Annotated in this window: 62 protein-coding genes, 1 tRNA gene and 1 other RNA gene (2 of these 64 only partly in view); 26 read left to right on the top strand and 38 right to left on the bottom strand. The window is 40.9% G+C overall.

Annotated elements, in window-relative coordinates:
- Nucleotides 1–889: the 5' portion of an NmrA/HSCARG family protein gene (locus tag SNE25_RS20720; protein ID WP_321560912.1), read on the bottom strand. Its footprint begins 86 nt before the window's first position; only the first 889 of its 975 coding nucleotides appear in the window; its start codon is at nt 887–889; its stop codon lies off the left edge, out of view.
- Between the two features lie 114 nt (nt 890–1003).
- On the opposite strand from SNE25_RS20720, the gene SNE25_RS20725 reads away from it, so the two are divergent.
- From SNE25_RS20725 to SNE25_RS20740, 4 genes are all read left to right on the top strand, one after another.
- Complete coding sequence (locus tag SNE25_RS20725; protein WP_321560913.1) at nt 1004–1378, top strand: winged helix-turn-helix transcriptional regulator; 375 nt, start codon at nt 1004–1006, stop codon at nt 1376–1378.
- A 150-nt stretch (nt 1379–1528) separates the two neighbouring features.
- Nucleotides 1529–2626 carry a sensor histidine kinase gene (locus tag SNE25_RS20730; RefSeq protein WP_321560914.1) on the top strand — a complete coding sequence of 366 codons (1098 nt, stop codon included), beginning with the start codon at nt 1529–1531 and terminating at the stop codon, nt 2624–2626.
- The gene (locus SNE25_RS20735) at nt 2623–3390 is read left to right on the top strand and encodes a LytR/AlgR family response regulator transcription factor (RefSeq protein WP_321560915.1); all 768 of its coding nucleotides are present in this window, start codon (nt 2623–2625) and stop codon (nt 3388–3390) included. The genes SNE25_RS20730 and SNE25_RS20735 overlap by 4 nt, the downstream gene beginning before the upstream one ends.
- A gap of 168 nt (nt 3391–3558) precedes the next feature.
- Nucleotides 3559–4395 (top strand): hypothetical protein, encoded by an 837-nt coding sequence (locus tag SNE25_RS20740; RefSeq protein ID WP_321560916.1) that lies wholly within the window; start codon nt 3559–3561, stop codon nt 4393–4395.
- Between the two features lie 251 nt (nt 4396–4646).
- Here the strand turns inward: SNE25_RS20740 and SNE25_RS20745 are convergent, their stop codons facing one another.
- From SNE25_RS20745 to SNE25_RS20770, 6 genes are all read right to left on the bottom strand, one after another.
- Entirely contained in the window at nt 4647–5144 is a 498-nt protein-coding gene (locus tag SNE25_RS20745; RefSeq protein ID WP_321560917.1) for a DUF3347 domain-containing protein, read from the bottom strand.
- 26 nt (nt 5145–5170) lie between these two features.
- On the bottom strand, nt 5171–6229 hold the full coding sequence (locus SNE25_RS20750; protein WP_321560918.1) for a cytochrome-c peroxidase: 1059 nt from the start codon (nt 6227–6229) through the stop codon (nt 5171–5173).
- 1 nt (nt 6230) lies between these two features.
- Nucleotides 6231–7013, bottom strand: coding sequence for an MbnP family protein (locus tag SNE25_RS20755; RefSeq protein ID WP_321560919.1), 783 nt, complete (start codon nt 7011–7013; stop codon nt 6231–6233).
- Between the two features lie 5 nt (nt 7014–7018).
- Complete coding sequence (locus SNE25_RS20760) at nt 7019–9367, bottom strand: TonB-dependent receptor (RefSeq protein ID WP_321560920.1); 2349 nt, start codon at nt 9365–9367, stop codon at nt 7019–7021.
- Between the two features lie 126 nt (nt 9368–9493).
- Nucleotides 9494–9715 (bottom strand): hypothetical protein, encoded by a 222-nt coding sequence (locus SNE25_RS20765; RefSeq protein WP_321560921.1) that lies wholly within the window; start codon nt 9713–9715, stop codon nt 9494–9496.
- A gap of 325 nt (nt 9716–10040) precedes the next feature.
- A complete protein-coding gene (locus SNE25_RS20770) occupies nt 10041–11360 on the bottom strand; it encodes a phage integrase SAM-like domain-containing protein (protein WP_321560922.1) in 1320 nt (439 codons plus the stop codon).
- A 164-nt stretch (nt 11361–11524) separates the two neighbouring features.
- On the opposite strand from SNE25_RS20770, the gene SNE25_RS20775 reads away from it, so the two are divergent.
- Together SNE25_RS20775 and SNE25_RS20780 are read left to right on the top strand one after the other, a co-directional pair.
- Nucleotides 11525–11881, top strand: a complete 357-nt coding sequence (locus SNE25_RS20775) for an ISAon1 family transposase N-terminal region protein (RefSeq protein ID WP_321560923.1) — start codon at nt 11525–11527, stop codon at nt 11879–11881.
- Nucleotides 11874–12857: an ISAon1 family transposase gene (locus tag SNE25_RS20780; protein ID WP_407666945.1), complete on the top strand. Its 984-nt coding sequence runs from the start codon at nt 11874–11876 to the stop codon at nt 12855–12857. The genes SNE25_RS20775 and SNE25_RS20780 overlap by 8 nt, the downstream gene beginning before the upstream one ends.
- 131 nt (nt 12858–12988) lie before the next feature.
- Here the strand turns inward: SNE25_RS20780 and SNE25_RS20785 are convergent.
- Nucleotides 12989–13062, bottom strand: a tRNA-Ile gene (locus SNE25_RS20785).
- A 67-nt stretch (nt 13063–13129) separates the two neighbouring features.
- Between SNE25_RS20785 and SNE25_RS20790 the strand changes: the two genes are divergently transcribed.
- A complete protein-coding gene (locus tag SNE25_RS20790; protein WP_321560924.1) occupies nt 13130–13759 on the top strand; it encodes an HAD family hydrolase in 630 nt (209 codons plus the stop codon).
- A 43-nt stretch (nt 13760–13802) separates the two neighbouring features.
- Here SNE25_RS20790 and SNE25_RS20795 read toward each other — a convergent pair whose 3' ends face one another.
- The gene (locus SNE25_RS20795; protein WP_321560925.1) at nt 13803–15005 is read right to left on the bottom strand and encodes a proline dehydrogenase family protein; all 1203 of its coding nucleotides are present in this window, start codon (nt 15003–15005) and stop codon (nt 13803–13805) included.
- A 59-nt stretch (nt 15006–15064) separates the two neighbouring features.
- Between SNE25_RS20795 and SNE25_RS20800 the strand changes: the two genes are divergently transcribed.
- From SNE25_RS20800 to SNE25_RS20835, 8 genes are all read left to right on the top strand, one after another.
- Nucleotides 15065–15271, top strand: a complete 207-nt coding sequence (locus tag SNE25_RS20800; RefSeq protein WP_321560926.1) for an RNA-binding S4 domain-containing protein — start codon at nt 15065–15067, stop codon at nt 15269–15271.
- 2 nt (nt 15272–15273) lie between these two features.
- Nucleotides 15274–16332 (top strand): 3-dehydroquinate synthase, encoded by a 1059-nt coding sequence (gene aroB, locus SNE25_RS20805; protein WP_321560927.1) that lies wholly within the window; start codon nt 15274–15276, stop codon nt 16330–16332.
- A gap of 1 nt (nt 16333) precedes the next feature.
- On the top strand, nt 16334–17224 hold the full coding sequence (locus tag SNE25_RS20810) for a sterol desaturase family protein (RefSeq protein ID WP_321560928.1): 891 nt from the start codon (nt 16334–16336) through the stop codon (nt 17222–17224).
- 241 nt (nt 17225–17465) lie between these two features.
- Nucleotides 17466–18365: a prephenate dehydratase gene (locus SNE25_RS20815; RefSeq protein ID WP_321560929.1), complete on the top strand. Its 900-nt coding sequence runs from the start codon at nt 17466–17468 to the stop codon at nt 18363–18365.
- Between the two features lie 78 nt (nt 18366–18443).
- Complete coding sequence (locus tag SNE25_RS20820) at nt 18444–19571, top strand: chorismate mutase (protein WP_321560930.1); 1128 nt, start codon at nt 18444–18446, stop codon at nt 19569–19571.
- Between the two features lie 9 nt (nt 19572–19580).
- Nucleotides 19581–20885 (top strand): 3-phosphoshikimate 1-carboxyvinyltransferase, encoded by a 1305-nt coding sequence (gene aroA, locus SNE25_RS20825; protein WP_321560931.1) that lies wholly within the window; start codon nt 19581–19583, stop codon nt 20883–20885.
- 181 nt (nt 20886–21066) lie between these two features.
- Entirely contained in the window at nt 21067–22161 is a 1095-nt protein-coding gene (gene aroC, locus SNE25_RS20830) for a chorismate synthase (protein WP_321560932.1), read from the top strand.
- Nucleotides 22162–22268: 107 nt separating this feature from the next.
- A complete protein-coding gene (locus SNE25_RS20835; protein ID WP_321560933.1) occupies nt 22269–23507 on the top strand; it encodes an MFS transporter in 1239 nt (412 codons plus the stop codon).
- Here the strand turns inward: SNE25_RS20835 and SNE25_RS20840 are convergent.
- Nucleotides 23504–24025 (bottom strand): DinB family protein, encoded by a 522-nt coding sequence (locus tag SNE25_RS20840; protein ID WP_321560934.1) that lies wholly within the window; start codon nt 24023–24025, stop codon nt 23504–23506. The genes SNE25_RS20835 and SNE25_RS20840 overlap by 4 nt on opposite strands.
- A 232-nt stretch (nt 24026–24257) precedes the next feature.
- On the opposite strand from SNE25_RS20840, the gene SNE25_RS20845 reads away from it, so the two are divergent.
- Nucleotides 24258–25802 (top strand): L,D-transpeptidase scaffold domain-containing protein, encoded by a 1545-nt coding sequence (locus tag SNE25_RS20845; RefSeq protein ID WP_321560935.1) that lies wholly within the window; start codon nt 24258–24260, stop codon nt 25800–25802.
- Between the two features lie 50 nt (nt 25803–25852).
- Here the strand turns inward: SNE25_RS20845 and SNE25_RS20850 are convergent, their stop codons facing one another.
- The 3 genes from SNE25_RS20850 to SNE25_RS20860 all read right to left on the bottom strand — a co-directional run bounded on the left by SNE25_RS20850 (nt 25853) and on the right by SNE25_RS20860 (nt 29988).
- Complete coding sequence (locus SNE25_RS20850; protein ID WP_321560936.1) at nt 25853–26638, bottom strand: murein L,D-transpeptidase catalytic domain family protein; 786 nt, start codon at nt 26636–26638, stop codon at nt 25853–25855.
- Nucleotides 26639–26858: 220 nt separating this feature from the next.
- Nucleotides 26859–27440, bottom strand: a complete 582-nt coding sequence (locus SNE25_RS20855) for a nitroreductase family protein (protein WP_321560937.1) — start codon at nt 27438–27440, stop codon at nt 26859–26861.
- 115 nt (nt 27441–27555) lie between these two features.
- Nucleotides 27556–29988, bottom strand: a complete 2433-nt coding sequence (locus tag SNE25_RS20860) for an alpha-ketoacid dehydrogenase subunit alpha/beta (protein ID WP_321560938.1) — start codon at nt 29986–29988, stop codon at nt 27556–27558.
- A 134-nt stretch (nt 29989–30122) separates the two neighbouring features.
- Here SNE25_RS20860 and SNE25_RS20865 point away from each other — a divergent pair, with 134 nt between their 5' ends.
- The 6 genes from SNE25_RS20865 to SNE25_RS20890 all read left to right on the top strand — a co-directional run bounded on the left by SNE25_RS20865 (nt 30123) and on the right by SNE25_RS20890 (nt 34852).
- Nucleotides 30123–30521, top strand: coding sequence for a DUF1573 domain-containing protein (locus tag SNE25_RS20865; RefSeq protein ID WP_321560939.1), 399 nt, complete (start codon nt 30123–30125; stop codon nt 30519–30521).
- Between the two features lie 136 nt (nt 30522–30657).
- A complete protein-coding gene (locus tag SNE25_RS20870) occupies nt 30658–31890 on the top strand; it encodes a pyridoxal phosphate-dependent aminotransferase (RefSeq protein ID WP_321560940.1) in 1233 nt (410 codons plus the stop codon).
- Between the two features lie 75 nt (nt 31891–31965).
- Nucleotides 31966–32333, top strand: a transfer-messenger RNA (tmRNA) gene (gene ssrA / locus SNE25_RS20875).
- Between the two features lie 150 nt (nt 32334–32483).
- A complete protein-coding gene (locus SNE25_RS20880; RefSeq protein ID WP_321560941.1) occupies nt 32484–33662 on the top strand; it encodes a tyrosine-type recombinase/integrase in 1179 nt (392 codons plus the stop codon).
- A gap of 37 nt (nt 33663–33699) precedes the next feature.
- Nucleotides 33700–34179, top strand: coding sequence for a hypothetical protein (locus SNE25_RS20885; RefSeq protein ID WP_321560942.1), 480 nt, complete (start codon nt 33700–33702; stop codon nt 34177–34179).
- A 1-nt stretch (nt 34180) separates the two neighbouring features.
- Entirely contained in the window at nt 34181–34852 is a 672-nt protein-coding gene (locus tag SNE25_RS20890; RefSeq protein WP_321560943.1) for an SOS response-associated peptidase, read from the top strand.
- A 292-nt stretch (nt 34853–35144) separates the two neighbouring features.
- Here the strand turns inward: SNE25_RS20890 and SNE25_RS20895 are convergent, their stop codons facing one another.
- From SNE25_RS20895 to SNE25_RS21010, 24 genes are all read right to left on the bottom strand, one after another.
- A complete protein-coding gene (locus SNE25_RS20895; protein ID WP_321560944.1) occupies nt 35145–35612 on the bottom strand; it encodes a hypothetical protein in 468 nt (155 codons plus the stop codon).
- 96 nt (nt 35613–35708) lie between these two features.
- Complete coding sequence (locus SNE25_RS20900; protein WP_321560945.1) at nt 35709–35912, bottom strand: DUF6965 family protein; 204 nt, start codon at nt 35910–35912, stop codon at nt 35709–35711.
- Nucleotides 35913–35930: 18 nt separating this feature from the next.
- Entirely contained in the window at nt 35931–36503 is a 573-nt protein-coding gene (locus SNE25_RS20905; protein WP_321560946.1) for a hypothetical protein, read from the bottom strand.
- The gene (locus tag SNE25_RS20910; protein WP_321560947.1) at nt 36500–36679 is read right to left on the bottom strand and encodes a hypothetical protein; all 180 of its coding nucleotides are present in this window, start codon (nt 36677–36679) and stop codon (nt 36500–36502) included. The genes SNE25_RS20905 and SNE25_RS20910 overlap by 4 nt, the downstream gene beginning before the upstream one ends.
- A gap of 2 nt (nt 36680–36681) precedes the next feature.
- Entirely contained in the window at nt 36682–37026 is a 345-nt protein-coding gene (locus SNE25_RS20915) for a hypothetical protein (protein ID WP_321560948.1), read from the bottom strand.
- A 4-nt stretch (nt 37027–37030) separates the two neighbouring features.
- On the bottom strand, nt 37031–37570 hold the full coding sequence (locus tag SNE25_RS20920; RefSeq protein WP_321560949.1) for a TIGR02594 family protein: 540 nt from the start codon (nt 37568–37570) through the stop codon (nt 37031–37033).
- A gap of 92 nt (nt 37571–37662) precedes the next feature.
- Nucleotides 37663–40305, bottom strand: coding sequence for a phage tail protein (locus SNE25_RS20925; RefSeq protein WP_321560950.1), 2643 nt, complete (start codon nt 40303–40305; stop codon nt 37663–37665).
- Nucleotides 40305–42059: an SGNH/GDSL hydrolase family protein gene (locus tag SNE25_RS20930; protein WP_321560951.1), complete on the bottom strand. Its 1755-nt coding sequence runs from the start codon at nt 42057–42059 to the stop codon at nt 40305–40307. The genes SNE25_RS20925 and SNE25_RS20930 overlap by 1 nt, the downstream gene beginning before the upstream one ends.
- Nucleotides 42059–42577: a hypothetical protein gene (locus SNE25_RS20935; RefSeq protein WP_321560952.1), complete on the bottom strand. Its 519-nt coding sequence runs from the start codon at nt 42575–42577 to the stop codon at nt 42059–42061. The genes SNE25_RS20930 and SNE25_RS20935 overlap by 1 nt, the downstream gene beginning before the upstream one ends.
- Nucleotides 42578–42882: 305 nt before the next feature.
- Nucleotides 42883–43362 (bottom strand): hypothetical protein, encoded by a 480-nt coding sequence (locus SNE25_RS20940; protein ID WP_321560953.1) that lies wholly within the window; start codon nt 43360–43362, stop codon nt 42883–42885.
- Nucleotides 43359–43928 (bottom strand): hypothetical protein, encoded by a 570-nt coding sequence (locus SNE25_RS20945; protein ID WP_321560954.1) that lies wholly within the window; start codon nt 43926–43928, stop codon nt 43359–43361. The genes SNE25_RS20940 and SNE25_RS20945 overlap by 4 nt, the downstream gene beginning before the upstream one ends.
- Before the next feature lie 192 nt (nt 43929–44120).
- A complete protein-coding gene (locus SNE25_RS20950) occupies nt 44121–49097 on the bottom strand; it encodes a phage tail tape measure protein (RefSeq protein WP_321560955.1) in 4977 nt (1658 codons plus the stop codon).
- Nucleotides 49097–49630 carry a hypothetical protein gene (locus tag SNE25_RS20955; protein ID WP_321560956.1) on the bottom strand — a complete coding sequence of 178 codons (534 nt, stop codon included), beginning with the start codon at nt 49628–49630 and terminating at the stop codon, nt 49097–49099. The genes SNE25_RS20950 and SNE25_RS20955 overlap by 1 nt, the downstream gene beginning before the upstream one ends.
- Nucleotides 49614–49760 (bottom strand): hypothetical protein, encoded by a 147-nt coding sequence (locus tag SNE25_RS20960; RefSeq protein WP_321560957.1) that lies wholly within the window; start codon nt 49758–49760, stop codon nt 49614–49616. Before SNE25_RS20960 ends, SNE25_RS20955 begins: the two co-directional genes overlap by 17 nt.
- 32 nt (nt 49761–49792) lie before the next feature.
- Entirely contained in the window at nt 49793–50323 is a 531-nt protein-coding gene (locus tag SNE25_RS20965) for a hypothetical protein (protein WP_321560958.1), read from the bottom strand.
- A 69-nt stretch (nt 50324–50392) separates the two neighbouring features.
- Entirely contained in the window at nt 50393–51214 is an 822-nt protein-coding gene (locus SNE25_RS20970; protein WP_321560959.1) for a PKD domain-containing protein, read from the bottom strand.
- 35 nt (nt 51215–51249) lie between these two features.
- Nucleotides 51250–51681, bottom strand: coding sequence for a hypothetical protein (locus tag SNE25_RS20975; RefSeq protein WP_321560960.1), 432 nt, complete (start codon nt 51679–51681; stop codon nt 51250–51252).
- Entirely contained in the window at nt 51678–52106 is a 429-nt protein-coding gene (locus SNE25_RS20980; RefSeq protein WP_321560961.1) for a hypothetical protein, read from the bottom strand. Before SNE25_RS20980 ends, SNE25_RS20975 begins: the two co-directional genes overlap by 4 nt.
- 28 nt (nt 52107–52134) lie before the next feature.
- The gene (locus SNE25_RS20985) at nt 52135–52422 is read right to left on the bottom strand and encodes a hypothetical protein (RefSeq protein ID WP_321560962.1); all 288 of its coding nucleotides are present in this window, start codon (nt 52420–52422) and stop codon (nt 52135–52137) included.
- Nucleotides 52423–52444: 22 nt separating this feature from the next.
- Complete coding sequence (locus tag SNE25_RS20990) at nt 52445–52762, bottom strand: DUF6706 family protein (protein WP_321560963.1); 318 nt, start codon at nt 52760–52762, stop codon at nt 52445–52447.
- Nucleotides 52763–52780: 18 nt separating this feature from the next.
- Complete coding sequence (locus SNE25_RS20995) at nt 52781–53200, bottom strand: hypothetical protein (protein WP_321560964.1); 420 nt, start codon at nt 53198–53200, stop codon at nt 52781–52783.
- Nucleotides 53200–54282, bottom strand: a complete 1083-nt coding sequence (locus SNE25_RS21000; protein ID WP_321560965.1) for a hypothetical protein — start codon at nt 54280–54282, stop codon at nt 53200–53202. Before SNE25_RS21000 ends, SNE25_RS20995 begins: the two co-directional genes overlap by 1 nt.
- A 1-nt stretch (nt 54283) precedes the next feature.
- Nucleotides 54284–54943: a hypothetical protein gene (locus SNE25_RS21005; RefSeq protein ID WP_321560966.1), complete on the bottom strand. Its 660-nt coding sequence runs from the start codon at nt 54941–54943 to the stop codon at nt 54284–54286.
- A gap of 5 nt (nt 54944–54948) precedes the next feature.
- Nucleotides 54949–55623, bottom strand: coding sequence for a hypothetical protein (locus SNE25_RS21010; protein ID WP_321560967.1), 675 nt, complete (start codon nt 55621–55623; stop codon nt 54949–54951).
- Between the two features lie 217 nt (nt 55624–55840).
- On the opposite strand from SNE25_RS21010, the gene SNE25_RS21015 reads away from it, so the two are divergent.
- From SNE25_RS21015 to SNE25_RS21030, 4 genes are all read left to right on the top strand, one after another.
- Entirely contained in the window at nt 55841–56335 is a 495-nt protein-coding gene (locus SNE25_RS21015; RefSeq protein ID WP_321560968.1) for a hypothetical protein, read from the top strand.
- 63 nt (nt 56336–56398) lie between these two features.
- On the top strand, nt 56399–56572 hold the full coding sequence (locus SNE25_RS21020) for a DUF3606 domain-containing protein (RefSeq protein ID WP_321560969.1): 174 nt from the start codon (nt 56399–56401) through the stop codon (nt 56570–56572).
- Nucleotides 56573–56577: 5 nt separating this feature from the next.
- A complete protein-coding gene (locus tag SNE25_RS21025) occupies nt 56578–56892 on the top strand; it encodes a hypothetical protein (RefSeq protein WP_321560970.1) in 315 nt (104 codons plus the stop codon).
- A 228-nt stretch (nt 56893–57120) separates the two neighbouring features.
- Nucleotides 57121–57336 carry a hypothetical protein gene (locus SNE25_RS21030; protein ID WP_321560971.1) on the top strand — a complete coding sequence of 72 codons (216 nt, stop codon included), beginning with the start codon at nt 57121–57123 and terminating at the stop codon, nt 57334–57336.
- Nucleotides 57337–57355: 19 nt separating this feature from the next.
- Here SNE25_RS21030 and SNE25_RS21035 read toward each other — a convergent pair whose 3' ends face one another.
- On the bottom strand, nt 57356–57671 hold the final stretch of the coding sequence (locus SNE25_RS21035) for a hypothetical protein (protein WP_321560972.1). The gene runs 713 nt beyond the window's last position; only the last 316 of its 1029 coding nucleotides appear in the window; its start codon lies beyond the right edge, outside the window; it ends in the stop codon at nt 57356–57358.

Genomic DNA, 57671 nt, shown 5'->3' on the forward strand with positions numbered 1-57671 from the left:
ATTCCAGATCCCGGTTTGGTTTAAAATAGCCATATTCAACAGCAAACTCAACCATGCCTGAAAACTCTCTAACCAAGTCATTGTTATTAGTAAATTCCGGGAAGTGTTGGAGCAGTTCTTCACTGGTAAAAGCGGAACTGTAAACAGCTTTCTTTCCAGTCACGCTTATGAAAGTCTCTACCAATTCCTGTGGTGAAATGATTTCTCCAATGACAGGCATTGCTTTACCACTATACACATCTGGATTCGAAAAGATCTCCAGTACCGCAGGGCCTGTGGCTGTAAGTGGATCGACAAAAGGGGCTTTAAAATTCTTTGGTAAATAAATCGGAAAAACCAGAGTATCGTTATCCTGATATGGCGTATAATACTCAATTAAATTTGTGAAAAAGAAGGCCATATAAATAAACGAACTGGTAATTGGCAGTGTGCGTATATATTCTTCAATCCTTGCCTTGTCTGTAAAATGCGGTGCGAATAATTTCCCGGCGGATATTTTATCAATATTTTCTAAGCTACTAAAAATCACATGCCTTACACCAGCTTCAACAGCCGCATCAGCTAATTCTTTGCCTAACTCATATTCATGGGTTGCCGGAGGGGCAATTTGAGGTGTCATCAGAAATACACCGTCAGAGCCATGAAAAGCCGACACATATTCATTATAGTGTCCCAAATCAAGCGGAATATTAATGAGTTCGACACCTTTTGCTGCTAAACTAACGGCTTCCTGTGAATTTATCCGACGGGTAATACCGCGAACACGGTAACCGCCACTTTCTAACAAGGAATGTGCCGCACTGAGACCTTGTTTTCCTAAAACCCCGACAATAGTGATTAAAGGTTTGCTGTCTGTTGGTATTGTTTCAGTTTTTGAATTGTTGCTCATAAGATAACATTTGTATATATATTAACAAACTAAAGTTTTTATAGTTGCAAAACTATTTATAGTCATGTATCTTTGCAATAACTATCATTTTCGATAGGTACCATCAGTGTTTATATGGGAAAAGAGCATGAAAATGACCTGGTCATGGTCAACGAAAAATTATACCCCTGCACGTTAAGCGTTGCCATGGATCTCGTGGGCGGTAAATGGAAAGTGGTAATTCTTTATTATTTGAAAGACGGAGAAAAACGCTATAGTGAGCTTAGGAAAGATTTACATGGCGTTACCGAAATGACCCTGAGCTTGCAGTTGAAACAACTCGAAGCGGATGGTTTAATCTCCAGGCATGTATATGGGGATAAGCCACCGATCAAAGTCATTTATAGTTTAACAGCGTTTGGTAAATCATTCAATCCAGTCCTTGACGCTATTCGTATTTGGGGCAATCAAATCGTTGAAGAAAAGGGTGAGTTTATTAAAAGAGGCTGAAATAAAATTTTCTCTGAAAATACTTACCATTTTAAATTCATCTTACTAAGCAATAGCCAAAATAAGTGGTTTTTAAATTCATGCATTTAGCACAGTTAACAAATCAAAAATTAACGCAGTGTTATTCTACATTTGCATTTAAATCATTTCATGACGAGTCACGGAAATATAGCTAACACAATAAATAGAAATACAAAGATCGTGTTGTTATTAACATTCACCTTTGTAAGTTCATATGCAATCGGATTCGTCATATTTCCATATTCTTATTGGATAGCCTCTTTTGGTACTACCATTTCCGAAATAATAATAATTGCTTTAATCAATGTGGTGTTTTGCGGAATTGTGCTGGCAATCAGCCTCTATATTGACAAGATGTTAAACAAAAGGATACCATGGACGGATCAGCCTTTAAAACGTTTATTTACCCAAACTTTACTGCAAATCATAGGAATTTTATTACTTATCATTTGTTGCGGTATTGCAAACTATTTATTTGGAAATCCTGTGAATACAAAACCTTCACCTGTTACCTTAAGACAGGGTTTTTATATCGTTATTGCCGTCATAGTATGGGCTCTCATGGTTAGCGCACTTAACACTGGTGATTTTTTATTAACGAATTGGAAAATTGCCACGCTAAAGGCGGCTGATTTTGAGATTAAGGCTGCACAAAATAAGCAACTGGCGGCTGAGATAGAATTACAGGCCCTTAAATTGCAACTCGACCCTCATTTTGTTTTCAATAATCTAAGTGCACTTTCAGAATTGATTTTGAAAGATCAGCAACTAGGATATGAATACACAGAGAATTTTGCTAAAGCTTACCGGTATTTATTAGTCAACGCTAAAAGGAAGCTCATCACATTACGTGAAGAATTAAAATTCCTTGATGCCTACCTTTTTCTGATTAACAATCGAATGGGAGGCGGAACTGTTTTTGAAGTTAACATTGACGAATCACAGCTTGAAAGGATGATTGCTCCGGTTTCGCTTCAGTTGCTTATCGAAAATGCGCTGCAGCATAACCGCAGAGAAGAAAATAACCCATTAGTCATCAAAATTTACTCGAACAATGAGAATGAACTGGTAGTGTCCAACATTATGTTACCCTTAGTAAATAAAGCTAATTCAACCGGCATTGGCTTAAAAAACATCATTAGCAGATATGCTTTAATAGGTGATCAACAACCATCCATTCATCAGACCGCTGAAACTTTTACAGTAAAAATCCCCCTTGTTAAATGAATGTTATAAAAAAAATATTGATCATAGAGGATGAGAAGCTAAGTGCTGAGCGAATAAAGAGGTTAATACTTGAGATCAGACCAAATACAGAGATTGTAGGTATGCTTCCTGGTGTTAAAAAAACAGTAGACTGGCTTTCTGAAAACGATTGCCCAGATCTGATCATGATGGATGTGAAACTGGCAGACGGACTGAGTTTCGAAATATTCAACTTAACCGATGTAAAATGTCCGGTAATTTTTACAACCGCATATGATGAATATGCGGTTAAAGCATTCAAGTATAACAGTGTGGATTACCTGCTTAAGCCCATAGAAAAAGAGGAGTTGGAAGCTGCCTTAATAAAATATGAAAATGTTACCATACAACCATTATCTCAACAGGTATTAATAGAGAGCGTATTGGCTCAACTACAACCAAAGGAATATCGTAGACGCTTTCTTCTGCCGTACCGGGATACCTATCGAAAGATCAATGTTTCAGATATTGCCTTTTTCTTTTCAAACATGAACATTAGCTACGCGAATTTATTTAGCGGAGAGCAAATTATAGTATCGCAAACACTCGAAATCCTGGAACAAGAATTGGAACCAAAGAATTTCTTTAGGATAAACAGGCAATACATTTTACACATCGATTCCATTGAACAGATCCATAATTTCTTTAATGGTAAACTAAGGCTCAAAGTCAAAAACTGCGATGATCCAGATATTATAGTTAGCCGGACTAAAGCTCCGATGTTGAAGACGTGGTTAGATTTTTAACCGAAAGTCACAAAACTATCTTTCGATCCTTGGCCTTCAAAGCAACCAACATCAATTCAATAGGTCGAATTGACGACTGAGTCGACATTTATAACGTTTCACCTAAATATTGGCTTTATGGGCCTTTAACTGGGCCTAGTTTTGCATCATCAAAATAATAATTTACAGATGATGAAAAAAACAAAAGTAGTAGCCATTGCTGGTTTAGATGTTAATGCTATAAAAGCCAAAATTCAACGTTTTGGCACACACCTTAAAGCGGAAATAAATGCAGCCGTCCAGAAATTAAAAAATAGAAAATCGGGATTAACAGACGCTGGAAAAACAGCGCTTTTAGCATTTTTCTTATTAGCGATGTCCTCGCTTACTGCTTCGGCTCAAAAAACAGTTGTATTAGATGCTTTATCTAAAAATGGTATTGACGCCGCTATTCTCGACCCTAATATTTTTTTACAGCCTGACAATTATTGCTATGAATTGAGGCAGACAACCATAGCAGCAGGTAAAGAGAAAACCATTGAGGCAAAATTTGACCCGTCTGGCCCCAATGGCGAACAGTGGACGGTTGTTTCTGTAGATGGAAAATCTCCATCTAAGGGGGATATTAATACCTTTCGAAAGAATCAAACTAAGCCAGCAGAAACTAAAACAGATGAATCTAGTTACAGGATTGAAAAAGCAACATCGGATCAACTTGTAATTAGCAGTAAATTGGATGCTAATTCAACACCTAAAGACGCGTCCTTTATGAAGGATTGCAGATCTTACATGACTATCGATCTCAAAACAAAACGAGTTGAACAAGTGCAGGCACTTAATGAAAAGCCTGTAAAAATTAAAATAATAAATGTCGACAAACTCACTATCGTTACAAAATACAAATGGGATGACCAGGCAAAACGTTATTTCACAACCAGTCAGAATCTTGATATGCAAGGTAAATTCTTAGGTCAGTCAGTACCCGTACAGACAACCTCAGAATACTCAAATTATGTTAAAAGGTAACAGGTAGATTGCCGACATTTCGGCACTTACGCAATTAAATAAGATAAAAAAACGCACAGATCATGCTGATCTCGTGCGTTTTTTTATTGTCCAGCATATTCCGGGGTCTGGTCATTATAGATTATAAATATGTTAAACTTTATTGACCATCTGTTGTATTGGGCGTGTAAGATTGCTAAAAGCAATATCATATTTGCTGTAATAAGAAATTTTCATTCTTGTGGTTTTATTTTGAAAAAGTGTCGATTAATTTATTTTTTCGCTGGCGGTAATGTTTCAGTTACCTTGCTGCAATTAGCCATCCCCATATAAGGGTCTTTGCCTTTATCTGTTTCGCTCAAATAGTAAGCTTTGGTCATAGTGCAATATTGACGGTAAAGAATTGTATTATTTAATTTTAACTTTTTCACTAAAGCATAGAGGTTGTTGGACAGGCTTGCAAAATGCTCCCGCTGGTGCGCGATTTTATTTACCTCACTGATATGCCTGCTGTCAAATTCCGATTTCGGTAATAAGGCAGCCTCATCTGCGCTTAAGCCTGCTTTAGGGATGTCATCAATACCCGTCAAAAGTGTCCTCGCTTTAGTTTCAGCTGCAGCACCATCGCCACTAACTAACGCATCTTTCAAAGCCAGATAGTTAGTTATCACGGCATTTACTGGCTTGCTTAACGCTGTTTGCGCTTTAACAGTTACGATTGAGGCCAATGTTATTACAAATGATAGCGCGGTAATTTTTAAAGGATTCATACGTTTATTATTTTATAAATGATTAATTATTGAGGTGTTTGAAACCGCTTGTCGTTTGCAAAGGCGGTATCTGTCAATGTTTTTAAAAAAGCAATCAGTTGTGATTGTTCCTTCATATTCAAACGTATTCCTAAAATACCTGCTTTATGAAGGTCTGGATCAAGGTTGGCTGTGTTTTTAACTCCCGAATTATAATGTTCCAAAACCTGCTTTAGGTCGTCAAACCGGCCATCGTGCATATAAGGGCTGGTTAGTTCGACGTTGCGTAAGGATGGTACCCTGAATTTACCTCGGTCGGTTTCCAAATGAGTTATGCTGTCTCTGCCAATATCTTCTGACCTTAAGTCCAGCCCGTTGCTGCGGTAAGTAAGATCAGTAAACAAGGGCTCCTGGTGACAGGTACTGCAATGGGTTTTAAACAAGGCGTATCCCGCCGTTTCATCGGAGGTGAAAGTTCCGCCTGCTTCATGCCTGATATATTTATCATACTTGGAATTGGCTGAAACCAGCATACTCGTAAATTGTGCCATCGCCCGGAATACCCGTTGTGAATTGATCTCAGCAGTACCGAACGCAGCTTTGAATAAAGCGCTGTAAGCTTTCGTTTCCTGTAACCTGCTCACAATTGTATTCAGATCGGTTGCCATTTCACAGGGATTTGTCATTGCATTCATCGGCGAAACTTCAATATGATGCACGCCGCCGTCCCACATAAACTCCTTTTGCCAGGCCAGGTTAAACAGCGGAGGTGCATTTCGCGTACCGAGGCACTCATCCACGCCGTGACTAACTGCATGGTCGAGATTGGCAAAGGCGGCGAAGGACTGATGGCAGTTTGCGCAGGATATAGATTTATCTTTAGATAACAACGGATCGTAAAATAATATCCGGCCTAGCTTAAAGCCGTTACCGGTTACCGGATTGTCTTTAAAATCATAAACCGGCTTAGGGAAATTAGCAGGCACGGCGAAGCGAACGCTATCCGCGACAACACCATAATTTATCCCTTTGAATCCATTGTCGAAAGCTGTGCAAATCACAATAAAAGTAAGCAGCACCAAAATGACAGTGATCTTAACCTTCATGTTAATTTCTTACTTTAATGATCTTAAATAAACCATTAGCATAGTTGTCTGCTACAACTACGGAGTTCGGGCCGCCCATTGTGAAATTTAGCTTGGCAAAATCAACAGTCGTTTTACCCTGGAATAAAGCTCCGGCATTAGCTACCAGTTCCAGTTCCGGTAATTTCCCATCGCTTATCCTTAAAGTATTTGGAAACTTTTGTGTAAATGTGCGAATAGTGTTATCGGGGTCTTTGGCACCACCGATGTGGAAAGTCAGCCTGTTCTTCTTAGCTGTTGATTTCGTTGACTCACCTTCCAGTTTGACAAAAATATAACCACTATTCCAGGTCCAAAACATACCTTTAGCAGGGTCAAGCGCACCTGATTGGGCACCTGCAAAATTACGAAGACTATCCACGCCAATGGTAAATGTCATGCCGACATACTTCCCTTCTGGTATATTGGTAATCTTTTGAATTAGAGTTGAAGAATCAGCTGCATTTATTAAAAAGTAAGAATCAGGTACAATTACCTTGCCGCCGTTTTTCTCGATAAGGCTCACATTGCTGATGTAATACTTAAACGTGGTTACTTTGAAATCATCACCGTTGGCGTTTTTGTAAAGGGAAACGGTGTCGTTTAACTTCAAGTCTCTACCGTTTATTAAATTGACGAAGTGTACAGATAGACTCCCGGTCTTTATGTTTTTCTTAGGATCATCGATTTTCGAATTGGCGGTGGTAGCGAAGGCGATGGCTGACAATAACAGTAGGGGCAATAGTTTTTTCATGTTGTTTTTCATGTGATTTAAAATTTAGCGATCAATGTTGTTCCATAAGTTCTTGGTGTTCCCAAAAGGAAGGTTCCAAAAGAACCGTAAGCGACATACTTTTTATCAGAGATATTACGCGCCCAGAAGTTCAGCTCTAAATGTTTGCTCGTAATACCCGCTTTAGCATTGAACAAATTATAGGCAGGCTGACTTAAACTGTTGATGAAATCGAAATAATATTTGTCTATGTATCGGTATTCGCCTCTAACGAATGCAGCGAATTGTTGCTTGCTTCCCGAGAAATTGTATGTGTACTGAGCTGCCAGCATCGAACTGACCGGTGGGGTGTTGATGGGCTGATCACCTTTGTAATCGACAACGCCTTTTGCATCTGCACTGTACAACAATAGCGAGGTATAGCGGGCATGGGAATAACTCCCATTCCAATCTATTTGCAAGCCTTTTATGGGTAGGGCGGTTAATTCCAGTTCCGCGCCCTTATTGTGCATTTCACCTACATTCAGTATCAATGCGTTAATACCGTCCATTGCAGTACTGATTTGCTGGTTATGCTGTTCAAGGTAAAATGCGGTCAGGTTTAATTTCAGCTTGTTATTAAACAGCGTGTTTTTCCAGCCGATCTCGTAATTATCTGAATGTTCCGGCTGGTAAGGAACTTGTGCGGGATTGGTCGCATTGGTATTTAATCCCCCGGCGCGGAAACCTCGTGCATAAGAGCCGTAAAGCAGCATGTTCTCTTGCAATTTGTAGCTTAATACGAATTTGGGTGTTACCGCGTGAAAGCTGGCACGATAATCCGCATTAGGAGTCAACAAGGTTTCCGGATCAGGATCTTTTTGGTAATGGGTATACTGCCCAAGTCCACGGCTTTCATAATCGTAACGTATCCCGGCAGTAAAGTCCAGCTTATCAGTTAAGGAATAAATACCCTGCCCAAAAAAGGCGTAACCTTTATTATTGCCGTGGCTGATGCTGGTCATGGTAAAGGGAGCGCCGGAGGTTGGATCGAGCTGTAAGTAGTCAGGCCCATAATAGACCGGCGAATAGGTATAGAGATTTTGCGTAAAACCATATGCGCCAGCTACCCATTTGAATTTGCTTTGGCTTGCCGATGGCGAGGCAAAACGGATTTCCTGTGAGAAAACATGCTGGTGGTTATCGGGCGCGGTACTCAGGATATCTAAAGGACTAAAATCATAATCCACACCCTTACCCTCATACCAGGCGTGCCAATCGATGTAAGATGATACGGAAGTGAAGTTAAAGTTCCTGCCGTAGTAGTTGGCAGCCAGCGAGGTGTTGAAGTTGTTTCTCCGTTCCACATTGGTATTGTTTGTATTGACCTGGTATGGTTTTGAAAATACATCATCAATTGATCCTATCCAGGGAAAGCTGCCCCGGTCATTGTCATTCTCTGTTTTTACATTCAGTGCAAGTGACCATTTGGCCGAGGGCAGATAACGTAAATTAAAATTGCCTGAATAATCTTCCCGTCTGTCAAAGCCGCTTTTGGTAAACTCATTATAATAGATCGAGCCACGGTGATTATAAGTAAAAGAGCCGCTGGCAAACAGTTTGTCTTTGATGATAGGTTCTGAAAGGCTTACCGTATAACGCTGCTCTCCGTAATTGCCAAAAGTCATCTCCGCATAACCGGATGGCGTATTGCCAGGTTGTTTGGTGGTAATATTGACCACACCGCCGAAGGCGTTGCGACCATATAACGTTCCCTGCGGGCCTCGCAGGATCTCAATGCTCTGTACATCATTGAACAGGGGCGGCGCTGAAAAGTAATCAAACTGGTAGACACCATCGACATAAGTAGCGACGGCCTGCTCATTGGAAAATCCCATCACCCCGCGAATGTTAAAAAAATTAGAGCTGGTGCTGTTGCCATGTTCCACAACAAATAAACTTGGTGCAATGGCGGTCAGGTTCGTAATATCCCATAAACGGTAATCCTTAATTTGTTTGGCGTCTAAAGAAGTGATCGCTGCCGGTATTTTTTGTATAGCCTCCTGTCGCTTTTCAGAGGATACTGTCACCTCATTCAGTTGCTGGTTACTTTCAGCAAGTTTAAAATCAAGGATCAATATTTGCCCTTTTTTAAGTTCAAAGGCTTTCAATTGCGAAGCGTAGCCGAGTGCAGAAATGCTTATGGTATAATTCCCCTCAGTCAAGTTATTAATGTTGTACTTGCCCTGGCTGTTCGTTATATCGCCATAATTGGTATTGAGTAGTTTAACTGTTGTATTAACAATGGCTTCTCCGCCGAACACTGTAACAGTACCTTGCACTTTTGATGATTGTGCAAAAACATGGATGGTAAATAGAATAATGGATAAAGTATATAAAAATTTCATCAGATTGCCGTAATAGCAAGCAGAAACGCACAGCAAAAAATGCTGGCCTTACCCGAAGCTTAATGAATAGTCGAATCGTGGAAGTAGTAAAAACTGTCCTTAACGATACATTAAAATAAATTGAAATTAAGCAATCTGTTGCTTGGGTGGTCTGAAGATAGACTTAATATAGCTACTAGTATATTGATAAGTGTAAACGGGGAAGGTACTTTTTACCGATACTAAAACAGTCGGCTCAATAGAGGAGAATTTGAAAGGCTCCTGAAAAAAGGAAACTTCCAGACGATTCAAATTGTCCTTTGCTTGCTGCTTTTTTTCATTTTCCTCGGCTTGATGAATTTTTTTCATGAAATAACACTTACCGTTACAGTGCATCCAGGGACGGGCTCGGTTGATACAAAGGGTTTCGGCGATGTACTTCTGGTTCATCTCAAACCCCGCATATACCATAAACAATGAAAAGTTGGAACTGATCAATGTTATAAGTAGCAATATTGCGGTAAACCGTTTAAACATTAGGGCAAATGTATGACTATAATGGCAATAAGTAAATCATCGGTAAAAATACAAATTGATATATTTTATCTTAGTTGATGGCAAAATATATGTCTGAAAATTGCAATCTTCAGACATATATATTTAATACATTACTCCATCTCCAAAAAACAAAGAATTAAGCGCTTACAACCCTCATTGATCCTCGTGATGTGGAATAATTAATATTTATAACGTTCTCTTTCGCATTTTGAAATTGAACAATCAAATCAACCACCTCGCATTGCACATCATCTACAATTCCCCAATCTTTAGCTAAATAAATATCAGTGGTCGCATGGCCATTGTCAATGTGATTTAGCGCTTCAGCAATATCGTCGATGCTCATCCGGCAATCATTCCTTGCTAAAGTACCAAAGGTATGCCGGGCCCAATACAAGGTAATTTCGAGTAAGCCGGTCAAGTCCCGCAAGCCCTTCATTCCTTTATATAAAGCATAATCCAAATAATCATAAGCACCATATCTGTTGTTCAATTTTCCCAAATATTTTTCAAGTAAAGGTTTTGCTTCATCAACAATCTTAATGCTAATAAAGGCTTCATCCTGTCTTCTGCCTTGGGTTTTTGAACGTTTGTATTCAAAACGACCATCTATGACGTTTACTTCGGAAGCATGGTAGAAATCAACAGCATTTGTGCCGCAGAGATAAAAGGATAACATAAACATATCTCTCGCCAATTCAATACGGGTATCTTTTGGTACGTCTGCATCGCGGATTTGAATTACCTCTTCAACACTAAAACTTCGAACTTTAGTTGCTGGAGGGGAACCTACTTTGTACTTGGTGAATGGGTAGTGCTTTATCCTGATTATACCAAGTTCGTCATTATTGTATTTTCTCTTTGCCTCATTAAATAGTGTACGAAGATCTCGCATGTGTGCATGCAAGCCACCTTTGGAAAGACCTTTCTCAGTGGTGGTCACTAACTTTCCTAATTGATTATTGCGGGATATGGTACGGGGAGCTTTTAGGAAGCGCTCGTACATGTACAGCATGTTGGAATGGATTTCATTTATGGAAATATTTGAACGGCCAAAATAATCTATTAGGCTGTTTCTTATTTTCCGGAATGTTCTTGAATATGGCTCGCGGCCGTTTTCTTTGAGATAGTCAATGTGGGAATTAGCAAACTCAATAAGATCAATGTCCTTATTGCTGTCCCTCAAATAATCCCGCAACTCTTCACAGGTAAAGAAATCAAGCCGTGAACTAATTGCGCTGATCAAAATCCGGTAATCATCCAGGGTTTCATCCAGCCACTTAAGAACAAATTTGTCCTTAATGTCAAAGTCCTTGGTGATTTGCCTTTTAGAAACAAAATGAGGAGAATCTATAAATTTTCTTTCTCCTTTGTGATACACGACATACTTTACATTAAAAGTACCATCGCTCTTTTCATGGTGCGAATAAATTCTTGCACTTACGGTCGTAGCCATAATTTACATAAATTATGACGCCAAATCCCGTTACGTATTTGTTACATGGGGGCGTCAAGTTCAACAAAAAACTATGTAAATCCCGTAACAAATATGGGGTCAAGCAGAAAAGTTGTGGGATAAGATAAAAAGTATTTGTTTTGTATTTAACGAAACACGATCTCTTGTCCAACGCATACGAAACCCTGGTCCGCCTTATACTTCCTGAAGGCTTGTTAGATTATTTTGAACTGACTGACGTTAAACCGTCAGAAAGTGGTCAGCTGAATATTTACCTGGAAGAAAAGAACCTGCCTCCTGCCGGTTATGAAAAGGCACAAATAGAGTCAAAAGGCTTTCTGCCTGAAACAGCTATCCAGGACTTTCCGATCCGTGGTCATAAGGTAGCACTCTGTATTAAACGGCGCAGATGGGAAGTAAAATCCAGCGGTGAGGTCATCACCAGGGACTGGGATTTAGTACGAAAAGGGGCACGAATGACAACGGAATTCGGCCTTTTTTTAAAAGGTATATTTGGATAATAACCCGATCAGCTGCCACTTGCTGGGCAGGCTTTACAGCGTCGACGGAAAACAGCTACAACAGCAGTATAAAGATCACCTAAGCGATTTTCATACCTGGCCACAAAAAGAGCATGCAGAAGAATGGCTGCTGTTTCCGGATAATATCGGACCGTCATTAAGCATCGATGAAACAGCCCTAAGCAATGGCGAGCTCTACACCATTATTACCAACAAAGCAGCCAAAGGCGGCAAGAAAGCGATTGTAGCGATGCTAAAAGGCACACAGGCCGAGCAGATCATGGCCGTGTTGGAACGTATTCCATTACGTAAGCGGAACAAGGTCAGCGAAGTAACGATGGATATGGCGGCAAACATGATCAAATCCATCCGCCGGTGCTTTGCTAATGCCAGCCGGGTGATCGACCGATTCCATGTGCAAAAGCTGGCTTATGATGCTGTACAGGAGGCGCGGATTAAATATCGCTGGGAAGCGTTGGATGCCGAGAATCTTGCATATGATAACGCTAAAAAGAATAAACAAAGCTATCAACCCGAAGTGTTCAGCAATGGCGACACGCTCAAGCAACTGTTAGCCCGGAGCCGTTACCTGCTTTTCAAACATCATACGAAATGGAACCTGTCACAAAAGCAAAGGGCAGATCTATTATTCCATAAATATCCGCTATTACAAAAGGCCTATCAGCTATCGATTCGGCTGGGCAGCATCTTTACCAACTGTAAGAACAAACAACAAGCTTTTAAAGGGCTGGCTATCTGGTATAATGACGTGGAAACTGCCGGTATAGATGCGTTCAGTACGGTGGCAAGGTCAGTCAAAACCCACTATGAATCAATCCTGAACTTCTTCGATAACCGGGCCACCAATGCTTCTGCCGAATCATTCAACGCCAAGATCAAAGCTTTCAGAGCTACTTCAAGAGGCGTAAGAGATACCGCTTTCTTCTTATTCAGACTCCAAAATATCTATGCCTGATTTTTTATTCCCCCCAACCTTTCGGACTGATCCCAAATATGTAACAGCCACGGTGCCGCAGGTGGTCCTAACCCGCATGTGTAAGACAAAAAAACCCGCTTATCTTATCAGAAAGCGGGTTTTTTACTCAGTGCGCCCACCTGGGCTCGAACCAGGGACCAAAAGATTATGAGTCTTCTACTCTAACCAACTGAGCTATAGGCGCAGGTTATTTGTGTTTGTTTAACGGGTGCAATTTTACATATTTGACATCAAATTACAAAACCATTTTTATGCAAAACATCAAAAATATCATTTTTGACTATGGTAACGTCATATTCAGCCTCAATTTTCTGAAGGTACAATCAGCTTGGAAACAGCTGGGTATCAACAACGCAGACGACTTTTTCGGACACAAAAACCAGGACGAAATTTTTGACAAATTTGATCGCGGAGAGGTTACTGCTGACGAATTTAGAGCCTATATTAGACAAAAAACAGGTAATCCAGCATTAACAAATGAGCAAATTAACACTGCATGGAACAGTATGTTGCTCGGAATTGAACCTGGTAATCATGAATTGCTGTTAAGTTTAAAGGAAAAATACCGTACTTTTTTATTGAGCAACATCAATGCTATCCATTACGATCACATCATGAATTATTTGAAATCTGAGTTTAATTTTGATGGTAATAACCACCTCTTTGAAAAAACATATTATTCGCACCTAACCGGCAAACGTAAACCCGAACCCGAAATTTTTGAATTGGTATTAAAGGAGAACAACCTTAACCCATCCGAAACATTATTTATTGATGATAGTCCGCAACATCTTGCAGCCGCTCAAAAGTTGGGTATACAAACCTATTTAATGACCACTCCCGATACCATTCAGCAGTTCTTTAAAAGAGAAGGGCTATAAATTATCGATTTATAGCCCTTCTTAAGCAACTCATAATTAATAATTATTTCGACCTTCTTTTACGCTCCTTAACAATTAAGCTTAACTCCCGGCTCATTTGCCCGGCAATGGCGGTATTTTCCTGCGCCCGTCTGAATAAGTAAGGCAATACCGCCTTAATTGGTCCATAAGGAACGTATTTAGCTACATTATACCGAGCGTCTGCAAGGTTAAAACTCAGGTTATCGCTCATACCCAATAACTGAGAAAAGTAAACATGAGTGTGCTTATGATCTATTTGTTTGGAATCGAGCAATTCTGCCAGTAAACGGCAACTTTCTTCGTTATGGGTACCTGCTATAAAAGCTATTTTATCAATATTAGTAGTACAATAATCAAGCGCCGAATCATAATCCAGGTCGGTTGCTTTTTTATCGGGCTGAATCGGCGATGGATAGCCATTTTCTGCAGCACGTTTACGCTCCTTTTCCATATAGGCACCGCGTACAATTTTAGCACCCAATATAAATCCTTCGCTGACAGCAATCTCGTGGTCGTTTAACAGGGAGGCAAGCTTATCGTGCCTGTACATCTGATAGGTATTATATACAATAGCCTTTTTAGCATTAAAACGGCTCATCATGGTGAGTGTCAGCAGATCAATAGTTTCCTGTATCCAGCTTTCTTCGGCATCAATCATCACTGGTATATTGCTGACATGGGCCTTATCACAAATGGCAAGTACACGGTTTTGCACCCTCTGCCATTCTTTTTCTTCATCATCGGTAAGAGGCTGCCGGGTATCCAGCTTTTCCAGTAACCCGAATCGGCCAACACCAGTTACTTTAAAAACGGTAAGCGGGATAGCTTTATCGTTAGCAGCTCGTACTATAGTTCGTATAATCTCATCACGGGTGCTATCGAAAACAGCTTCGTCGTCCTCCCCTTCTATGGAATAATCGAGGATAGTACCAACGCCACCGGTATGCAGGTTTTTGATAGTATTATTACACTCGTCTATCGTTTCGCCACCACAAAAATGTTTAAATATAGTTGCTTTAATTAAGCTTTTTATAGGTAAACCAATCTTAATAGCAAAGTTGGTTACCGGCGGACCTATCTTCACTAAAAAGTTAATATTAATTATCCTGAATAACCAGTAAGCCCGGTTAAGATCTGTATTAGAGGAATGACGGAAAGCGATTTCTGTATTTTCGAAAGAGAGCTTAGCGTGTTTGGAGATATTGTTTGTTTCGTTAGAAAGCATCTGCAAAATTATAAAATGATTATCTCATTATTCCATGAATAGTTTATTTTTGCCCATCCATGACAGAATTTAAGTTAACAGGCGACTACATACAGATGATACAACTACTAAAAGCTACTAACCTGGTATCAACGGGTGGTGAGGCACAAATAGTTGTAAGCGAGGGCGAAGTTACCTATAATGGCCAAATAGACTATCGTAAACGCCTTAAGGTTAAGCGGGGTGATGTGGTTGAATTCCGTGGCGAAAAAATCATCATAATATAATTATGGATACTATTCAAAGCGACAATTACCCTATTTATTTTAATAACAGTATAGATGAACTGGCTGACTTTATTAAAAAGGGCAATTATTCGCGTTTTTTTATTTTAACCGACGAAAATACCGGCGTGCATTGTTTACCCCTTGTAAAAAGCAAAATTGAAGGGTTGGGCGATTACGATCTTATTGAAATAAACGCCGGAGAAGAAAGCAAGGATATTGATTTTTGCATTGGTGTTTGGAAAATGCTTATTGATTTTGGTGCTGATCGTAAAAGTCTAATGATAAACCTGGGTGGCGGCGTTGTAACAGACCTGGGCGGTTTTGCTGCGTCAACCTTTAAAAGGGGTATCGATTTTGTACATGTACCTACTACGCTATTATCGCAGGTTGATGCCTCTGTAGGTGGTAAAACAGGTATTGATATTGATAGCATAAAAAACATAGTTGGTACTTTTACACAGCCTAAAGCAGTGTTTATTGAATACGTTTTTTTAAAGACCCTACCGCCAAGACAAATTCTTTCTGGTTTGGCAGAAATGCTTAAACATGGGCTTATTGCCGATGCCAATTATTGGAACCAGCTTAAAACAAGCGATCTTACCAATCCATCTGCCCAACTGATACACCGTTCTGTAGAAATAAAAAACGTAATAACCATTGAGGACCCTACGGAAAAAGGCATCAGAAAAGCTCTAAATTTTGGGCACACCATTGGCCATGCTATTGAAACATATTCACTAATAAATGATCACGATCCGTTGTCACATGGTGAAGCCATTGCCATTGGCATGATCTGCGAATCATATCTTGCCCATAGAAAAACCGGGCTTAGTGCCGAAGATCTGAATGAGATCACCCAAGTATTCAGCGATCTTTATCCCCGATATACAATAGCCAAATCAAGCTTTGAAGCTTTATTTGCTATTATGCAAAAGGATAAAAAGAATCAGGATGGCAAAATAAATTGCACCCTGTTGACCAGTATAGGGCAAAGTACTATTGATAATATCTGCACAGAAGCCGAACTTAGTGAAAGTTTAATGTATTACATTAATTTGTAAGATGCTTAATTTAGATCCCAGGGATAAGGCAGCTCTTGTACTTATGGGCATGCTAGTAGTATTAACCCTTGTCGAAATGGGCTTAAGCTACCGTGAAAACCGTAAATACTACGAAACACGCGACACGCTAACCAATATTTATTTAACATCACTTGCGGTTGTAACCAACCTTATAGTTAAGGCAAGCACTTTTTTTATACTTGATTTTACTTATAAATATCACTTTTTCCAGATACAGAATGTTTACCTATATTGGTTTGTACTGGTTATAGTACAGGATTTTTTATACTGGGTTTTACACTATACCGGCCATTACTGCAGGCTTTTTTGGGCCATGCACGTAACCCATCATTCATCTGAGCTGTTTAATTTTACTACCGGTTTCCGCTCAACGGTGCTGGAGCCATTTTACCGGGTGTTTTTTTACCTGCCATTGGCCTTAATGGGTTTTACAGCCTTAGATATTTTGTACGCTTACTTAGTTACCCAGCTTTACGGAAATTTGGTACATACACAGTATAAAATACCCCTGCCAAAATGGTACGGACTCATATTTGTTACCCCATCTCATCACCGGGTACATCACGCGTCAAACATTCCCTATCTGGATAAAAACATGGGGATGGTGCTTATTATATGGGACAGGTTATTCGGAACTTTCAGAGACGAAGATCTGAAAGAGCCAGTAAAATATGGCCTCACCAAACAACCCGATGATATGGGCCCGGTAAATGTTCTTTTTCACGAATGGAAAGCATTATTGCACGATGTTAGGCAAGCTCCGGGCTTCAGAGCTAAAATGGGATATATATTTAACCCTCCGGGATGGAGCCATGACGGCAGCACTCAAACAGCCCGTGTTATGCAGCGGGAGTACAAAAAGAAGCTTTAGCCAAATAAAATTTTGTTCGTTCTATTTATTTTACAAAAAATAAAATTTCCTATTGACAAATCCATTTTTAGCCGTACATTTACAACGTAATAAAAAACAAATGAAATTTACAAGCGCATATTACTTCGGTTACTACTTTTACTTTAACAGTATGAGCCGGGACTAATATGTACTTAACACACATAAAGAACTTAAAAAGTCCCGGCCCAAAATGCCGGGATTTTTTGCTTTAATACGGTTTATGAAGATAGAAAAACCAAGAGTTGCAATACAGGGAATACGTGCTTCCTTTCACGAAGAGGCTGCCTTAAGATATTTTGGCGAAAATGCACAAACCATTGAGTGTAACTCTTTTAAACAAACATTTGAGGCTTTAAAAAACAAAGAAGCCGACTATGTGGTAATGGCAATTGAAAACAGTATTGCCGGCAGCATATTGCCCAACTACACGTTGTTGCTCGATTATGGTTTTCCTGTGGTGGGTGAAATTTACTTACCTATTCAATTACACTTAATGGCTTTACCGGGTGTAAAATTTGAAGATATAAAGTACGTAACATCTCACCCTATTGCTTTAAGACAGTGTGTTGATTTTTTTGATGAATATCCTAACCTGAAAATTGTAGAAAGTGTTGATACTGCTGCCTGCGCCAAGCGTATTCGCGACGAACAATTAACTGATACCGTTGCCATAGCAAATGCCCTGGCAGCAAAACTTTACGGACTTGATGTATTGGAGCGCAGGATAGAATCGAACAAAAAGAATTTTACCCGTTTCCTGATCCTTACCCATCATGATAACGTTGAAAAAAAGAACGCCAATAAAGCTTCCCTTTGCTTCCAGGTAAGCAATAAGGTTGGATCATTGGCTAAGGTATTGAATATTTTTGCCGAAGAGGGCGTAAATATGAGTAAGATACAATCAATGCCAATTTTGGGTAAACGCAATGAATACAATTTTTATGTTGATATTGAATGGGACGAGCAAAAACAATATGACGCCTCCATACGGCAGATACTTAAATACACGCACAACTTTAACATACTTGGTGAATATGAGAGACATGATGATGAATTGACGCCCAGACCGCAAAGAAACGAACGGGTAAGAAAATATATCAATATCCGGAGAAATATATAGCCTTAATTAATTTAAAGATTTAAAAACACAACATTAAAAACACAACGGTAATTTAACTACCGATAAAATCGCAAAACAATGAAACTAAATTTAAACATACAGCCGCTGAATACCTGGATAAAAACGGGTAAAGAACCTTTGGTAATAGCAGGCCCATGCAGTGCTGAAACTGAAGATCAGCTGGTAGCTACAGCTCATCTGTTAGCTCAAACGGGTCGTATATCTGCGTTACGTGCAGGTATCTGGAAACCCCGTACCCGCCCGGGTGAATTTGAAGGTATTGGCAGCATTGGCCTGGAATGGCTTAAACGTGCTAAAGAAGAGACCGGTTTGCCAACTGCTGTGGAAGTAGCCACGGCTAAACACGTAGAAGAAGCTTTAAAAGCCGGTGTTGATATACTATGGGTAGGTGCCCGCTCAACAGCTAATCCTTTTACCGTACAGGAAATTGCTGATGCATTGCAAGGTACTGATGTACCGGTAATGGTTAAAAATCCGGTAAACCCTGATCTTTCATTGTGGATTGGCGCTTTGGAACGTATTAATAATGCGGGTATCACTAAACTGGCCGCTATACACCGTGGCTTTTCATCTTACGAAAAATCAGCTTTCCGTAACGAGCCAATGTGGGATATCGCTATCAGTTTAAAAACACTGGCTCCGGAACTGCCTATTATTAACGATCCGAGCCATATTACCGGTAACCGTGATTTGATTGGTTACATCTCTCAAAAAGCATTAGATCTGGATATGCAGGGATTAATGATTGAGTCGCATATTGACCCAAGCGTAGCCTGGACAGATGCTAAACAACAAGTTACTCCTGCTGCTTTAACTGAAATTATTGATCATTTGGCTTTACGTAAACCAGAAATCCGCAATGCCGAAGTAAATGACAAACTTGCTGAACTGCGTAACCAGATTGATAAAATTGATGACCTGGTAATCCAGAAAATGGCTGAACGTATGCAAATTGCCGAGAAAATTGGCCAATACAAAAAAGATAACAACATTACCATACTGCAGGTTAACCGTTGGGACGAAATTTTACAAAAACGTACCAACTATGCTAAGGCGCTTAAATTAAATCCGGAGTTTACCGAAAAATTACTCGAGCTGATCCACAGCGAATCTATTCGCAGACAAACCGAGATCATGAATAACAGCGAAGCCGGACAAGCAGCAGAAAAACTAACCCACGCATAATTTTATATAATGATGCAAAACATCATCCTGACAAAAGATAATAAGCAAATTAACGGTACAGTACATCTTACCGGCTCAAAAAGTGAATGTAACCGCGCGCTGATCATTGAGGCATTAAGTAACGGAAAGGTGCATGTTGAAAACATTTCCGACGCAGCCGATACGGTATTGCTGGCGGGGATATTACGGTCGGCAGTGGGCAGCGGGCAGATGGCAGTTGGAGTTGAAGCTGATTCACTACTTACTACCAATAACCCACCGCTCACAACAGTTGACATTGGCCCGGCAGGTACAGCCATGCGATTTTTAACGGCTTATTTCGCTATCCAGGATAATGAAGTAACACTAACCGGCAGCCAAAGGATGAAGGAAAGACCGATAGGCATATTGGTTGACGCGCTGAGAGAGCTGGGTGCCCATATTGATTATGAAGAAAAGGAGGGCTTCCCTCCTATAAAACTAAAAGGCAGCTTCGAGCAGCAAACTAGTAAGATCAGTATAAAAGGTAACATCAGCAGTCAGTATATTACGGCTTTGTTACTCATCGCTGCCCGGCTGCCTTTTGGTTTGGAATTACATATTGAAGGAGAGTTAACCTCACGCCCTTATGTTGAAATGACGCTTGTAATGCTGGAGACTGCAAATATAAAACACAACTGGCATGATAACGTCATTACAATATCAAATCAGGAGTTTGCAACCACTTCACTGCATATTGAACCTGATTGGAGTGCGGCATCCTACTGGTATGCTATAGCGGCGCTGGCAGACAAGGCCGAACTTTTTTTAACCGACCTGACACCGTACAGCTTACAGGGCGACAGTGTGATCACCGAGATAATGGCTAATTTTGGCATCACATCGCAATTTAAGGATGGCGGTGTACAGTTAACAAAAGAGGCCAAACCATTAAGCCGTAAGATATTCGACCTAAAAGAATGTCCGGATCTGGCTCAAACCGTTATTGTAGTTTGCGCAGCGCTTGATCATGAAGCTACCTTTACAGGTCTTGAAACTTTAAAAATAAAAGAGACAGACCGTATTTTGGCTTTACAAACCGAACTTGCAAAAATGGGTGTAAAACTTATTGAAAAAGGCCAGGTGTATAAACTGGATTGCAGCGAAAAGTTTATACCCGAAAAAATGTTTATCAATACCTACCACGATCACCGTATGGCTATGGCATTTGCACCGCTGGCGCTGATTGTTCCTCAACTGGAATTTGAGAACGGGCCGGTAGTTGATAAATCATACCCCGCATTTTGGACAGATCTGGCAAAGCAGGGCTTTAATGTACAGGAAATAGAGGCATAAAAAGCGCCCAATAAACATGTCATTGCGAGGAACGAAGCAATCTCACCTGAACAGTGCATATCATGCATTATGAGATTGCCACGCTACGCTCGCAATGACATCAATAACAAAATCAATTATTGATATTTGCTATGAGCGAAATCTCAATTCTTATATCTAATATCTTACATCTAAAATAAACATGGCAGGCAATTCATTCGGACAAATATTCAGGATAACCACCTTTGGCGAATCACATGGTGAGGCTATAGGTGTCATTATTGACGGTTGTCCGGCACAATTAACCGTCGATCTGGATTATATACAAGGCGAACTGGATAAGCGTAAACCCGGTCAGTCAAAAATCACTACACAACGTAAGGAAAGCGATACCGTGAAGATATTATCGGGCGTATTTGAGGGGAAAACCACCGGCACTCCTATTGCCATGCTAATTCCTAATGAAGACCAGCGTTCAAAAGATTACAGCCATAATGTTGATGTATTCCGTCCCTCCCATGCCGATTATACTTATCAAATCAAATATGGCATCCGAGATCACCGTGGTGGTGGCCGTTCATCGGCCCGTGAAACTGCCGCACGTGTTGCAGCAGGGGCTTTAGCCAAACTACTGCTTAAAAGCAAGGGAATTGAAATAGCCGCTCACGTGAGCAGCGTAGGTAAAATTGAGGCGCCTAACATAAGCGTTGCTGATGTGCAGGAATTTATTGACGAACGCGAAAAGAATATAGTACGCTGCGCCGACCCTGCAACCGCAGAAGAAATGATCGCTTTTATTGACAGTATACGCAAAGATGGTGACACTGTTGGCGGTAAAATAAGCTGTCATATCAAAAACTGCCCGGTTGGCCTCGGCGATCCGGTATTTGATAAGTTGCATGCCGATTTAGGTAAAGCGATGCTGAGCATTAACGCCGTTCATGGTTTTGAATTCGGATCGGGTTTTGCGGGTAGCGAAATGCGTGGATCTGAGCATAACGACATTTTTGTTAAATCGCATTTAGGTGATGTAAGTACCATCACTAACTTTTCGGGTGGTATTCAGGGCGGTATCAGCAATGGCATGCCTATTGAATTTAAGGTAGCTTTTAAACCTGTTGCCACCATCATGAAAAACCAAGCTACAATTGACAGCCAGGGTAATGCCGCCGAAATATCTGGTAAAGGCCGTCATGATCCCTGCGTAGTACCGCGCGCGGTGCCCATAGTTGAGGCCATGGCCGCACTGGTACTGGCCGATCACTGGCTCCGCAACAGAAACTCTATTTTAGGCTGAAGATTTAAGCAAAAAGCCTTTTTAATAATTTGATACCAAGCCCAAAGCAAAAAAAGCTTTGGGCTTTTAGCTTTAAGCCTTCTGCTTATAATTATCTTTGTTAAGCCATGCTAACCTCTATTATCCAATTATACCAAAAAGCCTATAGCGGACTATCTAAAAACAGCTGGTACCTGAGCATCGTAATGTTCATTAATCGCAGTGGTACCATGGTAGTTCCATTCATGAGCATTTATACTGTTCAGCAACTGCATTTTACCATCGTACAATCGGGTTGGGTAATGGCGTTTTTTGGCATTGGGGCAATATCAGGTGCATTTATAAGTGGTAAACTAACCGATAAAATTGGGTTTTACGATATACAAGTTGGGGCCTTATTGATTGGCGGCATACTGTTCCTGGTTTTAGGTTATCAGCATACCTTTTTAAGTGTTAGCATCGGTACGCTCATACTAAGCATTTGTAACGAATCGTTCCGACCGGCCAACTCCACCGCCATAGCGCATTATAGTACCGAGGAAACTAAAACACGTTCTTATTCTCTTAACCGGCTGGCCACCAACCTCGGCTGGGCATTTGGCGGGGGCTTAGGCGGATTGCTGGCCTCATTCAATTATCACCTGCTTTTTTGGGTTGATGGCTGCACCAACATCTTAGCCGCGCTTTTGCTGTTAAAATTAATGCCGCGTGCGAAGATCAAAAAAACTGTTAAAGCGGCAACCAATATTATAGCATCAGCCTCTGCTTACCGGGACGGGCTTTATTTGATATTTATTTTATTAAGTACGCTTTTCGCCACATGTTTTTTCCAGTTCTTCATTATGCAGCCGGTTTTTTATAAAATACAATGGCATTTTAACGAACGGTTTATCGGTTTTTTGCTGGCATTAAACGGCATAATAATAGTACTGGTTGAAATGATACTGATACATAAATTAGAGGGCAAAAGAAATCCGCTTACCTATATCGGCACGGGAATTATTGTAGCGGGCAGTAGTTTTGTTCTGTTAAACCTGCTGCCGCACACTGCGTGGGTTGCCTTGCTTGTTGTAGCGCTGATTACTTTAGGCGAAATTTTGAGTATGCCTTTCATGAACGCCTTTTGGATAAACCGTGCCTCCAGTAATAACCGGGGCGAGTACGCGGCATTGTATAGCATGTCATGGTCGGCCGCCCAGATCATTGCCCCGGCAGTAGGCAGTCAGATCATTGCACACGGCGGATTTAATTTACTGTGGTGGGTATTGGGGTCAGTATGTCTGTTCTCGTCAACAGGGTTCTTGATTCTTAAAAAATTCACGCACCCTAATAAACAGGTGGTAATCGCAACTGAAGATATTGTTTAATTATTCTCTTGTTGCTCTAAAACCTTAACAGTAACCAAAAGCTGCCCCAGATGGCGCATGGTATGTTCGGCTGCGTGTACATACAAGCCAATTACTGTTGAGGGCAGTTGTGCCCTGCCAACACCACACCATGCTGTCAACGTTGTTTCATCAATGCCCGATAATTGCATCAATGCCTTATCAACCTGAATATTAAAGCTTTCAACTAAATCCGCAGTACGCACAGTGTCAATTGATTTACCTTCTACGACTAAATAATCCAACTGTAATTGGCTAAGCCCCTCTCCTTTTGCGTAGGTAAAAAGCCGACTGAGCACACCGGTTAAATGCTGCAGATGAAACCCCGGCGACGCAAGGCCTACCACTCGGTGCCATAATAAAGTGTCAGGAAAATTTGTCATTAATTCATTCAACTCTTCTCTGGCCTGTAGTAACGCATGAGCCACCGGCTGCAATAAAGCAGGAATGTTATTTAAAGTACCGCGGAGCCAGACCTCGGGTTTATTATCTATCGTCATTTTCTTATTCCTTTTATTTCCACAAAATATGAAATCAGAACCCCATAAATGAGCTATAATCATGTACTTGTTATCTAATCGAAAACAAGTATATTTTCATCTACGCTCAATTTTAAACATCTGTTTATATTTAAACGCGCAAAAGAGCCTCTTTTCAAAAATAATTAAAAACCATCCAGCTTTATGGTATGGCTATTGCTATTCATAAGCAATATTTAACTATACTTATACCATGATAACTGACCTTATTAAAAAGGCCCCCATTACAATATTATTATGTGGCTTTTTTATTTTTACGTTTACTTTTCAAAGCTGTAAAAAAAAACATTCTGAAATAGCCGACCACCTTTTCCAGGTAACTCAAAATAAAATTTATCAGGATATTGATCCTGATACACTCGCATCAGTATTAAAAAAGGAAGTTGAAGGTAAAAAATCAAAGATAGCGAACGAACAAGTAATTGAATCTTATTTCAGGAGTAATGAGTATCAGCCTGTATTGGTAATGAACCATTTGTTTAACGGTGACCTGGACACTTTAACAGCATACTTTGATAGAATTAATGAACATGGCCTTGATAAAAAGCCATACCATATTAAAGCTATCAAAGAGCTGGTTACCAAATTGCAAAACAAAAATGGAATAACAACGGTTGACGAGGCTTACACCACCATTGCGCAGCTTGAATTGCTAACCGCAACCTCCCTGATAAAGTATTCAAACGCGCTTCAGTATGGTGTTATTAACCCCCGCAAAATATATTCCCGTTATTTTGCCGGTACCAAACGGCCTGATAGTACATCAATGAAAAATGTGCTGAAGGCAACCGACTTTAAAAGTTATCTGGACAGCATACAGCCTTCTGATCCGCAGTATAAGGCACTGCAAAAAGCTTTTATAAATGGAACAAGCCTTGATGGTTTATCTCCCGAAGAAAGCAGGCGCTATTTGCTGGTTAATCTTGAACGCTTGCGATGGAAAAATAAGCCAAAAGAGCCTAAATATGTTATCGTAAACATTCCCGATTTTAAATTGGATGTGATCGAAGATGGGAAATCCGTTTTAAACATGAAGGTATGTGTTGGCGAAGGCCGTAATATGGACGACAGATGCAGCCTGATATCATATGCCGACAGTGACAGATACGATAAGCCGTTTCCGCGTGAAACGCCCCAGCTTAGCAGTATGATACATAGTGTTGAAGTAAATCCTACCTGGAACATTCCGCGCAGTATAGCCACCAAAGAAATTATTATAGAAGCTGCCAACGATCCGTATTATTTATCAAACAAAAATATTGATGTTTACAAGGACGGGATAAAAATTGAAGATCCGGAAATAATTGACTGGTCAACCGTAACCAAAGACAATCTGGAATATGATTTTAAACAGCGACCGGGTGAAGATAATTCGTTAGGTAAAATAAAATTCCTGTTTAAAAACAGAAGCAGTGTCTACCTGCATGATACCCCTGCGAAATTGGCTTTCAGAAAGGCAATGCGTGCGGTAAGTCATGGCTGTGTTCGCCTCGGCGACCCACAGGGATTGGCTAAAAACCTTTTTGGCGAGGGTGAAGATTTTGATACCATATCCAAAGATATGAGCGAGGATAATCCTGAACCTACCAACATTGCACTGCCTAAAAAAACACCTATATACATTACTTATGTTACTTGCTGGGCAGACGAAAACGGCACATTACAGCATAGAAAAGATGTTTATGGATTAGACATTGTGCTTTATGCCCATTTAAAAATGCTAATGGGTAATATATAAAACAAAAGCCCGGGTATCAATCGGACCTTGAGGTTATAATTGGATAATGTTTAAAGTCTGGCTAAGTCAAAAGCCGTAGTATCTGTGGCAATAAAATTTAAAGGTGCCGTTTCATCAAGATATTTTGAAGTATAGGTATCGTCGTTGCCATTAATAAAGAAAACCGTTTTTCCCATGATAGTGTTAATCACCCGGTTTACAACCTTAGGTGATACGGCCGGACAGCCAAAACTGCGCCCAACATATCCTTTGCGATTAATAGCCGCCTGACTAACATAGTTAGCTCCGTGAATAACAATATCGCGCATACGGGCATTACTGTTAAAACCCGAATCCAGGCCATCCAAACGTAAAGAGCGGCCATGTTTACCCATGTAAACATTATCGGTGAGATAAAAGCCCAAACTGCTCTGATGTGAATCATTCTGATCTGAAAAATGTGTAGCCATTTCATCGCCGCTTCCCTGGCCGTGAGCAACCCATGTATTTAGCAATAAATGTTTATTGAAAATATCTATTATCCACATCCGTTTTTCACGGCTCGATTTAGTAAAATCAACAACGGTAAGCACGGTGCTATTTTCAGGAAGTTGATGAGCTAATTTTAAATTTGTATAACCAGTAACTGCTTTCTCAAATACATCAAAAGCTAAACCTGATTCTTGTAAACCGGCTGTCTGATATAAACTATTTACGTACTGATTAAATAATTCTTTTGCATTTAGTGTAGAATTTACCTTTCCATCTGATTTGTTCGCACCTGCAGATCTCCAACCAACAATCGTTCCCGACAATAATAAAACCACAAATGTGACCCACCAAAAATGCTTCCTCATACTTGTATTGAGTTTAATTTTAAAACAATAATTTAAATTTCGTAACAGGCTAAGTTATGGCAATTGGCCGAAATTAGGTGAACGACCAATTACAAATGTATAGTTTTTTACTTAATCGAAGATCATTTTAGTATATTTTTCCACTAAAATGAAAATAAATTTAAAATAAAGAAACTAAACCAACTTATACGTAAGGAAACGATAAAAGGTTAGCTTTAAGCTATTTAACCCATTTAACCTTTTTTTCGAGAGGAATATTTCTTTTGCCTTCAGCAGTCTGGTCGGCATAACCCAGATATAACACCCCCATTACATTATCTTCTTCACGTAATTGTAGAAACGCTTTCATGGCAGGTTTTAGTATAGCGCCGCCTGTGCTCCAAAATGACGCCATATTTAACGCGGTGGCACCCAGCAAAATGTTTTGAATGGCGCTTGAAACTGCCGCTATCTCTTCAAATGGAGGAATTTTAGGCAAATCACCACGCTGCATAATGGTAATTATTACATGAGATACTTTGTCGCCCTGGTGTTGAAGATTGTTGTAAGTAGCCTCATTAAAATCTTCTGGTTTAACCCCTTCTTTATATAGTTCGGCGTGTTGATGGCAAAACTCGTTGGGATTTTCATAAACCACAAAACGCCATGGCTCGGTATATCCATGAGTTGGAGCCCAGTCGGCAAGCTCTAATAAAGCAGCTATGTGGCCATTTGGTATTTTATGACCATTCATCATTGCAGGTTTAACAGAACGACGTGTTTTAATGATATTTGATATAGTAGAAAAAGTTACAGAATCCATGTTAATAAGCTAATGAAAGAGCGCAAACTTAAATAAATAAGCAAAAAATTGAGTATCAGAGATAGGATATGACCGATTAAAGACTAAAGAATCTGAAAATCAAAATATTCTGTAATTAAAAAATTGCAGGATATTTTGATGGATTAGCTTCGTTCATCATAGCATATACAGCTTCAATGACGTCATCAACAGACGGTTTGCTAAAATAATCACCATCAGAACCATAAGGGGGGCGGTGCTCCTTAGCTGTTAATGTACGGGGTTGTGCATCAAGGGAATAATATCCGTTTTCTGTTTCAACGATTTTTTGAGTGATATATGCAGATGCTGCTCCCGGAACATCTTCATCAATAACCAACAACTTGCTGGTTTTCTTTAACGAATTACCACAAACATTTTCTGTATCAAATGGATATAAAGTTTGGGGGTCGATAATCTCTATATGAATGTCCATTTTCTCGAGCTCTTCGGCGGCCTCGATTACTATACGTAAAGTAGAGCCATAAGAAACAACCGTAATATCGTTACCTTCCTTCAATATCTCGGCTTTACCCAAGGGAACGGTGAACTCACCTATGTTGGCAGGCAGTTTTTCCTTTAAACGATATCCGTTCAAACTCTCGATCACTAATGCAGGTTCATCACCTCTTAGCAATGTATTATACATGCCGGCAGCCTGGGTCATATTACGTGGCACACATATATGGAAACCACGCATTGAATTTACAATCATCCCCATCGGCGACCCGGAATGCCAGATACCCTCCAGCCTATGGCCACGGGTACGGATAATAAGTGGTGCATTTTGCCCACCACGGGTACGATAGCTCAAGCTCGCTATATCATCGCACAAAACGGTCATGGCGTATATGAGGTAATCAAGGTATTGTATCTCGGCTATTGGTTTTAAACCACGCATAGCCAGGCCCATTCCCTGCCCTATAATAGTAGTTTCGCGTATGCCGGTATCGGTAATACGCAGATCTCCGTATTTGCCTTGCAAGCCGGCAAAACCCTGGTTCACATCACCTATAGCTCCAACATCCTCGCCAAAGGCCACAATACTTTTGTCGCGCCCAAAATTGGCATCAAAACAGGCATTCAATACTTCACGGCCATCCAGAACCCGTGTATTTTCTGTATAAATAGCAGGTATAACTGGCACATTTAAAGGAGATTGTGGAGTTTCGGCAAAAAGCTTCGAGTTGAAACGTTCATTATTTTTCTCCGTTTCGGTTTTAAGCCAGCTTACTAATGATTGTCTTTCGGCAACGTTTTGGTGTACCGTGATCCTTAAGGCTTTACGTATAGCGCCTACGGTATCCTTACGCCCGGCATCATAACTCGCACGCAATGCAGCTACAATATCCAGCAATTCATCCTTTGCAGTAACATTGTATGCCAGCTCTTCTATCAGTTTTGCCGCTTCATCAAGTTCTGTATTTATTATATTAACCAACTCAGCAGCTGCTTCACGCTGGCATTCACGAACAAACTTTTTGGCTTCGGCTTCCAGCTCATCCAACTCAGCTTCAGTTGATATGGCCGAAGCAATCATCCACTCACGCATTTTAAGCAAACAGTCATGATCATCTTCCCAGGCTAAACGTTCTTTTGTTTTATAACGCTCATGTGACCCTGAGGTAGAATGGCCCTGTGGCTGTGTCATTTCAATTACGTGTATCAATACAGGCACATGCTGTTCACGGCAAAGGGTAATAGCACGCTCATAAGTTTCGCAAAGCGCAATATAATCCCAGCCCCTTACCTTAAATATTTCATAGCCATTGGTGTTTTTCTCGCGCTGAAAACCCTTTAGTATTTCAGAGATATCTTCTTTAGTAGTTTGCAGCTTTGCGGGCACAGATATGGCGTAAGCGTCGTCCCAAACAGAAATGGCCATTGGTACCTGCAATACACCTGCAGCATTAAAAGTCTCAAAAAACAAACCTTCAGATGTTGAACCATTACCTATGGTACCAAAGGCAACCTCATTACCATTAACCGAAAATTGATTAAGGTACTCCAGTTCTTTATTTTGGCGATATAGCTTTGATGCATAAGCTAAGCCGAGCAAACGGGGCATGTGACCGCCGGTAGTTGAAATATCAGACGAGCAATTCATGGTTTCGGCCTGGTTTACCCAACTGCCATCGGCATTAACAAACCTGGTAGCATAATGACAATTCATTTGGCGACCAGCCGAAGCCGGGTCCTTTTCAATATCAGGATTAGCATAAAGTTGGGCAAAAAACTCCTTTAGGTTGCTCATACCGGTAGCAAACATGAAAGTTTGGTCGCGATAATATCCCGCGCGCCAATCGCCCGCGCGAAATGCCTTGGCCATGGCCAACTGAGCTACCTCCTTGCCATCACCAAATATTCCGAACTTTGCCTTGCCCGTTAAAACCTCTCTTCTGCCTATTATACTGGCCTGTCTGCTCTCATAGCCAATACGATAATCATTTATTACTATTTTTTTGAAATCATCAAAACTTAGCTCGGCAGTATTAAATTTACTGGTTGCACGTATCGTAGTTTCGGGCATATATAATTTCGTTTAGACGGTAAAATTATAAAATTCTATTCTGTATTTGGCAAACTAACAATAAAACATAGAGTTTTGTGAATAGTTTTTAAATTACATTAAACCTTATATATTTGTGTTAATCAAATAAACGTATGAAAAAGATATTAATGATTTGCGCAGTAATTTTAGGTTTTGCCTTTACTGCAACTGCACAGGATAGCCAAAAAGCCGAGTTTAAATTTAACGAAGAAAAACACGATTTTGGCAAAATACCTCAGGGTACTCCTGTTACTACCGTTTTTGAATTTACAAACGTTGGTAAAGAGCCACTTATATTAACAGAAGTAAGACCAACCTGTGGCTGCACAATTGCCGATTACACTAAAACTCCTGTAAAAAGTGGCGATAAAGGCACTATTAAAATCACTTATAATGCTGCTGCTGCTGCACCATTTAACAAAACAATTGTTGTTAAATCAAATGCGGTAACACCAGAGAAGTATTTGAACATTATTGGTGAGGTTATAGCGAAACCCGCGTCGAGCAAATAAAACAAGGCAAGCCTGATTTTAAAAACATCTCTTGCCAGGCAAGGGACGAAAATTAATATAAAGACCCTAAAAAGGGTCTTTTTTCGTTTATGGGGATACATAAAATAACATACTTTCTTTTTTACTAATTTTGCACATGCCAAAAATATCTCAAAAAGGGCAGCGAATGCCCGCTTCACCTATTCGTAAACTAACACCTTATGCTGATAAAGCTAAGCTGGATGGCAAAAAAGTTTACCATTTAAATATTGGTCAGCCCGATATCGAGACTCCTGAAGGCATGTTAAATGCCATAAAAAATATTGATTTTAAGGTTTGGGCATATACCCCTTCGGAAGGCACTTTAAGCTATCGTAAAAAGCTTACTGAATATTATAACAAACTGAACTACAACATCAATCCTGAAAATATTATTGTAACTACTGGTGGCTCAGAGGCCATTAACATAGCTATGATGGCTTGTTTGGACTCTGGTGATGAAGTGATTATACCCGAACCTTTTTATGCCAATTACAACGGATTTGCCAGTCAGAGTGACATTGTGGTTAAGCCTATTCTTTCGTTTATTGAAAACGGATTTGCACTCCCCCCTATAAGTGAATTTGAGAAGCTGATAACAGATAAAACGAAGGCTATTCTAATTTGCAGTCCCAATAATCCAACTGGTTATCTGTATTCGAAAGAAGAGATGCAAGCTTTAAAAGAACTGGTTCTGAAGTACGATCTTTATCTGTTTGCAGACGAGGCATATCGGGAGTTTTGTTATGATGGCCGTACGTTTATATCACCTATGCACCTTGGTGGTATTGATGATAATGTAATTGTAGTGGATACAGTGAGTAAGCGATACAGTGCTTGTGGAGCACGTCTTGGCTGTCTCATTACTAAAAACAAGGCTGTTATAGATGCAGGATTGAAGTTTGCCCAAGCCAGATTGAGTGCCGGCATGGTTGAACAAATTGCCGGAACTGCAGCCGTTGACACACCAGATTCGTACTTTGAAACGGTAAATAAGGAGTATACAAGCCGCAGAAATACACTTGTCAGCAAACTAAACAAAATGGATGGCGTTTATTGCCCTAACCCGGGAGGCGCTTTTTATGTGGTAGCCCAATTACCCATTGACAATGCCGACAAGTTTTGCCAATGGATATTGGAAAGTTTCAGTTACAATAACCAAACGGTAATGATGGCGCCTGCCACCGGATTTTACAGTACGCCAGGCGCCGGACATAACGAAGTACGCATGGCCTATGTATTAAAAAATGAAGACTTGCATCAAGCCATGGTTTGTTTGGAGGAAGCATTAAAAGTTTATCCCGGGCGCATTGAGGCCCAAAGCAAAAAGCTCAAGGCTGAAAGTATTTAATATTTGGCTTAACCGCCCAAAAGCTGTATTTTTGTAGGCTTTCAGCCTTAACCTTTTGGCTTTATAATAAAAAATGGGGTCGACCGGAATTGACAGGATGGAGATAAGTAGGTAAGCATGCAGCGCGTTGGGTGAATTAGCGCTTAAATCTGAACGCTCAAACTTACAAATGGCGAAAATAACTACGCCTTAGCTGCTTAATTTAGAATTAAATAGCTTTTGTCCCGCTGGTTTTCTGTTCTGTTGAACCAGCACCAGGGGCACCGAAAAACGGAACTGGCCTGCTTAAGGTGTGCATAGCAGGCGAGATAAAGCACCTAAGGAAGACGGTACAGGTAAGCAACTGACCTTCCCCTTCCCTACAATTAAACAGAAGCTAAGCATGTAGAAAGCTTACCTTATACCATGTTTGGACGAGGGTTCGAATCCCTCCGGCTCCACTGGTTGTAAAACCCCAAAACCCACTATTTAATAATAGTGGGTTTTTTACGTTTAAATCGATACTTTTATAGAAATTTAGTTAAACCTGGTTAAACAGAATTTAAGTGTTTGTTTACACCAGATTACACCAGCCTAAAATAAATGTTTACACCATGAAGCAAATAAGCCTGAAAGTATTATTGTATACCCAGAAAACTTATTCGGATGGTACGCATCCTATAATATTACAGTACATATTAAACCGGAAAGTGAAGCGGAAGGTTATTGCCAGGTGTCATCCCCACCAGTGGGATTCAAAAAAGAATCAAGTAAAAGGTAAGGGAGCGAACACCGCTAGAATAAACCACTTTATAAATAGTGAATACGTTAAGGCAGAGCATGACTTGTATGATATTAAAAGCGGAGATAAGACGGTATCAAGCATATTCAAGGATAAGACAGGTTTAACACTTCAAGACTCATTCGACGCTGAGCTATTGAGATTGGAGAGTGAATTTAAGTCTGGGTATTACGATAAGATGCTGGCTATTCAAAAGCAAATACCAGATAAGTCCATATTGGTTTCTGACATTGATGAGCGCTGGTTTGAAAAAATGATTGCCAGCATGACCAAACTGGGTAATAATGGGGCAACTATTAAAAAGAAAATAAAGCTCATCAGGGGGATGATCGGCCGATATTCTGCTATAGGTATTACCAAGGAAATTAAAGCAGTTACCGTTCCTACTCAAAAACCCTTAAAGCAAAAACTATCATCTGAAGAGTTCGGTAGATTGTCTGAATTAAAACTACCAGAAAATGACCTTTTAACTGCTACACGGGATCTATTTGTTTTACAGGTATACTTGCGAGGCATTAGGGTTGGCGACCTTTTACAAGCTTATTCAGACGATTTTAAAGATGATAAATTTACGTATAAGGCAAACAAGACTGACAAGCCAATGGCTATAAAGTTAATAACACCCGCCATATCAATCATCGATATATACCGTGGTAAACATAGCAGGCTATTCCCTTTCTTTACATGGGTATATGATAAAAAGAAATCTAAGTTTGAAAATGAACGCGCCAGGCTAAAGCACAAAGAGGCCTGCACGACTATAGTTAACAGATATCTTAAAGTACTGGCTGTGATGGCAGATATAAAGAAACCGTTATCTTCCCACATTGCCCGTCATACATTCGCACGTATGGCAATCGACAAGATTAATAATCCCATGATTACCATGGATCTGTTAAACCATTCATCACTTAAAGATCACCAACAATACCTTAATGACATTAGAAAAGAAGATGAATTGAATAAGGCTGCAGATGATATATTTGGATAAACAAAACATTAACTTAGTTGTACTTCTTTAAAGCACCATGGCAAACGACATATTAATAGAAATAGATTCAAAAAACGGCAAACATTGGGTTATTGTTGCTGAACCTGAACAGATTCAGCCTGATGAAGGAGGCAGCCAACATAATGGAGTTTGGAAACTTTATGTTGAAGGTGATGATCATTTGTATATAGGTGATATTGCCTTTAACCAGGACAACAGTAATTGGGTTTACACTGGCGCTTATCTTGATGACGATGAACAGGAGCAGGTTGCTGAGTATATACAATCAAATATGAATGGTGAAAGTGAACCCACATTTTATGTAGAGACTTACTACAAAGGTGGGATGGCTAACTTTGAGATAGTTCCTAACGAAGGGCATTTTGCAGTAGCTTACGATGGTGAGATCATTGCCGAAATACAGCATAATGAGGATTGGGAGCAAACTAGTGGTGAGGAATTAGATGAAGACGTATTTGATACTATAGTTCAGAAAATAGAAAGTCATTACGAATAATATGTGTGCACGTTATACTTTAAAAACACCGTCCAATCAAATAGCCGAGGAATACAATGTAACGGTTACCGAAGATTACCGGTTGAGTTGGAATATTGCGCCTACAAATAATTGCGCGGTTATAACGGCAGATGAGCCGAGAATATTGAACCAATATCATTTTGGCTTAGTCCCTCATTGGGCGAAAGATAAAAAGGTCGGTTATTCTATGCTGAATGCACGCACTGAAACCTTAATGGAAAAAACCTCTTTCAAACCATTAATGGAAAAGAATAAGCGCTGCCTGGTGTTGGCTGATGGTTTTTATGAGTGGGAAACTGTTGGTAAGGATAAGCTGCCATATAGATTTGTACTGCCAAACCAGCCTGTATTCGCTTTCGCGGGCTTATATTCCTGGTGGAAGGATCCTGGCACCCAGGAATGGTACAAATCATTTACAATCTTAACTACGGCCTCAAATGACATGGTCGGGAAACTTCACGATCGAATGCCGGTGATACTCACAAAGTCTGAAGAAAAGATATGGCTAACTGATGGCGTTCCAATTGGTAATCTTTTGCAGCTTTGCGACCCATTCCCAGAAGTTGAAATGGATTTGTATAGAGTTAGTAAGGATGTTAACAGTGTCAGGAATAACCACTGTGATTTGATTTTGCCGGAGAACAGTAAATGACTTATTCAGATTCTTCAGCCCACTGCTTAAGTATTTCGTCAAACAAGCTTTCATGTACCAAGTAAAAACCGTGAGGGGTCATTTCTGGTATTCGCTTATCATGCATCCACATCATCTTGGAATTGTCCATCTTCAACATTTGTTGTTGAACACAAACAGTTTTGCAATATTCTTCCCGCCTAAAACAATGTATTGCCTCGTATGGTTGGGCAAACACTTTGTTATCTTCACATATAAAATACACTTTCCTAAATTTATACTTCTTACCCATGACCTCACAACCTCCCGATTCTTAGAAAGGCAATTTATCATCATCTATTTCACCGGTGTATCCCAACAATTTCAGTGTTTCCGGAGTCAGTGTTTCCGGCGATAGATCTGAGCCAAGATCAGATTCTTTCATAAATTTACCATATGTGCCAGCCGGCACAGGTTCATCGTAAAATGAAGAAAATTCAGGGATGGTAATTCGGTAATTAGGTGATCCAACTACGGAACCAAAGAAAAATACAATGGCATCAAAAAAATGTGAACGGTCGGTAGCAGACGGTCCTGTGTTTTCGTCTATGCTAACACCTTCAAAAACATAATTGGCGACAGTTTCAAACTGGTATTTGTCCTTGTATTGAATAACATCTATCAAAGCTCCATAATCTTCCGGATCAAGTTCTTTGTTTTTGTGAATGGCAATTTTAAGCCCTACAGATGGCAGGCTGATCATGATCTGCCCACTTTCATTACTCAATTTGAACTTTTCCATTTGAATTTGATTTGAAATACAAAGTTATGCTAATTATTTTAGCATTTGCAAATACAAATCAAAATTTATTTACATTGAGAATGCGTGCTAACTATGTTATCTGCTGGTGAGACTAATGAATCTATGTAGTCGTTTTAAAAAAGGGGCTGCCACCTTGCTATCAATGCCGTAGTTCTTAATTACCGACATGTGGCCTTTTATAAATTGCTTCACATCTGTTATAGTGGTACCTCGATCAATAGTAAGGGTGTCCGGTAATTCAGCCGTTTTAAAATACGCTTCAAGTTCATCAATACTCATGAGGCAAAGGTAAATAATTTACACCTTCTTTCTGAAATACCAAATGACTCCTGCAATTATCGCCAAGACGCCCAATACAACTGCAATCAACCAAACGCCCATTTTAGCCGGTTCTTTTTCTTTGTGCTTTATCTTTTCATCCAGCGCAACATCATGGCTTTGTGTTGCCTCAACTTTCTTATTACCTGCTTCTGCGATATCTGTATAAGTGGTTTTAGATTTATCGATAAATACCGGGATGTCCTGAGGTTTAACAGTAACAGATGTCTTTAATGTTTTACTTAACGTATCATACTGCAAATGTACCTGAACCAGCCCGCTATCTATTGCCATCAGCCCATTAATCAAATCATCGTTCGCTATATGTTTTGTTGATGAAACTTTTATCCCCTTTGATTTTACGATCGTATCAGCTCTCTCATGTTCAACAGTGACTGTTTTATCCGCCCTGTTATATGAGCTATCAACTACCTGTGATGATTTCGATTTATCAGCCAAATGAGTTTTGGATATGTCAACTGTCGTCTTTTTAAATAATCCGCAACCGCTGCAGATAACTGACATCAACAATAGCACCCCCAGCCGCCTCATTTCAATGATTGTTTAAGAACAGTTAAACTGCTATCAAGCGCATGGACTTGGGTAATGAGTTCCTGCTCGGGTTGGCGGGGACGTCCCTGCCGCCCTGTTGGTATTGCGGCTCTATCTCCTGCACTAAATGAGCAGATGACTAATAAGGCCGCAACAAATACAAAAGTGTTTTTCATGGTTAATGATTTTTTCTTATTTCATTAATTGTCTTTTTAACTGTTTCTAAAACCGGCTTAATTGATGATGTCGTACTATCGATCTTTACCTTATTGCTGTCCTGGGCATTTTTCATATCCCGCAATACAGGATCATACTGTTTCCTTACCTCTGTTATGATCTCCCGGTACATTTGATCTTTATCATCGATCCGGGCCTGAACTAACTTTTGATTTTGGATGAACAGATAAATTATTGCCAACAGCATGCCTACGGTGGCCGCGGCTCTTGGCTTAGTATCGAATAGGCCTACCAGGTCGCCAAATAGTTTAACGAGCTTGGAAGGGTTATTTGTAGGTTCAGGCATTGTGTTACGCTTCGTTAGTAGATAGTTCGCCAGTTTCAGAAAGTACAATCTTCCTGACATTTGCAGGCTCGCCAATTTTATAAAGTGGGTATCTAACGCCTATGCATCTGCCTTTGTCAATCCATGCAAATCCAACAGCGTTTGATTGATTGCCTCCGTAGACCAGGTATGCATGATCATTTTCTCCCACATAAAATCCAACGTGCCCGCCACCGTCTCGTTGAAATACCAATATGTCCCAAAGTTTAGCTTTGCCAATGCTTCGGTCCGCCCCCCATTTAACCCATTCTTTAGCAGCCAGTAATTGATTTGCGTTAAAGCCGTATCCTACTCGTTTCATTACTACGCCAACAAAAAGGCCGCACCAGGGAATATCATCGTCGGTATACCAGCCCGAAACTCCCACCTCTTTCGCCCACGCTGCTATATCAGGGTTACTACCTTTGCCTGGATGCTCTAAAACCCCATAATGCATTAATGCTTCTACCAACTGCCGGGGAGCGCCCTCGTTGTTTAACCAAGCGTATTTATCAGGTAATTTCATGTTAATCAGTCATATTATATATACATCAAAAATACGGCTATACATCCCCCAATAGTGGGCGGGCCACTTACTCCATACCATGCAGTAAGTTGTCAATCATTTTCAATGGTTAAATATTGTATGCCTGTATCTGCATCTGTATATGCCCTGATCTTGCCAGTATAAGTTGCGCCTCCTATGGCTCTATCGGGTAGGCTTGTAAAATGAATATCACCGGCCACTATTTCAAGAGCTATATTTGTGTCAGCATTGGATGCCTCTAACACCATCGCAGAATTGACACCATCGCCAGACGATACATTTGGAACAACATTTCTAAAAATACCTGTGGCTTTTAGGTTGGGAAACACACCGCTTATAACATTATCCCCAATAAGTACCTGATTGATATTGCCGCCGCCATGATCCAGGTTCATAGCCATCTGGTTTTGAAGGATACTAAACCCGCCTTCAATAACATGGGTACTGGGGTTTTCAACACCACCAATAGTGCCAGACTTGGCGGTTATATCTCCTGATATTTCAGCATCTGTAGCATACATCTTTCCATTATCCAGCACTTTAAACTCGTCTCCGGGGCCTGATGCAAACCGTATGGAATCGGCTCCGGCATCAGTTACACCAGATATTCTCGCGTTAACAACCCCATCAGACCCTACCTGTATAACTTTACTTGCAATCCCTCCGCGTATGGTTAAAAATCCCGGGTTCGTCACATCCCAATCAATGCCACTATCAGCATCACCCATATTAAACTGCCCTGTGGTGAGGTTGATGTAATTTTGTCCGGTAATATCCTGTATTAGGCCCGATGTAATTTGATCGCCTACGATAGTGGTTACGCCTTTGGTTGATTGAAAAGTTCGGTAACCATCGGTGTTTACCTCGTAAAGGATACCTAAATTGAACGCGAAGTAACCCGGGATGTCATTCACACCCACCCCAGTTTCGGATATCTCCCATGTGCCGGTAATCGCAACCTTACTACATTTGGCATACACATAATAGTATTTGGCAGGATCAAGACCGGTCCAACTGTTAAGGCCCAGCGTCCAGATATATCCTAACCCCTCAATCTTATATATGTAATGTATGAGTTGCCCCCCTGATATTTTAAAATCATTTGGGTTACCCAATAAGTTAGGCGAGATAACCACATCATTCAGATTCATATTTTGAGAATCATACCCAAACGTGGCCATCCCTGCAACCAGGCTATCAGTGCCTGTGAATAATGAACCATCAGGATTAAAGATGCGTGTTTGCAGTTTCTTCAGGTTAAGAGCATTCAGCCGGGCCCGCTCAATGTTAGTACGATTAACGACTTTTATTTCGTGCTGGTTGTCGATGGTATCAGATACAACACGCTCGGTAGTAGTATAGGGGATGAAATTGGCAATTGTAGCTGTGATCTTTGTATTAGGCGTAATGATATCAGGGAAATTAACCGGATATGAGACACTGGTAACCCGGATCATGGCATCAATGCCCAGAGCGTCATCCACTACCCTGATCTGATCGCCAGGCTCCAACATGATCCCGTTAAATTTGGCATACAACGGATCCAGCTCGAGGTTATACAATACCCTCGGCACGCTATTTTCATCCAGCCAGGTTTGCGTAGCTGCCTGCAGTTTGTCTTCAGCCGCTTGTACAGCTTCATCTGGTAGGTACATATCAAATAAAGTGTACGTATCCCCCACAACGGCCTGTATCTCGGCACTGGGCAGGTTATTCCCGGCCGCATCGGTTGCTACCTTTAACTTTATTACCTTACTGGTATTATCATAAGTGACAATCTCAAACTCCTGCCCCTGTAACTGTCCTGAGGTAAAGGATACCTTAGGAGTGTCAGGGGAAAAGTATGTGTTGAGATTGAATGTTAGTCCACTATCAGTTATGGTAAAAGTCGCAGCATCCGGATCAAAGGCACTTACAGCGGATACATTTCCGGCAATAGTTGGATATATGTCCTCATTAACATAGTCGCCTTCTTTAACACGGTACAGGTCGGTGTTTTTATCCAGGTAATACCCATCAAACATTAATTCAGTGGCTCCATCCCTGTAGTTTTTAGGCAGGTTGCGAGAACTACCATACCCAAAAGCCCGGGTCACTATATTTTCATCGTTCTGATATTGGTAGCCCAATGAGTAAAGCCCTTTACCCCGGCCATACTGAAAGACCAGTGTTGTGACGTTACCTGCCTGCTTAACGAAATTGATTTCCTTGCCTGTCCCACTGAGATACCATTCACATGAAAATGCCTCAGCTATGGCATCCAAAGCGGTCCTGCAATCATGCTTATCAAACTCAACTGTTTTTAACCCCAGATCATCGCATATACCTACCGACCATCCCGAATCAATTTCGTTGATATTGGATACGACAAGTAAGCACAATTCTGATAAATCTCCGTAGAATGAAAAGGTTTTATTATTTAAATGTTTGAATTTCTTATCGTATAACCTGTATAGATCTGATTCAAAAGTTATGTTATAAGTGTATTTCAGGCCCGAAACATCGCCCGTCACTTGTGGGCTGGGAATGGTATTAACAGTGTACTTTCTACCCCGGTATAAAATGTATGCTCCGATTGGGCAATAAAGTGTGCCAGGCAATTCAATCTGTGATGGTATCTCATCCTCTGCCATCAGAGCACGATTGACCAACAGATCATCATACACCGGTAGTTGGGAAATTACCTCATCGTTGAAATATATGGGGGTGTACATTATTTTAACCTCGTTGCGTAAAGTTTAGCCATCTTAGTAGCGCCTGCGGGCGTTGTCGGGTGGATGCCGTCTACCGTATTGGTTGTGTTATTTAAAGGGTGAAAACCTAAATCAGAAATTTGATCGATACACTCTATCGAATAATGTTGAAATATCGACTTGATCAAGTCGTTACGGTTTTTAAACTCGGTATAAATAGATGAGGTATAATCAGATGTCCCGGTATAATAAGGCGTTATCCCTATTATTTTTGTTGTTGGGTTTGCAGTAATTAATTGTTTCAACAAGCCCTTATATGCGGAAGCGAAAGTAGGTAGCGATGGGTCTGTTGACGCCAATTCGCCTCCGGTGTATTCTGGGTCATCAATAGTTCCTAAACCTGTTCTGCCGTCATTTTGACCACCCATTATCAATATAACATCCGGATTATAGTAATGAGCATCCAATGACCGGACATAAATGCTCATGCCTGGCCCTTGACCGGTAACATAACCACCAGCGCCATCGCTCACAACTTTTGGTACTATAGTAGAGCCGCCTAAGCCCATACGGGCATGCCCGCCGGTTCCTGCCTGCGTTTCAGTAATGCTCCATACCATACCGGTTAATCCAACCAAAATAGGCTGATATACAGAATTGTTGGTTATGCTATCGCCAATCGTTACCAGCTTCATGCCATAATACTTCATGAAGCCCTGCACATAGGTTTTCAATGCGTAGTTAACTAAATCAGCATCGGTAACAGCTTTTACCTTAGCATCATTTACAGACACCAAGTTTTTATTAATCGTTGGTGCGACATACGCAACCCACGGTTTGGCGGTGGTACCATAATTGACCATTAGATTAGCGCCTGCATCGGTCGGCGTGTCGGTATCAATTGTAGGATGGCGATAGAGGCAATAAAACCAATAGGCGGTTGCTGGGATGGCAATTGCAGATGCTGATTCAGTATTTATATTACCAAACGTTAATAATGTGTTACTTACATCGTAAAACGCCCATCGGTAAGCCGCTGTACCTAAATGTTGAAATCCGGTTAGCTTTATATTCCCTTTTATTGGGTCAACATGAAGTTTCATGGTTCTCGCATTTAAAGAAGTTGATGCGGCGGGGTAAACGGCAATTGCGCCAGTAGATGAAACAGAAGTGTCGTGTAAATAATCTGCCAAATTAAAAAGCTGATCGTTTGCATAAACAGTATCAGTCGTATATACAACCTTGTCAGTCCCTAAATACGCAACAAGCCTTTCACTCCATTTAGTAGAGGTACCGGGCACATCGGTTGAAATGGCTGCGGAATTTGCTACCCAATCTTTTCCAAGATAGTTTACCTGCTCCCCTAAACTGTATGTGCCTGCAACCCAAGGCACTATTTTATTATTATTGACCGGGAGTGTTATTTCCTGATATGAAGGGATCCAATAAGTGCCATTCCAAGTCCCTTTTGCATTAATGATCACGTTACCCAATGAGGGCGAAGGAATTACTATCCCAGTACCGGATACTCCATGAAGATTTGTATAAGTACCGCTAGGTGAGCTGCCCACTCCGGTACCTATTAATTCAACGCTCTGATTAAGCAAAGGACCTATAGGCGCTGTATCTGTAGTCTTGAACGAACCTATGCTGTTACGGACAATATTATCCAATGGAAACTGGGCATCCTCCCCCCCCGCTGTCAAGCCCACTATTTTTGCACCTGTTAAGTTTGTAATAGGAGGTAAATCATCAAACTTCTGTGTTTTGGCCATTATTTTATATAATTTTTATTGTCTTGTGTTAAAAAATACTTACCGTTATACCCTATGTAATAAGTCAAACCACCGCCACCACCATCATCCTTATAAGGAGCATCTTGTAATACTTCATCGAACTCCATTGATACCTGTGTTACAATCTGCCGATCGTCCAATGAGGTTAAACGGGTCCATTTAATAGTTCCAGGCTTCAGTCTTGCATTCACCTTGATATCCTGTTCGGTATCTTCAAAGGTTACGTAGTTCTGGTATATGATATCCTGTAGCGCCGACTTGCTGGCTTGGTAGTCCGATAGGTTATCAACCACCATCCATCCAGACATTGAAAATACGCGAGGTGCCAGCGTTGGGGTAGCATCAAGATCATATTCAATAATTCCATCCTCCCAAACATGTGAGAAAACAGGATTGACATCATTAGGTGCCTCAAAGCTGCTGGTAGTTGATCTATCCCCGTTTAGTACGATAGCAACTCCTAAATACAGGTCATATCCGTTTATTCTATCTATCATACCAGCGCTGTGAGCAAATTTACCGTTACCTTAAATGTGGATAGCCAACCCTATCTTACCTTTAACGATTGGAAAGTAAATAATAAAGGGGCTCCATATTTCTATGTGCCCCTTTCCTTGCCTCGCCATATCTGGCCTTGCCATGCCAAACCATGCCCCACCTCACCGTGCCCGACCTGACCACACCAGACCATACCCAGCCTTGCCTCTGTCCCTGCCCTGTCTTGCCCAGCCGTACCTCACCAAGCCTCGCCAAACCCCGACATGCCACACCGAGCCTTGCCTCTCCCCTGGCCTTGAATTTATTATTTTCTTCTTACACTATTAAACATTTGCCTCATTCCGCTTAATTTGACAGAAAGGTCGGATCCTCTGCGTTTAACTTCAGGAGTTAACTCATCCTGTCGAACAAATGTCATTATATTGGTTCCTAATTCTAAAGCTGCCCTTATTTGTTTTTTAGCCAAATCGAAAGCGTATTCCTGTTGCTGCCACGGGTGAAGGAAGTGATACCCTAACCCGCGAACGTTTGCCATGTAAAGTAGATCATTTGTTAAAAGATCTTCACGCAAAGTATCGACCATCCCCATATAATGAAATTGAACCTCCTGATGTGCTTTTAAAAATTCATCCGGGCCGCTGTAATCTGAGAAATCAACAGATTTTATCTTTAACAACGACCTTAATATTTCGTGAGTTATAAGTTGTCCAGGTTGGTAATTTTCAATTAACCACTCCTTGATTCTAGCCCATTCAGGGCTATCTGTTTTTATTTTATCACTCATATCTTTTCTACGCTAAACCTTCCATAACGTGGCCTGTAATCACAAAGACCAACATATAATCCCGCATTATTAACAATCTGATCAACTTCTGATTCGTTTAGCTTTGCCTCATCAAGCATGACCTCAACTTCGATTTCCCATTCTTTGAAAATAGGCCTGGTTCGAATTGTCTTTGATGTACCAATCTTTACCGTACGCATATCTGAATATAACCCAGATTTGTAAAGATCAGAAGGAGACATCTTATGATGTTTAAAAACAAATTTGGCATCATTAGGTATAAGTGCCGCCTGCTTCCATAAAGTGCCCATTTTAAACATTTTTGCGCTTGCCAAGAATGACGCATCCAGGTTTGCCGATGGGATGTAATACCCAATCTCAGAGTCGTGGTACAAACTGGCTTCAAATTCAATCTCACTCATCAGAGCGTGATCATCATCTGTTTTGCTTCTCTTTTTAGTAACCTCTTTCAGCTTCTTAGTAAATGGGTTCAACGGATTTGCAGTTGCATCACTATGCATTAATAATGCAGACGTGCCTGTAATTTTGTAGTTTAAAAGTTTCATTGTGTTTTTTGTTAAACTAAAAAAGCCTTTAGCATTTCCCGGGTGCAATCGGTACTCTGCTAAAAGCTTTAAATTTCGTTATTGAATGCTAATCAAATTGCACCTCGTTAGCAGTTCGATAAAGGTAAAACAATTATTCTATATATTCTCATATTAGAACAAATTATTTTTAATTTATTTTTTGGGGTGATTTTATCCCAATCCTGCCCCTCTCATAGAGGTTCCTTTGGTGTTGTTTTCGATATTCTTGAGAGTGGTTGCTATACCATCGGTATTGTCGGCCCCACGTTTGGTATTTGCAGCTATCTGAACCAACTGAGTTAGCTGATCCCGCCCCTGTAGAAAACAATTGGCATAACTTGCGGCCAGCGCCTTTATCTCATCCCTCACCTGCAATACACCCACTTGGGTGCCGGCTAATACTCCGTAAACCCTGGTTGCTGTATCTTCAGTCAATGCAGCAGCCACCTGTCCCCTGGCAGTTGATGTATCATCGCCGGGTTTGGTGGAAGGGAAATACTGAGAGCTAGCAGCCAAACCTGCGTTATAAGCTGCCGCATCCTGATCAAACTTAGCTTTCCACGTAGAAAAATCAAACTTTTCGATGCTATTACCATTGGCCTTAGCGAATGCTGTCAACTCATCTGTGAACTCCTTAACATCTTTATCGAATATGGCCAGCTTTAAGGAGTTCTTTATAGCGTTACCTATGAATTCATCGAATGACTTATCCATCGCAGCAATTCCATCCTCTCCCGCTTGGAAAGCGCTTGTTAAAGCGTCAGACAAACTGTTGGAAAGGTCTCTGAATGTGCCTTGTATTAAGTTAGCTGAAATAGCCTGGTTAATATCTGCAATTTGATTTGGGATATCAGCTATCTGGTTATTATAATCATCAATCTTACTCTGATCCTTTTTCTTTTTACTGGCCTCAGCATCGCGCATTTGGGTAAGCTTAGCCTGTTGAGCTTGTAAATTCTCAATCTGTGCTTCCTGGTCTGCATAAATGTCATTCCCAGCCGCGTTAGCCACATCCCTATCCAGCTGCTTATAAGCTTGCCCTAATGCATTTAACTCGCGCTGATAGCCGTCAATTTTCTTTTGAAGATCTTTGTCCTTGTGGCTGAATAGAGATATGGCGGAGGTTAAAATATTCACTGCACCAGTAACAATTGAAACCGGATCTTTATCTTTAAGCCCTTTTGCCAGTTCGCCAGCACCTGAAAGTACGCCAGAAATACCTTTTAATGCGTCCTGTAATCCTTGGCCGCCAATCGATAGCTGATCGAAAATGTCACCCAACCCTGATAAACCTCTTGAAGCTGCTTCCGCTCCTGACGCTATTTTATTGTAAACTTCCGCCCTCGCTTTTTCTACCGCAACAGACGCAGCTCCATTCTTGCTTTTATCAGTAGCTTTATCAAACGCGTCCTTAGCTTGTTTGTATCGTTGGATAGATCTTGAAATTCCATTAAATACATTATCTCCTGATATTTGATCCTCCTTTGCGTTAATTTCGGCAATTCTATCAGAATAGAATTGAGCGGTTATTAATTTAGCTTTATATTGTTTCGTATAAATTGCCTTAGCTTCCTCTAAAGAATCGATTGCTTTACCTCTGGTCATAGCATCGATGTTTTCAAGGAGTTTGTCATATCCTGCCTTTTCATCAGCGTTTTGAGCATTTAAATTACGCCTCCGCTCATCACGCTGCAGTTTCAAATTATCAATCTGCTCTTTAGTAGCATCCTTACCCAGCGCGGCAACCTTCCGCTGATAATCAGCCTCAATGCCTAATAATGCCTGTGAAGTGGTTAAAGCTGATTGATAAGCATCGGCATACAGTTCGTCATTCTTTTTCTGAACCAACACTTTTTCATCCGCAATCTCTTTTTCAACCAGTTTTAATTGTAGTTGTGTAGCTCCAGTATCCACATCAGCGCCGCCTTTAGCCTTATCATCTCCGTTGATCAACGCGTTACGCTTGGCCTCCAATGATTGCAAGTATGTCTTATCGGTATCTATAAGGCCTGCATAACGTTTCTTAGCTTCATCCTCGCCTACCTTAGTTTTATAGGCCTCAAAGTCATCATACAGCTTTTTCTGTTCATCCAGGGTAACCTTCAACTTAGCTGTGTCTTGTTTATCAGCAACAGCACGCAATTCGTTGTCCTGGGCCCTAACCAAACCACCGGCATCGACCCGCAACCCCTTCTTTTTATTGACAGGATCATTATTGAAGGCAATGGCCGCCTCCTTCATTTTAGCATATTTATCCTTCACTGATTCAACTTCCTGCTCATCTGCTGACAATTGTTTGTCGGTGCCACGTTTGGTAAGGGCATCGATATCTTTTTGCAGGTCATTACGTGATTTTAAAGCAGCTTTATATTGATTTTCGGCAGTAATTGCTTCTGTATCTTTACCGCCATTTGCAAGCTTTAATTCTTTCTTGAACGCCTTCAGCTGATCCAGATAGGTTTTATACTGAGCACTTGCAACATCAAGCGGCTTCATCAGTTCAGTAACACGTTTAATATCCGCCTTGATGCTATCAACCGTACGGGCAGTATCGGTATTATCAGTATCCTCCGTACCATCGCCTACGATAGTTGCTTGCTGCTTAGTCCCTGGTTTCGGTTTATTTACAGCTTCATAGTAATCCAATACGGCCTTTTGAGCTTTGGTTAACTCTCCTCCTAATGCGCGTATTGCCTTTGCAGCCGCGTAAGCTTGTCCAGATAACTGAGTAACTCTATCCTTTGCTTTTTGCTTAGCCTCCGCATCGCTATCGCCTCCTGAAAAAGAATCAAAAAACCTATCAATTGCATTTTGTTGTAATTTTGCAGCTCTTTCGGCGGCGGCCTTTACTTGGGGTAAATATTTCTGTGCCTGATCAAATTGCTCGTTAGCTCCTTTTAAGGCAGACCGGTTCTGTAACTCCAACAAATCTCTTTGGGCCTTAGTTAATTCCTGAACTTTACCTCGGTTGATATCTATTGCGTTACCGTAATTATCGAATTTATTTACAATGCCAGGCAAAAGGTCGCCTAACTGAGCTGTTACATCCCGAAGTTCGGCCTGCTCATCTTTATTCAACACCGTAAATCTTTTCAATTGATCATACCGGCTCAGTAGAGGCTTCAGCGAGTTATTTAGATCATCAAATTTCTGTTTACTTATGCCGTATGCATCGGATAAATGATCAGCAGCGGTTTTATTCTCAAGCAGATTGCTTAAAATATCTGCCAGTGCACGGGATGCTCCTGAATTAGCAAAGGCATTAGCAAACTTGTTCCCGATTTTGTCAATTACAGCTCCAAGACTATTATTGGCCAATTCAAAGTTGTGGGCTACGCTCGTACCATCTTCATAACCTTTGTTGGCAATGGCTGTTTTTTCAGCTAATTGTTCCTGAGCCTCAGAAAGGGATATAACAGTTGACTTTACACGGCCGGCAGTAAGGTGAAGTGTTTGCAAACGATCAGCTGTCTCTGTTTGAGTTGGATTACCAGCTTTTAGACCTTTAAAAAACGCCTCCAATGCAGAATTGGTGTCCGTATTGATAAGCTTAGTAAACTTTTCCAAAGTAAGGGTGCTGTCTGCAAGTTGGGCGATAGCAAAGTACTTATCCCTTTTTGTTGAAAGGTCAGATATCAACCTGGTTACACCTGTTGCCGCAGTTGAGGCCTGAACCCCTGCTTTTGATAAAACAGCACCATATCCCAATATAGTAGGAAGAGAAATTTTTGCAATCTGTGCTATACTCGCTGTCTTTAATGAAAACTCCTGCAAATATTGAACTGTGGCACCCCCATTGTGAGATACTTCCAATATTGAACTACCAACCTTTTTCAACGCCTCCTGCATCGATAATCCTTCTTTCTGTGTGATTTTATACACAGATATGATTTTACCCAAAGCAGTTACTACGGCATCAGCGCCACCAGGGAACTCTTTTTTGAGCACCACGGATAATTCGTCAACTTCCTGAATAAAGCCTAATAAATCATCCTTAGCTACTCCAAGCCGCCCGCCAATAAATCCGATATCCAAAAGGCCCTCTAGGCCGGTACGGGTATTTAGTTTCTTTAACTTTTCTCCTAAGCTGTCAACTTGATCGGCAGATAGCTTCGCGGTACGCTGAACGTCAACAAAGTCGTCAGATAATTCAACATTATGGCTTATAGCTGCTTTTGCTGCTGAAATAGCTGCGGTGAGAAGTGCGATCGGACCTAATCCGCTCAGAATACTATCTTTAACAGATGTGAAGAAAGCCACAGCTGCATTGGCATAGTTACCTACATTACGTCCGAATCTGTTAGTTTTTGCTTCAAGCTCACCAACTTGTACACTTAGCGACTTAACTGTGTTACCGAGCCTTATACCAAATGATGTTTCCCTCTCAGCCTTGGATAGCCTATCGTACTCCGTTGTTAATCGAATCAATGCCGCCCGCCTTTGCTCTAATGAACCTTTGGCATTTAGCATTTCCCTGGCATTATTCTTTAACTCGGCAGTTGATTGTTGCTGCCTGTATTTTTCTTCTGCCAAAGCCTGAGCCAACTGTTTTTTTGTTAGCACATTTGCATTTGTAGCAGATGTTTGATTTTTGGTAGCGTTTACATACGAACTTCCCGCAAGTGATAAACTATTGGTTGAAATGGCCGCTTTAGCGTTCTCAGCGTTTAACTGAGCCCTGGCAACCCTCTCTGCATTGATGGCAGAAGTATAAAGTAGACTGCCTTTTTGCCCCTTTGCATAGGCATCAATCTCAGCTTGGGAGTTAGATATATCAGTAACACGTTTAACCGGATTCTGGGCTGCCTGCTGGGCGGCTAACCTACCGGCAGCTATTTGAGTATTGATTTGTTCGCGTGCCAGTCTTTCATCCCGTAAAGCCTGCATCCTATCGAGCGCGGCGGCCTTATCTGCACGATCGGAGTCTTGTTTGGCTTTAGCCAGGTCAACAACTTGTTGTTTTATTTCAAGTTGTTTTTTCTGATACTCAGTTAATGGTTTTAAAGCAGCGTCATCTCCTTTTGACACTCCATTAGCAGTAACCGTAAGCTGACTAATAAGCTTTTTTAATTCCTCTGCCTTTCTCTTAGCTTCATCAATATTTAATGTAGCTGTGAAATTTAATCCACCTCCCTGTCCGATACTCATTAGTATGATGATTTATTTTTGTGAACTACTTTAATTATTGCATTGTCTGATGCCTTCTGTGTGATCTGGGCGTACTTGTACACATTTACCACAACTTTGCTATTGCCATACGCGGTGACATTCACCACTGCATTATCGAAACAATCGATCATTACGAAAGCGTTATCGTACGCGAATACATTGGCTACTGAGGAGTGTTTAACAAATAATTGTGCAGCAGAGAATGAGCCGTATTGTAACTTTGCTTTACAGGTGCCCAGCAAGACAGTGAAGTCCGCGCCTATTCCGGAAACCTCTTTATCCACGTGTATCCCATACTTCTCCAACACCTTCCCACCCAGCCTCATCAGGTCGGCGTTGGAAGGAAAGTTCTTCTCTAAGCAAAAGTCTATCCCCTTCACGTAAAGCTTCAATAACTCACCCACGCTGTCAGTAGTGCCCACAAGGTCGGCCCATGGCTCACAAATTCCAGCAATACGAGCTTTTTTTAATATGTAGTTTCCTAAGTTTTTCATGTTATGACCAATCTTCAATGTTCATTGATTTTAGTTCTGGTTCTTTATTGTCGTCTGAATCAAAATCAGGTATTGATTTCATGAATAGGGTGAAATTGTCCCAGGTCATGGTGTTTATAAAATCAGGTGGCCATCTGAAATACTTCATTGCGCTACCGATTATACTGTGTGGGAGGCTATCTACTCTCTCCCGTCGTCCGGACTTGTCTTTATTTTTAGAATTTTTGCTACTCCGTTCATTAAGACAATAGAAGTCATAAAAGACTGCATGTTCACGGCTTGTAGGGAAGCGGCCAAAATGTCTTCGATATCATAATTATCAAGGTTTCTTTCAAAGAACTTGATCAATTCAGGGTCCGGTTCCAGATAATTATTTTGAACTGCAGATGCAATGATGTATATCATGGTAGGCAAATGTTCAGGGATATAAGCCATCATTTTAGTGGCATCCTCGAATAGATCAGTGGGCAGTGTAACCGCGGCACCAGCAATACGATACTGGTTAACAACTACTGCCGGCCATATCTCAAATGATCGTTCAGTTTCAGGTTCAGGGATTGGCTCTGGCTTAACGCCTCGTAACTTTTCCCACCTGGTTAGCTTAGGAGGTGCTGCCACAGGCTCAACATATCTTACCGGTATAGTGAATCTGTATAGCTCCTTAGCAGTTAGGACATCAACAGCCTTTGATATAATAGTATTTTTCGTCATTATTGATTTATGGTTATTAAAAAGCCCCGCCTGTTAAGCGAGGCTTTTATTGCTTAATGTAGGTGAAGATTATCCTTCAGGGATAGCAACTGTAAGTTGTACCGAATCTGATGTTTCAACACCTGCGCTATCAAGTACTATTATTTTAAATACATACACGCCATCAACAAGGCCTCCAACGGTGTTAGATAAGGATGTAGGAGCCGTCATGGTAGCAATAGTAGGTCCTGAAACCTGAGTCCAGTATTGAGTTATTATGGTTTTGCCACTTGCTGCTGTAGCAGTCGCGGTAAGTGCTTTTGTAGAAGTAGTTACCGATGCATCTGACCCAGCCGAAACAGTAGCAGGTGTGCTATCTATAGGAGTACCATCCTCATTAACCCATTGCTGCGTGTAAATAGCATCTTGTCCTAAGTACAGGAATGGTTTAATGGTGCCAGTGATAGCGAGGGCCTCATTTACCGCCTTTGCAATATTGTTTGAGTACCCGGTTAAAGCATCGATATAGTAATAGGTAATAATAGACCTACGACCATTAACAGGGCGGCTTGTTAACCTGATGGCCAGGTTTGCAATTTTTTCTTTTGCCAACACTACCAATGTTGATGTTGCAGCATCCCAAATAGTGTTGAATAGCCTTTGCATTGAATCTGGTTTTTGCTCTGCCAAACCAATGGTAATAGTGCCTGGCGTATCGGCTGGGGTATAAACTGTGAACAAAGGAGCATCTTTATCCTCAGGAATAAATCCTGCTAAAGTGCCATTGTTTTTTGTTCTTGTTATTGAATCTGGCTGAAGGTTTTCTACCTGTGTCCAGTCAGATACAATTCCGTACTGATTACCGGTTCCCCACTCGGCTTTCTCAACGCCTTTCATTACGAATGTTTCCATGTTGTTTATTTTTGTTTTATGCCCGTGGGCGGTTTTTAAAAGTTATTGTAATACTTATTGTAGGATTCGTATCCTAGTTGCATACTCACAAACCAATTACCATCAGCATCCTTTAATAAGGTCCCCGGATCGGTTATCTGGGTATTGAATGTTTCTCGGTATTGAGCTTCGACCAATGGGATGATAGCCTTAGTGATAACATTCAGCTTAACGTAATTCGGCAAATATTGCACGCTCCCGTCCGGCTGTGTTGTTTTAACATTTGGCGCATAAACATTGATGTTTGGTGTGCCTTTCTGAAATGGAAGGTTGTTAATACCCAAAGCATTTACCACTATGTCAATTTTACCTGCTCGACCCGTTGGCCTGGCATCCGGATAAATGTTACCCCCTTCGAGTAGCGTTGTTACAGCGGCCACATTTATCAGACTGCGAACATCAGTTACCATATCAAAGCTGTTTTTCATTTCAGTATTGATCTTAATTCTGCTTCAATATTGTCACCAACTACGTGAGTAATTACGTCTTTCCTTTCCTGCCCTTCAATGCCTTGCCGTTCCACTAATACAGCATATTCCATACCTGCTACGATGACCAGTTGTACACCTTCATGAATGTCAATCAGTGTTGCTATCTCGCGGGCGTACTTTTCACCAGTATCAGAACCTTCAGCTCCTGTTTCCAGTGTTGGAAAGTAGGTTTCAACCACCTGGCCGTTATAGATGATCAGATAACCGATCGATGAGCGTAGGTTCCAGGTTATATTGCCGAAGCCTCCACCGAGCTTTGTTTTAGCGCGGGCTTTCTCAACAAGATCACGACCGGTTATGCGGAATGGCTCAATCAAGCTACGGAACCACTTCTCAGTTTCCTGTTGGATGTAGTCAGCCACATCTCCTGTTGTAAAATCAGCCTTTATACTAAACATCGATCCTATAACTTAATTGGCCCCGGTAAACGTCCATGACTTTACCTGAAAATTGTCCCGGCACGGTTATCTCTGCACCTACTTCTGGTAACTCAACTCCGGCGTCCAAGCGGATACGGCCGATCTGATTTACCTCGGTGTTATCCTGATTTTTGAACACCTTCACACCTCCTAAATGAAACCTGCAGGGCAATGATCTGGACTCACCAGGTTGACCCTCAATTGGATACCCTGTATTCTCATCTATCCCTCCCGGCGTACCGGCAGTTACCCAATTCATGATATGTGGCCTGAAATTCATACTACCATAATCTTACTTGTTTAACTGTTGGTGTTGGCACTGCGAATTCATCAGGGATTCCCCATTTTCTGCACAGTGAACTATACGCCCGAAGTAACACATCCCTTTGTGGTAACTTAATCCACACATCATCCTCAGTTACATCAGCACTGGTGATCAGAGTAAAAAGAAGCCCGGCCATGCAAACACCCACTGCCTTTGCATCACTCTTAGCGTATGTTTCCGACCCGTTCAGGTCATTATCAATTAACGCTTTCTCGATCGCGGTATCCGGCAAAGGAAAGTTTACGGTGCTGGTTAGGGCTTCTTTTATGGTCATGAGTATCGTGCTGTACGGTTATTTGGGTTCGATCAGTTTACGGCCCACCAGGTCGACTTTACGTGCCTCATCGAAATGAGATACGTCCTCGCCCACTTTATAAACCTTGGCAAAGTTGTTTTTATCCCGGAATTCGGTCACAACAACATGCCCTTTAGCTTTTTTTGCTTTAGTCGCAACTGGTTCTTTCACCTCAGGTTCTTCTTCCGGGTTCTTTTCGCCTTCATCTTTCGACCCCTCACGACCTTCAGAACTTTCATCAGGTGAATCGGTGCCGTAGTCGCCAGGCAAAGCAGCCAATATTTCATCGATACCATCAGCATCAAATGCTTTCTCGTCTTTGCCGATCTCAGCCCTCAATGCCACCTCGGACATTGTTGGTTTCAGGGGGCCATATTTCTTTACGGCACTCCCTAATGTTGCGTGGTGTAATCCCATTATCCTTGTATTTGGGTTGTATCTTGTAAATAAATTTCTTCAACACTATCGATAACCGGCACAACACGTGCTTGCATCTTTGTGTATTCAGAAACTGCGGGATCATTTTTACGGTACTTAGAAATAAGGTAAATTCCATCTACCAATTCGTAAGTGACGCCTGAAACCGGGTGGTTTTGCTCAGCTAACTTCGCGTAAACCAATGACCCAACCTGACCAGATGTAGTGTACACAATAGATCCGGCCTTCCATGGTTTATAAGAAGTCCTATCTCCATTTTTCTCTCTACGTATCGAGCGATCTACTGGCACAAAGATGAAACCGCCTCTTTTTTTGGCCAAAGTATTAAGTTGATCCAAATCCGGAACTGGGATATTTGTGCCTACAAAGTTTTGACCGAATGCATAAAGCTCTTTTGTCTGGTTTAAAGCGGCTATATCGTTTATTGTATCACTATCAGTATATGCTACTTGGATAGGATTGCCATCAGCTATAGCTTTTTCTTTAATGACTTTCACATCATCCCAATACTTGTAAGTAGGATCGCTTATAGCAGTGGTGACGCCAAATTTATGATCATCCAGATATCCATATTGTAAATAAATACCTGCACCAACATTGTCGGCATCTGTTACCAGAACTTCACCGGTGCTGAATCCTTCCAAAAAGCTACCTTCGTTTAGTTCATATGCTCCACCCAATACCTTTTTGGTATCCTTAAATAACACTGCAACTATTTGAGCTTCTGTAGCGCCATTAGCAATCAAAGAATCCAAGGCGGTTAGCTGCTTCTCATTAAGCCACAACTCCATTTGCATTTTTGCGATATCGCCGCTGGCTTTACCAAGTGAATCACGTTTTTTCAATGGCGAATCGCTATCCATTGCTACGTAGTCTGCCGAAACAAGTACGTTTTCTTGTATTAACGTTTCCCATTTGCCATCCACTGAAAACACAGGTTTTAACAGGGTCTTGTGTAGGTAAGGCAACGGGTTGGTTGTGTCGTTAAGATTTTTGGTGATCCTAAGAGTTACACCGGGTAAAAACTTTTGAACCCATTTAATAAATGCTGATTGTTCCATATTAGTCTGCTCTTTGATCGATTAATGGTACTGCCGTTTTAAATTCCGATGCTATTGTAGCAAAGTCATATGGGCAAGCAACCGGGTTAATAACTCCTATTGTCATGATAGCAGCAAATGCTTTTTTAGTTTCAATGCTTGCTATAAGAGATCCCTGATAGATATGGCCAGCAGGTAGTGATGCATAAACTGTAGCAGTGTTATCAACAGCTGTTAAAGCAAACTGAAACCCCGAACCGTTGGTGCCGATTGTTGAAGCTGCTGCTGATAAAATATCGCCAGCCCTGTACCCCGTACCGGCCGTGGTGATAGTTACACCTGTAACTGAGTTTCCAGCAACAACAACAGTCCCTTTCGCTCCTGTACCAGAACCACCAGTTAAACTAACATTGGTATATGTCCCGTTATTGGTATAGCCAGTTCCTCCTGTTATGCCACCAATTGAGGTTACGCCGCCTGATGTAACTACAGGCATAGGCTTATAATCACCAGAGGATGTCTCTTTGATTATTGGATGCCCTCCGCCTATTACGTCCGGGGCGAATCCAGTAACGTTAAGGGCTCTGCCCCCTCTAACCGTGGCAATAATTTTTACGATAGCGATGTTGTCGTTACCTGTGATTATTTGCGACGGGTCGTTGTTTAAATTGACTTGTGCCATCTTTTTTATAAATTATCCATTACCGCATCCAACTCCGTGTCAGATGCTAATTGTATTTTTTTAGCGTCGCCGCTTTTGCCTCCCGATGGCCTGTCCCCACCTAAACCACCGTTAGCTTCTTCCTGAATAGCACCGGCATGATCATCTTTTGTATCATCCATGAAACTTGTGAAGTCGGCATCATCCTTAAAGGTGATACGGTCAAATCGCCTAAGTTCACGTGCCTGATATTCGTCAGAGGTGCCGGCCATTGATTTAATGAACTGCTCCCTGCGGGTGGTTGTCACTTTTTCTTTGCCGAATGAGGCAATTTGCTCCTGTAAAGCTTTTGTTTGCTCGGCTTGTTGTTTCATGTAAACCTTCATCCATTCTGGGGTGTCGGTTGGCAATTCAACTTCCTCACCTTTAGCTGCCTTCTCAGCAGCTTCCTTATCGGCCTTTTCTTTATCAGTCTTAGCCTTTGCCTCTTTTGCCCTTTCGTGATCATCCAACGCGGCTATCTCTTTGAATGGAGTTAGTTCGTTGATGGTATCAAGGTTGGCATCGATAGCGGCATCGTCTGATTCTTCGGTTAAGCCCTTTTCAGCCCTGGTTACAATAGCATCGATTCTTTTTTGAGATAGGTTCACGCCTGCTGCTTTCACTTTCAGTCGTGCTGCGATCTTAATTTTAAGTGACATGTTTAAATGTTTTTTGATGTGGGTTACCCCGGTTTGCTTGTCGCTAAGTTGAATCCGTTAATTACGCGTCTACACCTTGCGGATATGTCACGAATTTACCTGTATGGGGTGGGGTGGTAAAGCAACTCGACTTTCGATTGATAGTTAGTAAGTGATCAATACCCAGTCTTCAAATTGTGAAGGTATTTAGTATCTTGCATAACTAAGCCAGATCAATATGCCAGATTATAAAAGAAGCTTCTTTGCTTTAAGAGTATCATTGCAATTAGCGCTTGCTATCATAACCTATTTAGCTATTGGCACGATTATGACACAAGTGTTTTTAAATGATAAAGTTGATACTATTACGATTTCTAATGTTGGATTCGCGGTTTTATTGACATTGTCAAATTCTTGTTTTGCTTGGGCAAGAACACTTGATGACAAAAAATATAAGCAATTGGGGTCTAGAATAAATGACAAGGCTATAACTGGAATGATAGCGGCAATCTGTTTTATCTTGGCATCCATATTAAAATATTTGGCAACTCATATTGAAAATGGCACAATTAAGCCTTTGGATAATCTTTCGATTCCATTCCTATTTTACAAGTTTGCCTCGTTAGCATTATTTGAAATAGCATTTATACAAACAGTAATTTTTTTATCTTATATAATAATTTATATAAACATTTACAAGCATAGAAGGAATAGCCTTGATCCTTATTTATAACCCTTTAAATAACTCACAATATATTGTATAAAACCAAACAATCGGTGCTGATGTTATACTATCATGGATGATAAGAATAAAGTTGGTTCACCAGACAAGGATCTGATCAACACACATGAAAATTACGAAGTAGAATATTGGGCAAAGAAATTTGGGGTAACACCTGAGGAGTTGAAAAGTGCTGTAAAAGTAGTTGGCAACTCTGCAAAGGCAGTTCAGAAACACCTTGGCAAGTGAATGCGATGAATATACCACCGGAAAACGTAATTAACGCCACTCTACATGGCGCGGCGTCATTGATACGACCGGTGGTATTTAAAGAAGGTGATTTTTATTGTTGTTTCTTTGGAGATGACCCGATAACTGGTGTAATTGGCTTCGGCGATACTCCTGATGAGGCGATTAATGACTGGAATATTAATTTCAAAGATCATCTTTCTGAAAATGGCGATGAAGATAGCATTGTGCAGCATGTTAAGGAATTAATTGCATCAGCCCCTCCCGCAAAACATGTTCAGGAGTTTTATGATCAGTTTAGGCCGGTGAAGCGGTCGTGACTTCCTCTACCTTCACCCCATTCTCCTTTATCCAGGGCTTCAACTTTACAAGATCATTGCCCTTCATCCAATTATGCTCACATGGGCATTCAGTTACCACATCGCAGAAGGATACGATATGAAAGGATCCGGTGGCTGTAATTAGGTTGAAGCGGCGGCGGGTTTTGCTCATGATAAATTTTGTTTTTTAATATTTATGCTTTATTTTAGAATACAAACCTTAACCCGATGGCACCACGTAAACCTTACAATCCAAACACTCAATACGGTAGAAAAAAGATAAGAGACGAAAACCAAGCTTGGCTGAACTCTCTACCTCCTGAAGAAATAGCAAAAATCAATGTTAACAATACCCTTTGGTATGTGATTTTACTTATCATTGTTGGAATTATAATTTATGCAGTTTCGGGGCCGTCTGGGCTATTGCATTGGGCCAGTCATTAAGTTATCGTATGCATGGCTATCATGGCTTAATTAGCTTTAATAAATGACGTGTTTGAGCGATTCTTACAGTTAATTCATAATAGAATTGGGTACCATTTTCTGATCTTTCAAGGCATTTAGACAACTCCACCATTTCTTTTTCAATTTCGGCCACGGCTTTAATGGTTTGTTGGGTGGATTGCCAACCTTCACATTCTTTCCAACCAGCTTTAAATATTGTACTTACCACCTCACTATCAAGATCGTCAAATTCTGGTATTGATGTTGAAAGCCCATAATCTCCGTATTTGAAATTCCAAAAATCTTCCTCTGCTTGCTCAGCACTTTCCCCTGCC

Origin of the sequence: Mucilaginibacter sabulilitoris, assembly GCF_034262375.1 — a bacterium.
In the GTDB taxonomy this organism is placed as follows: Bacteria; Bacteroidota; Bacteroidia; order Sphingobacteriales; family Sphingobacteriaceae; genus Mucilaginibacter; species Mucilaginibacter sabulilitoris.

Coding starts and splice junctions, on each gene's coding strand:
- SNE25_RS20800 (WP_321560926.1), top strand. CDS start 15,065: ATGACAGAATTTAAGTTAACAGGCGACTACATACAGATGATACAACTA.
- SNE25_RS20735 (WP_321560915.1), top strand. CDS start 2,623: ATGAATGTTATAAAAAAAATATTGATCATAGAGGATGAGAAGCTAAGT.
- SNE25_RS20880 (WP_321560941.1), top strand. CDS start 32,484: ATGAAGCAAATAAGCCTGAAAGTATTATTGTATACCCAGAAAACTTAT.
- SNE25_RS20725 (WP_321560913.1), top strand. CDS start 1,004: ATGGGAAAAGAGCATGAAAATGACCTGGTCATGGTCAACGAAAAATTA.
- SNE25_RS20930 (WP_321560951.1), bottom strand. CDS start 42,059: ATGGCCAAAACACAGAAGTTTGATGATTTACCTCCTATTACAAACTTA.
- SNE25_RS20885 (WP_321560942.1), top strand. CDS start 33,700: ATGGCAAACGACATATTAATAGAAATAGATTCAAAAAACGGCAAACAT.
- SNE25_RS21000 (WP_321560965.1), bottom strand. CDS start 54,282: ATGGAACAATCAGCATTTATTAAATGGGTTCAAAAGTTTTTACCCGGT.
- SNE25_RS20835 (WP_321560933.1), top strand. CDS start 22,269: ATGCTAACCTCTATTATCCAATTATACCAAAAAGCCTATAGCGGACTA.
- SNE25_RS20745 (WP_321560917.1), bottom strand. CDS start 5,144: ATGAATCCTTTAAAAATTACCGCGCTATCATTTGTAATAACATTGGCC.
- SNE25_RS20840 (WP_321560934.1), bottom strand. CDS start 24,025: ATGACGATAGATAATAAACCCGAGGTCTGGCTCCGCGGTACTTTAAAT.
- SNE25_RS20855 (WP_321560937.1), bottom strand. CDS start 27,440: ATGGATTCTGTAACTTTTTCTACTATATCAAATATCATTAAAACACGT.
- aroB (WP_321560927.1), top strand. CDS start 15,274: ATGGATACTATTCAAAGCGACAATTACCCTATTTATTTTAATAACAGT.
- SNE25_RS20940 (WP_321560953.1), bottom strand. CDS start 43,362: ATGAGTGATAAAATAAAAACAGATAGCCCTGAATGGGCTAGAATCAAG.
- SNE25_RS21010 (WP_321560967.1), bottom strand. CDS start 55,623: ATGTCACTTAAAATTAAGATCGCAGCACGACTGAAAGTGAAAGCAGCA.
- SNE25_RS20815 (WP_321560929.1), top strand. CDS start 17,466: ATGAAGATAGAAAAACCAAGAGTTGCAATACAGGGAATACGTGCTTCC.
- SNE25_RS20795 (WP_321560925.1), bottom strand. CDS start 15,005: ATGCTTTCTAACGAAACAAACAATATCTCCAAACACGCTAAGCTCTCT.
- SNE25_RS20965 (WP_321560958.1), bottom strand. CDS start 50,323: ATGACGAAAAATACTATTATATCAAAGGCTGTTGATGTCCTAACTGCT.
- SNE25_RS21015 (WP_321560968.1), top strand. CDS start 55,841: ATGCCAGATTATAAAAGAAGCTTCTTTGCTTTAAGAGTATCATTGCAA.
- SNE25_RS21005 (WP_321560966.1), bottom strand. CDS start 54,943: ATGGCACAAGTCAATTTAAACAACGACCCGTCGCAAATAATCACAGGT.
- SNE25_RS20770 (WP_321560922.1), bottom strand. CDS start 11,360: ATGGCTACGACCGTAAGTGCAAGAATTTATTCGCACCATGAAAAGAGC.
- SNE25_RS20900 (WP_321560945.1), bottom strand. CDS start 35,912: ATGAGTATTGATGAACTTGAAGCGTATTTTAAAACGGCTGAATTACCG.
- SNE25_RS20850 (WP_321560936.1), bottom strand. CDS start 26,638: ATGAGGAAGCATTTTTGGTGGGTCACATTTGTGGTTTTATTATTGTCG.
- SNE25_RS21025 (WP_321560970.1), top strand. CDS start 56,578: ATGAATATACCACCGGAAAACGTAATTAACGCCACTCTACATGGCGCG.
- SNE25_RS20915 (WP_321560948.1), bottom strand. CDS start 37,026: ATGCCTGAACCTACAAATAACCCTTCCAAGCTCGTTAAACTATTTGGC.
- SNE25_RS20810 (WP_321560928.1), top strand. CDS start 16,334: ATGCTTAATTTAGATCCCAGGGATAAGGCAGCTCTTGTACTTATGGGC.
- SNE25_RS20910 (WP_321560947.1), bottom strand. CDS start 36,679: ATGAAAAACACTTTTGTATTTGTTGCGGCCTTATTAGTCATCTGCTCA.
- SNE25_RS20905 (WP_321560946.1), bottom strand. CDS start 36,503: ATGAGGCGGCTGGGGGTGCTATTGTTGATGTCAGTTATCTGCAGCGGT.
- SNE25_RS20765 (WP_321560921.1), bottom strand. CDS start 9,715: ATGAAAAAAATTCATCAAGCCGAGGAAAATGAAAAAAAGCAGCAAGCA.
- SNE25_RS21020 (WP_321560969.1), top strand. CDS start 56,399: ATGGATGATAAGAATAAAGTTGGTTCACCAGACAAGGATCTGATCAAC.
- aroA (WP_321560931.1), top strand. CDS start 19,581: ATGATGCAAAACATCATCCTGACAAAAGATAATAAGCAAATTAACGGT.
- SNE25_RS20935 (WP_321560952.1), bottom strand. CDS start 42,577: ATGATAGATAGAATAAACGGATATGACCTGTATTTAGGAGTTGCTATC.
- SNE25_RS20890 (WP_321560943.1), top strand. CDS start 34,181: ATGTGTGCACGTTATACTTTAAAAACACCGTCCAATCAAATAGCCGAG.
- SNE25_RS20865 (WP_321560939.1), top strand. CDS start 30,123: ATGAAAAAGATATTAATGATTTGCGCAGTAATTTTAGGTTTTGCCTTT.
- SNE25_RS20945 (WP_321560954.1), bottom strand. CDS start 43,928: ATGAAACTTTTAAACTACAAAATTACAGGCACGTCTGCATTATTAATG.
- SNE25_RS20790 (WP_321560924.1), top strand. CDS start 13,130: ATGCAAAACATCAAAAATATCATTTTTGACTATGGTAACGTCATATTC.
- SNE25_RS20755 (WP_321560919.1), bottom strand. CDS start 7,013: ATGAAAAACAACATGAAAAAACTATTGCCCCTACTGTTATTGTCAGCC.
- SNE25_RS20995 (WP_321560964.1), bottom strand. CDS start 53,200: ATGGGATTACACCACGCAACATTAGGGAGTGCCGTAAAGAAATATGGC.
- SNE25_RS20950 (WP_321560955.1), bottom strand. CDS start 49,097: ATGAGTATCGGACAGGGAGGTGGATTAAATTTCACAGCTACATTAAAT.
- SNE25_RS20960 (WP_321560957.1), bottom strand. CDS start 49,760: ATGAAGTATTTCAGATGGCCACCTGATTTTATAAACACCATGACCTGG.
- SNE25_RS20860 (WP_321560938.1), bottom strand. CDS start 29,988: ATGCCCGAAACTACGATACGTGCAACCAGTAAATTTAATACTGCCGAG.
- SNE25_RS20975 (WP_321560960.1), bottom strand. CDS start 51,681: ATGAAAAACAGCTTTGATATGGTAACTGATGTTCGCAGTCTGATAAAT.
- SNE25_RS21030 (WP_321560971.1), top strand. CDS start 57,121: ATGGCACCACGTAAACCTTACAATCCAAACACTCAATACGGTAGAAAA.
- SNE25_RS20870 (WP_321560940.1), top strand. CDS start 30,658: ATGCCAAAAATATCTCAAAAAGGGCAGCGAATGCCCGCTTCACCTATT.
- SNE25_RS20970 (WP_321560959.1), bottom strand. CDS start 51,214: ATGGAAACATTCGTAATGAAAGGCGTTGAGAAAGCCGAGTGGGGAACC.
- SNE25_RS20740 (WP_321560916.1), top strand. CDS start 3,559: ATGATGAAAAAAACAAAAGTAGTAGCCATTGCTGGTTTAGATGTTAAT.
- SNE25_RS20750 (WP_321560918.1), bottom strand. CDS start 6,229: ATGAAGGTTAAGATCACTGTCATTTTGGTGCTGCTTACTTTTATTGTG.
- SNE25_RS20730 (WP_321560914.1), top strand. CDS start 1,529: ATGACGAGTCACGGAAATATAGCTAACACAATAAATAGAAATACAAAG.
- SNE25_RS20920 (WP_321560949.1), bottom strand. CDS start 37,570: ATGAAATTACCTGATAAATACGCTTGGTTAAACAACGAGGGCGCTCCC.
- SNE25_RS20895 (WP_321560944.1), bottom strand. CDS start 35,612: ATGGAAAAGTTCAAATTGAGTAATGAAAGTGGGCAGATCATGATCAGC.
- SNE25_RS20925 (WP_321560950.1), bottom strand. CDS start 40,305: ATGTACACCCCCATATATTTCAACGATGAGGTAATTTCCCAACTACCG.
- SNE25_RS20845 (WP_321560935.1), top strand. CDS start 24,258: ATGATAACTGACCTTATTAAAAAGGCCCCCATTACAATATTATTATGT.
- aroC (WP_321560932.1), top strand. CDS start 21,067: ATGGCAGGCAATTCATTCGGACAAATATTCAGGATAACCACCTTTGGC.
- SNE25_RS20985 (WP_321560962.1), bottom strand. CDS start 52,422: ATGAATTGGGTAACTGCCGGTACGCCGGGAGGGATAGATGAGAATACA.
- SNE25_RS20990 (WP_321560963.1), bottom strand. CDS start 52,762: ATGACCATAAAAGAAGCCCTAACCAGCACCGTAAACTTTCCTTTGCCG.
- SNE25_RS20760 (WP_321560920.1), bottom strand. CDS start 9,367: ATGAAATTTTTATATACTTTATCCATTATTCTATTTACCATCCATGTT.
- SNE25_RS20820 (WP_321560930.1), top strand. CDS start 18,444: ATGAAACTAAATTTAAACATACAGCCGCTGAATACCTGGATAAAAACG.